This window comes from Polynucleobacter aenigmaticus, from assembly GCF_002206635.1.
GTDB lineage: Bacteria > Pseudomonadota > Gammaproteobacteria > Burkholderiales > Burkholderiaceae > Polynucleobacter > Polynucleobacter aenigmaticus.
Window position 1 is genome coordinate 115344 of the sequence record NZ_NGUO01000011.1, and the last position, 42387, is coordinate 157730.

42 protein-coding genes and 1 tRNA gene (1 of these 43 cut by a window edge) are annotated in these 42387 nt (G+C 46.5%); 36 read left to right on the forward strand and 7 right to left on the reverse strand.

From position 1 onward, the window contains the following. Positions 1-71, reverse strand: the 5' end (the start) of a protein-coding gene (locus CBI30_RS07915; RefSeq protein ID WP_088527757.1) for a glutathione peroxidase. It extends 403 nt beyond the left edge of the window; 71 of the gene's 474 nt are visible here — the first part of the coding sequence; it begins with the start codon at positions 69-71; its stop codon lies beyond the left edge, outside the window. Positions 72-1117: 1046 nt separating this feature from the next. On the opposite strand from CBI30_RS07915, the gene CBI30_RS07920 reads away from it, so the two are divergent. The 6 genes from CBI30_RS07920 to CBI30_RS07945 all read left to right on the forward strand — a co-directional run bounded on the left by CBI30_RS07920 (position 1118) and on the right by CBI30_RS07945 (position 7521). Continuing rightward, positions 1118-2590 (forward strand): arylsulfatase, encoded by a 1473-nt coding sequence (locus CBI30_RS07920; RefSeq protein ID WP_088527758.1) that lies wholly within the window; start codon positions 1118-1120, stop codon positions 2588-2590. 32 nt (positions 2591-2622) lie between these two features. Continuing rightward, positions 2623-4134, forward strand: a complete 1512-nt coding sequence (locus tag CBI30_RS07925; protein ID WP_088527759.1) for an arylsulfatase — start codon at positions 2623-2625, stop codon at positions 4132-4134. A 64-nt stretch (positions 4135-4198) separates the two neighbouring features. After that, positions 4199-5116: a SphA family protein gene (locus CBI30_RS07930; RefSeq protein WP_088527760.1), complete on the forward strand. Its 918-nt coding sequence runs from the start codon at positions 4199-4201 to the stop codon at positions 5114-5116. A 4-nt stretch (positions 5117-5120) separates the two neighbouring features. Further along, positions 5121-6233, forward strand: a complete 1113-nt coding sequence (locus CBI30_RS07935) for a formylglycine-generating enzyme family protein (RefSeq protein ID WP_088527761.1) — start codon at positions 5121-5123, stop codon at positions 6231-6233. Positions 6234-6258: 25 nt separating this feature from the next. Next, positions 6259-7062, forward strand: coding sequence for a hypothetical protein (locus tag CBI30_RS07940; protein WP_088527762.1), 804 nt, complete (start codon positions 6259-6261; stop codon positions 7060-7062). Between the two features lie 90 nt (positions 7063-7152). Then, on the forward strand, positions 7153-7521 hold the full coding sequence (locus CBI30_RS07945) for a phosphoribosyltransferase family protein (RefSeq protein ID WP_240553541.1): 369 nt from the start codon (positions 7153-7155) through the stop codon (positions 7519-7521). 311 nt (positions 7522-7832) lie between these two features. Here CBI30_RS07945 and CBI30_RS07950 read toward each other — a convergent pair whose 3' ends face one another. Further along, positions 7833-8159 carry a MarR family transcriptional regulator gene (locus tag CBI30_RS07950; protein ID WP_088527764.1) on the reverse strand — a complete coding sequence of 109 codons (327 nt, stop codon included), beginning with the start codon at positions 8157-8159 and terminating at the stop codon, positions 7833-7835. A gap of 466 nt (positions 8160-8625) precedes the next feature. On the opposite strand from CBI30_RS07950, the gene CBI30_RS07955 reads away from it, so the two are divergent. From CBI30_RS07955 to CBI30_RS07980, 6 genes are read left to right on the forward strand one after another with little or no spacing between them, the layout of a single operon-like run. Continuing rightward, positions 8626-9789 carry an ABC transporter permease gene (locus CBI30_RS07955; protein ID WP_088527765.1) on the forward strand — a complete coding sequence of 388 codons (1164 nt, stop codon included), beginning with the start codon at positions 8626-8628 and terminating at the stop codon, positions 9787-9789. After that, on the forward strand, positions 9789-10556 hold the full coding sequence (locus CBI30_RS07960; protein WP_088527766.1) for an ABC transporter ATP-binding protein: 768 nt from the start codon (positions 9789-9791) through the stop codon (positions 10554-10556). The genes CBI30_RS07955 and CBI30_RS07960 overlap by 1 nt, the downstream gene beginning before the upstream one ends. Then, the gene (locus CBI30_RS07965; RefSeq protein WP_088527767.1) at positions 10553-11467 is read left to right on the forward strand and encodes an MlaD family protein; all 915 of its coding nucleotides are present in this window, start codon (positions 10553-10555) and stop codon (positions 11465-11467) included. Before CBI30_RS07960 ends, CBI30_RS07965 begins: the two co-directional genes overlap by 4 nt. Then, the gene (locus CBI30_RS07970) at positions 11464-12114 is read left to right on the forward strand and encodes a PqiC family protein (protein WP_088527768.1); all 651 of its coding nucleotides are present in this window, start codon (positions 11464-11466) and stop codon (positions 12112-12114) included. The genes CBI30_RS07965 and CBI30_RS07970 overlap by 4 nt, the downstream gene beginning before the upstream one ends. 43 nt (positions 12115-12157) lie before the next feature. Continuing rightward, positions 12158-12943 carry an SDR family oxidoreductase gene (locus tag CBI30_RS07975; protein ID WP_088527769.1) on the forward strand — a complete coding sequence of 262 codons (786 nt, stop codon included), beginning with the start codon at positions 12158-12160 and terminating at the stop codon, positions 12941-12943. A 5-nt stretch (positions 12944-12948) separates the two neighbouring features. After that, the gene (locus tag CBI30_RS07980; RefSeq protein WP_088527770.1) at positions 12949-15426 is read left to right on the forward strand and encodes an ABC transporter permease; all 2478 of its coding nucleotides are present in this window, start codon (positions 12949-12951) and stop codon (positions 15424-15426) included. 34 nt (positions 15427-15460) lie between these two features. Here the strand turns inward: CBI30_RS07980 and CBI30_RS07985 are convergent, their stop codons facing one another. From CBI30_RS07985 to CBI30_RS08000, 4 genes are read right to left on the reverse strand one after another with little or no spacing between them, the layout of a single operon-like run. Then, the gene (locus tag CBI30_RS07985) at positions 15461-16000 is read right to left on the reverse strand and encodes an RDD family protein (protein WP_240553542.1); all 540 of its coding nucleotides are present in this window, start codon (positions 15998-16000) and stop codon (positions 15461-15463) included. Positions 16001-16013: 13 nt separating this feature from the next. Beyond that, positions 16014-16652, reverse strand: a complete 639-nt coding sequence (locus CBI30_RS07990) for a DUF3106 domain-containing protein (RefSeq protein ID WP_088527771.1) — start codon at positions 16650-16652, stop codon at positions 16014-16016. A 25-nt stretch (positions 16653-16677) separates the two neighbouring features. Further along, positions 16678-17145: a DUF3619 family protein gene (locus CBI30_RS07995; protein ID WP_088527772.1), complete on the reverse strand. Its 468-nt coding sequence runs from the start codon at positions 17143-17145 to the stop codon at positions 16678-16680. Further along, positions 17142-17711, reverse strand: a complete 570-nt coding sequence (locus CBI30_RS08000) for an RNA polymerase sigma factor (RefSeq protein WP_088527773.1) — start codon at positions 17709-17711, stop codon at positions 17142-17144. The genes CBI30_RS07995 and CBI30_RS08000 overlap by 4 nt, the downstream gene beginning before the upstream one ends. Before the next feature lie 193 nt (positions 17712-17904). On the opposite strand from CBI30_RS08000, the gene CBI30_RS08005 reads away from it, so the two are divergent. The 6 genes from CBI30_RS08005 (at position 17905) to CBI30_RS08030 (ending at position 24637) form a co-directional block, all read left to right on the forward strand. Beyond that, a complete protein-coding gene (locus CBI30_RS08005) occupies positions 17905-19692 on the forward strand; it encodes an acetolactate synthase 3 catalytic subunit (protein ID WP_088527774.1) in 1788 nt (595 codons plus the stop codon). Beyond that, positions 19692-20183: an acetolactate synthase small subunit gene (gene ilvN, locus CBI30_RS08010; protein WP_088527775.1), complete on the forward strand. Its 492-nt coding sequence runs from the start codon at positions 19692-19694 to the stop codon at positions 20181-20183. The genes CBI30_RS08005 and ilvN overlap by 1 nt, the downstream gene beginning before the upstream one ends. 51 nt (positions 20184-20234) lie before the next feature. Beyond that, positions 20235-21251 (forward strand): ketol-acid reductoisomerase, encoded by a 1017-nt coding sequence (gene ilvC / locus CBI30_RS08015; protein ID WP_088527776.1) that lies wholly within the window; start codon positions 20235-20237, stop codon positions 21249-21251. 53 nt (positions 21252-21304) lie between these two features. After that, complete coding sequence (locus tag CBI30_RS08020; protein ID WP_088527777.1) at positions 21305-21952, forward strand: phosphatidylserine decarboxylase; 648 nt, start codon at positions 21305-21307, stop codon at positions 21950-21952. 27 nt (positions 21953-21979) lie between these two features. Continuing rightward, the gene (pssA, locus tag CBI30_RS08025; RefSeq protein ID WP_088527778.1) at positions 21980-22843 is read left to right on the forward strand and encodes a CDP-diacylglycerol--serine O-phosphatidyltransferase; all 864 of its coding nucleotides are present in this window, start codon (positions 21980-21982) and stop codon (positions 22841-22843) included. Between the two features lie 246 nt (positions 22844-23089). Further along, a complete protein-coding gene (locus CBI30_RS08030; RefSeq protein ID WP_088527779.1) occupies positions 23090-24637 on the forward strand; it encodes a 2-isopropylmalate synthase in 1548 nt (515 codons plus the stop codon). A gap of 33 nt (positions 24638-24670) precedes the next feature. Here the strand turns inward: CBI30_RS08030 and CBI30_RS08035 are convergent, their stop codons facing one another. Continuing rightward, a complete protein-coding gene (locus CBI30_RS08035; RefSeq protein ID WP_088527780.1) occupies positions 24671-25264 on the reverse strand; it encodes a lipid-binding SYLF domain-containing protein in 594 nt (197 codons plus the stop codon). An 83-nt stretch (positions 25265-25347) separates the two neighbouring features. Between CBI30_RS08035 and CBI30_RS08040 the strand changes: the two genes are divergently transcribed. The 18 genes from CBI30_RS08040 (at position 25348) to CBI30_RS08125 (ending at position 42340) form a co-directional block, all read left to right on the forward strand. Continuing rightward, positions 25348-26418 carry a patatin-like phospholipase family protein gene (locus CBI30_RS08040; protein WP_088527781.1) on the forward strand — a complete coding sequence of 357 codons (1071 nt, stop codon included), beginning with the start codon at positions 25348-25350 and terminating at the stop codon, positions 26416-26418. An 80-nt stretch (positions 26419-26498) separates the two neighbouring features. Continuing rightward, complete coding sequence (locus tag CBI30_RS08045; protein WP_088527782.1) at positions 26499-27602, forward strand: RNA-guided endonuclease InsQ/TnpB family protein; 1104 nt, start codon at positions 26499-26501, stop codon at positions 27600-27602. A gap of 432 nt (positions 27603-28034) precedes the next feature. Then, positions 28035-28304 carry a 30S ribosomal protein S15 gene (gene rpsO, locus CBI30_RS08050; protein WP_088527783.1) on the forward strand — a complete coding sequence of 90 codons (270 nt, stop codon included), beginning with the start codon at positions 28035-28037 and terminating at the stop codon, positions 28302-28304. Between the two features lie 271 nt (positions 28305-28575). Next, positions 28576-30756 carry a polyribonucleotide nucleotidyltransferase gene (pnp, locus tag CBI30_RS08055; RefSeq protein WP_088527784.1) on the forward strand — a complete coding sequence of 727 codons (2181 nt, stop codon included), beginning with the start codon at positions 28576-28578 and terminating at the stop codon, positions 30754-30756. A 26-nt stretch (positions 30757-30782) separates the two neighbouring features. After that, a complete protein-coding gene (locus CBI30_RS08060) occupies positions 30783-31781 on the forward strand; it encodes an NAD(P)H-quinone oxidoreductase (protein WP_088527785.1) in 999 nt (332 codons plus the stop codon). Between the two features lie 17 nt (positions 31782-31798). Beyond that, positions 31799-32557 carry a triose-phosphate isomerase gene (gene tpiA / locus CBI30_RS08065; RefSeq protein WP_088527786.1) on the forward strand — a complete coding sequence of 253 codons (759 nt, stop codon included), beginning with the start codon at positions 31799-31801 and terminating at the stop codon, positions 32555-32557. 22 nt (positions 32558-32579) lie between these two features. Further along, entirely contained in the window at positions 32580-32927 is a 348-nt protein-coding gene (gene secG, locus CBI30_RS08070) for a preprotein translocase subunit SecG (protein WP_088527787.1), read from the forward strand. Between the two features lie 85 nt (positions 32928-33012). Beyond that, positions 33013-33097, forward strand: a tRNA-Leu gene (locus CBI30_RS08075). Between the two features lie 109 nt (positions 33098-33206). After that, on the forward strand, positions 33207-33566 hold the full coding sequence (locus CBI30_RS08080; RefSeq protein ID WP_011902892.1) for an NADH-quinone oxidoreductase subunit A: 360 nt from the start codon (positions 33207-33209) through the stop codon (positions 33564-33566). Between the two features lie 5 nt (positions 33567-33571). Continuing rightward, the gene (locus CBI30_RS08085) at positions 33572-34054 is read left to right on the forward strand and encodes a NuoB/complex I 20 kDa subunit family protein (RefSeq protein WP_011902891.1); all 483 of its coding nucleotides are present in this window, start codon (positions 33572-33574) and stop codon (positions 34052-34054) included. Between the two features lie 3 nt (positions 34055-34057). Next, positions 34058-34657, forward strand: a complete 600-nt coding sequence (locus CBI30_RS08090) for an NADH-quinone oxidoreductase subunit C (protein ID WP_088527788.1) — start codon at positions 34058-34060, stop codon at positions 34655-34657. Between the two features lie 3 nt (positions 34658-34660). Then, a complete protein-coding gene (locus CBI30_RS08095; RefSeq protein WP_088527789.1) occupies positions 34661-35914 on the forward strand; it encodes an NADH-quinone oxidoreductase subunit D in 1254 nt (417 codons plus the stop codon). A 23-nt stretch (positions 35915-35937) separates the two neighbouring features. Then, positions 35938-36444, forward strand: a complete 507-nt coding sequence (gene nuoE, locus CBI30_RS08100) for an NADH-quinone oxidoreductase subunit NuoE (protein WP_088527790.1) — start codon at positions 35938-35940, stop codon at positions 36442-36444. Beyond that, positions 36441-37739: an NADH-quinone oxidoreductase subunit NuoF gene (gene nuoF / locus CBI30_RS08105; protein WP_088527791.1), complete on the forward strand. Its 1299-nt coding sequence runs from the start codon at positions 36441-36443 to the stop codon at positions 37737-37739. Before nuoE ends, nuoF begins: the two co-directional genes overlap by 4 nt. 31 nt (positions 37740-37770) lie before the next feature. Continuing rightward, complete coding sequence (gene nuoG / locus CBI30_RS08110; protein WP_088527792.1) at positions 37771-40086, forward strand: NADH-quinone oxidoreductase subunit NuoG; 2316 nt, start codon at positions 37771-37773, stop codon at positions 40084-40086. An 8-nt stretch (positions 40087-40094) separates the two neighbouring features. Continuing rightward, positions 40095-41168, forward strand: coding sequence for an NADH-quinone oxidoreductase subunit NuoH (nuoH, locus tag CBI30_RS08115; protein WP_088527793.1), 1074 nt, complete (start codon positions 40095-40097; stop codon positions 41166-41168). 11 nt (positions 41169-41179) lie between these two features. Beyond that, positions 41180-41671: an NADH-quinone oxidoreductase subunit NuoI gene (nuoI, locus tag CBI30_RS08120; protein WP_088527794.1), complete on the forward strand. Its 492-nt coding sequence runs from the start codon at positions 41180-41182 to the stop codon at positions 41669-41671. A gap of 21 nt (positions 41672-41692) precedes the next feature. Further along, on the forward strand, positions 41693-42340 hold the full coding sequence (locus tag CBI30_RS08125) for an NADH-quinone oxidoreductase subunit J (RefSeq protein WP_088527795.1): 648 nt from the start codon (positions 41693-41695) through the stop codon (positions 42338-42340). The last annotated feature ends 47 nt before the right edge of the window (positions 42341-42387 follow it).

Below are 42387 nucleotides of genomic sequence, written 5' to 3' on the forward strand. Positions count from 1 at the left end.
AGTTTGCCAGCATAGTCCATAATGTTTTCTTCGCGACCGTCAAGGCGCTTTAAAGGGATGTCGGGAAGCATCGTTTATTTGTTTGCTCAGATATAAATTTTCTTTAATTTATCTGAAAATGACGACCCTTGCAGGGCGGTTAATTAATAGGGCTTTTTTACACTGGTTTAGCTACTCAAAAGTTATGCAAACAGCTGTGTAGTTTCGTAGTGCTGAGGCTAGGAGATTTATTGTGCCTGATGCTAAATCGAGTGTCAGCTATCAATATAAGAAGAGGGAGAAACCAGTTAAGCACCCCACACTTGCTTCGATATACGCGAACATTATGATGGCAAAGAAATCTTTGTAATTGGTAGGGTATTTAGAGATGAGTATGGCCGCTACTTTGCTGGATCCTAGATTAGATGGCCGCATATTAGTCTGCACTGGCCTTTTAATGAGGAAGGTTATAGGATTTTAGTTAAGACGCGCTACGGCGGGGTTTTCTTTGTGTGTCAGCTTTGGGTCGGGCTCTGCCGATTTGACTTAGGTAGGACGAATGGCATGTTTGCATCCAAAAGCCGCCCGACATATTTTTTGAGGGCTTAAAAAATTAAATGCAAGGTTAAAGATTAAGACTATTTTCTTTGCGAGCAAATCAAGCACTGAACAGTAAAAAGAAAGTTTGCATAAAGAGGCTCTAAATTTGTACTACTGAAAAGATATCAAACCAATATAAACAATGGGTTAGGAGGGTCTAACCTGCAATTCAGTAGTACAAATCAAATATCGTAAGTCATTGATTTATATAGGTATTACGGTACTCCGACGTATGGGCTACGAACCAAGGGGTCGTGGGTTCAATTCCTGCCAGCCGCACCATTTTTATAAGGGCTCCCAGTTTGGGAGCCCTTTTCATAGGCAATAGGCAATAGGCAATAGGCAATAGGCAATAGGCAATAGGCAATAAGCAATTTAATTGTTGGCAAGCAAATCGAAAATTCATCCTCCAGCTAAAACAAGAGGTTTTCTTTTCTGCTTACTTTGATAAAATACTGTCAATTTCCTTGAGCTGATTTAGTATTTAGCTAACTCTACGCCTTAGCTCTGGTGATATATCTATCCTTGGGGGCATTAAATGAAGCTGAGTAAATTAAAGCAGTTAACTGTTGGCTTGTCTTTAGCAATTTTTCTGGCTTCCGCAACCACCTCTTTCGCACAAACTGCTTCTACTCAAAAGAAGCCAAATATTGTTTATTTTCTTGTTGATAACACGGGCTGGGGATCATTTGGGGTATATGGTGGAACAGTGCCCACTCCAAATATTGATAAGTTAGCCAGTCAAGGTATTCGCTTTAATAACTACAACGTTGAGGTGCAGTGCACCCCATCTCGCTCCGCCATCATGACCGGTCGTATGCCAGTGCGTTCTGGAACTTATACAGTCCCTTGGCCGGGTCAAGGCAAGGCTGGTATGGCGCCATGGGAGTACACCATCGCCAAACTCTTATCTGATTCTGGTTATGCTACCGCTCTGTATGGTAAGTGGCACTTAGGCAATACGCAAGGTCGTATGCCTAATGATCAGGGTTTTGATGAATGGTGGGGCACCCCCGATACATGGGATGAAGCCGGCTATACACAGTGGCCTTTATTCAAGGAGAGTGGAGTTCCTGTTCCAATGCTCTGGGAAGGCAAGAAGGGTCAGCTATCCAAGCCGGTAATGCCACTAGATTTAAAAGTTCGTCCTATTGTGGATGAAAAATACATTATTCCTAAGACGGTGAATTACATTAAGAAAAATGCTGCTGAGAATAAGCCATTCTTTGTGTATGTGGGCTACTCTGAAGTCCATCCACCGGTTATAGCAAATCCAAACTTCGCCGGCAAATCAACTGCTAGAGGTGGAGTTTATGCGGATGTCATTGCTGAAATGGACTATCGTGTTGGCCAGGTAATGCAGGCAGTTAAGGATGCTGGTGTTGAAGATAACACCATATTCATTTTCAGTAGTGACAATGCTGGTGGCGGTGCGATTCCGCAGGATGGTGGTGCAACCAATGGACCATGGCGCGGTGATTTCTTCAACGTGCCGTTTGAGGGAAGTATGCGTGTTCCTGCAATGGTTCGTTGGCCTGGCCACGTTCCTTCAGGTGTGGTTACCGAAGAGATGTTTGCTGCAGTTGACTGGATGCCAACTATCGCTGGCATGGTTGGCTCATCTAATTTGGTTCCTAAAGATCGACCCATTGATGGTATTGATGCCTCAAATTTCATGTTGGGTAAGAGCAAAACTACGGGTCGTGATCTCTACCCATTCTTTGGTATTGATGGTGAGTTAATGTCGATTAAATGGAAGTTGTACAAGACGATCTTCCGGTATGCGCAATCTCCTGTGTCGATACAGCAACCTTATGTAAAACCGCAGATTCCAATGATTTACGACTTGAGTAGTGATCCGCATGAAGATAACAACCTTATGTATACGGATCTGACCTTGGGTTGGGTTTATGCCCCAAGCTTTAAGTGGATAGAGGGCTATGAGCAAAGCGTGAAGAAATACCCAAATATCAAGGTCGGCGAAGATTTCAAGGGTTACGCAAATAAATAGGCAATTGCATTAATAACACCATGGGAATTGGAATGTTTTTAAAAAGAATGTTGATTGGCGTCTTGTCTATTTCAATAGCTGCGCCAACCGTATTTGCGCAATCAGCGCCCAAACAAAAGAAACCGAACGTTGTTTTTATTCTTGCTGATAATGTAGGTTATGGAGACATGGGGCCCTACGGTGGCGGTGAACTACGAGGCGCTCCTACGCCACGCACTGATGAATTAGCCAAGAGTGGGCTGAAGCTGACCCAGTATTTGGTAGAGCCAGCATGCACACCATCTCGTGCTGCATTAATGACCGGGCAATACTCTATTCGCAATGGTTTGTCGCTTGTTGCAGAGGCTGGCACTCCTAGTACTTTGCCAGGCAAAGCCTACACAATGGGTCAATTGTTTAAAGATGCAGGTTATGCAACCGCAATTTTTGGAAAATGGCATTTGGGTAGCGCACCAAAAAGCTTGCCTGGTGCTCACGGATTTGATCAGTATTACGGTTTACCGCCGGATGTCTCTTGGGACTCTGCCACCTATGTTGCACAAGCTATACAAACACATTCCTATCCAAATGTACCCGATAAGGTTTTATATGAAAAGGGACCTTGGATTACTCAGCAAAAGGGAAATGGACCGATTCAGCGTGTGAAGCCATTTACGATGGAGGTCAGAGCAGAGATTGATAATGAATTGACTGAAAAATCAATTGCATTCATGAAGCAGGAGAATGCAGCTGGTAAACCATTCTTTCTTTATCTGCCGTTCTCAATGGGTCACTCACCGAATCTTTCATCAAAGCAGTTCGCTGGAAAGTCCCGCATTGGTCAGTACGGTGACAAATTGATGGAAGGGGATTATCACGTCGGACAAATTATGGATGCCCTCAAAGAAATGAATATTGAGGACAATACTATTTTGGTTTTTGCCTCTGATAATGGTAGCACTGGCCAATATATGATGACTTATGATCGATTGGGTCTTGGTGCTCCTGACATGGGATCAAATGGGCCATTTCGTGGGGATCTAGGCGAGGCTACGGAAGGAGCTGTCCGGACCTTTTGCTTTATTCGCTGGCCTGGTCATATCGCTCCAAATACCTCTTCATATGCCATGTTTTCGATCATGGACTTTATGCCAACCTTTGCTGCTATCTTAGGCGCTAAGCTACCAACAGATCGAGCCATTGATGGAGTGAATCAATCTGATATTCTTACTGGTAAGAGCAAAATAGGTAATCGCGAACATTTAATTTCATTTATTGGCGCAGATTTAGTGGCAGTTCGCTGGAAGCAGTGGAGAATGTATTTTAGGGATATGAATCGTACGGGCACGGGACAGCAAATGCTTGGCGGCATAGCTGCGAATTCAGTTCCAATGTACTACCCTAAGGTTTATAACATTGAAATGGATCCGCATGAAGATTTACAGTTAGTAAATTACGAATCAATTTCAGTTAACGCTTTCAAAGCAATTCAAGAGTATCTTGCCTCGGTTAATAAGTTCCCTAACCCCCCACCTGCTAACTTAACCAACTTTAATCAGCGTTAAGAGGGAATGTTGAGTGCATAGCCAGCTCTGCAAAGGAAGTTTAGGAATTTTCTCTAAACTTCTTTTGATTTCAATCAGCTTCTTTTCGTCACAATCAGTATTGGCAGATGAGGGCGGCGTTCCATTTTGGATGTCTGGGCAATACGCAAGCATGGCAGCAGTCCCAATGGCAACTGGTTGGTCCTTAGTGGCGATGCCTTATGTCTATAGCGGTAATGCAGACAAGTCAAAAATATTTCAACGCGGTACAAGTCTAAATGCTGGTGTAAGTACTAGAGAATCTTTAGTTTTAATGCAGTTGGGATATGTTGCAGAAGAAAAGATTCTCGGTGGACAGCCCTATATAGGTTTAGGTTGGGGCCCAGGCTCAAATACCACTTCTGCATCCGTAAGCATTACAAATCCCAATACTCAATTTAATCGCTCGAACACAAGCAATGGAAGTACTGATATCTATCCGCTGGCTAGCTTGACGTGGAATCAAGGAAACAATAATTTCAAGACTTATATGACTGGTGATATTCCACTAGGCACCTATAACTCAACGAGTCTTTCGAGTATTGGTATTGGTCATGCAGCCATGGATGCAGGTGGTGGCTATACCTACTTGAATAATACGACTGGCCTTGAATTTTCTGGGGTGCTAGGCGCTACTTATAACTGGATAAATTCTCAAACCAATTACCAGAATGGCATTGATTCCCACCTAGACTGGTCCGTTTCACAATTTGTGTCACAAAGCTGGCAAGTGGGTATTGCGGGGTATGGCTACTACCAGCTCACCGCTGACTCAGGAAGTGGAAATAGGGTAGGCGCTTTTAAATCTCGAATTGCGGCTATTGGCCCACAGATTGGCTACCTATTTAATATTGGTACGAAACAGGCCTATATCAATTTGCGCGCTTATAAAGAGTATTGGGCTCAGAATCGGGTTGAAGGCTATGCAACGATTGCGACCATTAGCATCCCACTAGGAAAGTAGCAATATGAAGAATGTTCAACGCTGGGTGTTATTAATTGCGGTCTTGGCTACTTTGAGCTTATGTGCGTATTTGGTCTGGAGTAATTTATTTTCAAAACCTCAGCAAGCAATTCCGGATATCCATCTCGGTGATGGTATTAACGGTCCCAAAGGAATGGCATGGATTCCTAGTGGTGAGTTTTTGATGGGGAGCGATTCAAAAAAAGCACAGGCTAATGAGAAGCCTACGCATAAAGTAAAGGTATCAGGATTTTGGATGGATACCACTCACATCACCAATGATCAATTTACGCAATTTATAAAAGAAACAAATTACAAAACTACTGCAGAGCAAGTTCCTGATTGGGAAACGATCAAAGTGCAATTACCACCTGGAACACCCAAGCCTCCCGCTTCAGTATTGGTGCCGGGAGCAATGGTTTTTGTTGGTACGAAAGCTAAAGTGAATCTGAATGATTACTCCCAATGGTGGGCATATGTGCCCGGTGCTGACTGGAGACATCCAACCGGCCCCAAAAGCAATATTGATGGAAAAGGAAATCATCCTGTAGTTCAAGTGAGCTACGAAGATGCTTTGGCCTATGCTAAGTGGGCCGGAAAAAGATTGCCTACAGAAGCAGAGTGGGAGTTTGCTGCGCGAGGAGGGTTGAATCAGGCCACTTATGTTTGGGGTGATCAGCTGGAGCAAGAAGGAAGACTACCGGCCAATATTTGGGATGTGAAAAAACAAGCTTTCCCAGTGGTGAGTCCTAAGGCTGGCGGCGCGGTTGGCACTAGTGCGGTTGGAACCTTTCCTCAAAACGGTTATGGCCTATTTGATATGACGGGTAATGCATGGCAGTGGGCCGCTGATTGGTATCGCTCAGATTATTTTGCGATTCAAGCTAAAGAGTATGGCAATAGCGTGATTGATAATCCCCAAGGACCTAGCAGCTCATATGATCCAGATGATTACGGCGTTCCTGCTAACGCCCCTAAAAGAGTCATTCGTGGGGGATCATTCTTATGTAACGAGGATTACTGCCAATCCTATCGTCCAAGTGCGCGGCGTGGCGCGGATCCTTATAGCCCAATGTCGCATTTAGGTTTTCGGCTGGTAAGTGACGCAAGTCGTTAGGAAATGGCTACAAACCTTACTCATCATGAAAATTTTTGTACCTATTTTATTCTGCCTTTTTGTTTCAGTGGCTTACGCAGAAGACTTGCTTGTACCTGTTTCTAAATTCGATAATGATTCGCAACAATTGGTTGATAGTAAAGTCTGGGAGTTGTGGGGGCTCCACAATTACAAAGGGGATGATAAATATCAAAATACGGCGCTCTTGCGCTACTACCATCCGCTACAGACTGATGCATGGCGCGGTCGTATGCGTATAGATGCTTCACTTGTATCAAACTCTGACTCAACATCATCAAATAACAATGCCGCTCAATATACGCTTGGCAATACATTGGTTACTGTTTGGGGTCAAGATAACTACTTTTTAAAACCACTTGGGGCATTGTTTGGAGGACGCCTTAGTTTACCGTCTGATACTAATGGGCAGTGGGCGGTAGGTCCGCAGTTGGGATGGAGTTTCTTACCTGAAGTTAATAACGCACTCAACGTTAGTAGCTTTTCACCCTTATTAAGATACATGTATGGTTTTGATCGAAAGAATAATAGTTTTGGAACTAAGCCTCCCCAACCCACTCTTCAGAGAAATCTTCAAATATATCCAATAATTAGTTTTCAGCTTTCTCCGAGCACGATACTGCGCATGTGGGACCAAAATGAAATTATTTATAACTCTGCAGGTGGTGGTTGGTTCGTACCGATCGATGCCATGATTAGTCATCGCCTAACGGAAAGCCTAGTTTTTTCTATTGGAGCAAGCAAGCAAGTGGTGCAAACTTATAAACAGTACGATTGGTCAACATACGCAAAGGTATCGTTGAATTTTTGATTCGACATGAGACATCTATATCTATTGGAGAGTCTCAAATAATTTTTGTTAGCAAGTGATTGACCCCTTTGGATCAAGTGGCGCCCTGCTGTGCAGCATCATCTGGATTATGCCGTTGCAAAAAAAGTGCGAACGGGAGACCGAGAGGTTGAAGTGACTTTACCTTCGATGAGCGTTCAAGGTCGACCAGTGATTTTGCTCGATGATATTGCCAGTAGTGGCCATACCTTGGCACGTACTACAGAACTTTTGCTACAAGCAGGTGCCCAGACTGTTGATGTTATCGTGACCCACGCCTTGTTTATGGGGTCCGCATTAGAGCTGGTAAAGCGGGCGGGTGTTTCTGAGGTCTGGAGCACGGACTGTATTGATCACCCCAGCAATGCCATTAGTATGTTGCCTGCTATGGCACGGGCCTGGAATCGTGTAATTTGGAACATGGCGGATCCACTTAATTAAATAGAATATCGATATTTTTAGTACATATATTTCATTTCATAGAAAATATAAAATGAAAATTATTTGAATAATTCCCTATCAATCATTTTGTTTGGCTGGGGGTATTAAAGGATTGCCGTTGCATATGGCACGTATGGGGCTGAGGATATTTATCAGTACTGGCGCTGATGGGATTTGAAATCTATCGCTAGCACTCAAAAAGTAGATTTAAATATCGGGGATTATTTTGGCGATAGAAATAAAGTTTCTATGTGAAGCCACTACATCAGTCGTCTAGAGTAAGGGGAGATCTTGCTGTGTTAAGCCGCTACTTACTGTGCAGACTGGGAGCAAGCTATCAATAATTTATCTAGGCGTTTAAATAAGGACACGCTCTTTGGGGCTAAGCTAATGAACTTACTCCGTCCATCGGCCCTGTAAGAGGTGTAGCGCAAATAACCGGCCCTTTGAAGGTTGGTCAGCGCAGCATGAATAGTTGCTTGAGAGCCAAGGTTTGCGCAGAGGATGATATCCATTACGCGCATCGGAGTCTGGATATCTTGCCCCAAAATCTCTACAAGAATTCTTCTCTCTCGCTCAGGCAAGCCTTTCCACAACTTTTCTTTTTCAATAGCAAATCGGTGGTGGGGGCTCAACATATTGGTACATGATACCCAACCTTTCCGCTTGAGTACGGATTTATGACCTTGATAGTCACGCCCCGCAGCCTTGCTTACACGATGCGCCGCTCACTGAGCTCATCACGTAAGATTTTCTAGGTTTTGAGTCCTGAGCTCATCAATTGATACCATTCATCGGCACTTTGATGCCCCTCAGTGAATTCATTAATCTTGGCAATTCCTTGGCTTGACCCTATAAATACATGATTAAACATGGATTAAGTTAGTAAAAAGGGGGTTAAAACAGGCCAAGGATTAAATTTATATAGTGCAAATTATTCTCTTAACCCGTTAATTTATATAGATATTATCTTGCTCTGAGAAGGGGCTGTGAACTCAGCAAGCGCGGGATTAATTCCTGTTGGCCATAGCAAGCTCGCGCTCAACCCTTTATCCTTTTTGGGTGTTTCACGGTCATTTCACATAGATCCCTTATAGTTTGCCTATGAGCATTGCAGCCCCCATTTCTTCAGCAGAACCCCCGGTCGCCGTTTGGACGCAAACTGATGCCGCTCACGCCAAAATTTCCCTAGCAGGCAAGATTAATGTCTACTCTCTAGGCGGTGTTTGGACTCAAATTCGTGATGCTCAAGATGTCTGGCTTAAACAAGGCGCAAGCCAATCCTTGGTATTGGACGCCTCTCAGATTGCTTCTTTAGATGTAGCGGGGATTGCTTTTTTAATTGGTGTCGAAGAGGCCCAGCAAAAATCAGGTGGGCAGTTTGAGATTCAGGGCCTGGATCCAAAATATCAACCGCTCTTGCAAGAGTTTGATCCGATTGGCAATTTATTTCCCGTGCCCACCGTAAAACCAAATAGAGGTTTTATAGTGAGTACCGGCATGGCTGCGCAGAATTTACTGGATGACGCGCGCGGCCTCATTACTTTCGCTGGTCACTTAGCTGCAGATTTAGCGTGGTCCATTCGCAATATTAAACAAGTACGTTGGGGTGATTTTGTCAACGCTGCCGTAGAAGCCGGTATTGCTGCTTTGCCAATCGTTGGCTTAGTTTCCTTTTTGATTGGTGTGATTTTGTCCTTTCAGGCAGCTATTGGTATGGAGCAGTTTGGCGCCGTCTCATTTGTTGGGCCGTTAGCTGCATTGGGTATTGTTCGTGAGATGGGTCCTTTGATTACCGCCATTCTGTTGGCTGGTCGTTCATCTGCCGCCTTTGCTGCTGAGATTGGAACGATGACCGTCAATAGTGAAGTGGATGCATTGGTGACTGGAGGCTTGAGTCCAATTCGCTTCTTGGTTGTACCAAGAGTTTTAGCAGGTATTTTGGTGGCGCCAATACTGACCTTATTTGCTGACATCGTCAGCATCTTCTCATCTATGTTAACGATGCAAATTTACGGCATTCCCTTTATCAATTTCTACAACGGCATGTTAGCCGCCGTGGATGTAGAAGATATTCTTTCCGGCCTATTAAAGGCCACCTTATTCGGAGTAGTGGTTTCTGCGATGGGCTGTTTACGAGGTATGCAAACCGGTACTGGTGCTGCTGCTGTCGGTATTTCTGCGACACGTGCGGTCGTGAGTAGCATTGTCATGATCGTATTGGTGGATGGCATCTTTGCTTACATCTCTTACAGGACAGGCTTCTGATGGACGCTCTTGATAACGTAATCGACGTCCAAAACCTTACCGTAGGTTATGGCTCCAATGTACTCTTACAAAATCTCAATTTCTCTGTAAACAACGGAGAAATCTTTGTCATTTTGGGCGGGTCAGGTTGTGGTAAATCTAGTCTTCTCAAGAATTTATTTGGCCTGTATCAACCGCTCGCCGGGGATGTACTGATCGAAGGTCAAAACATCACTACTGCGCAGGGTGCTGAACGTCAAAAGATCATGACGAGCTTTGGGGTGATGTATCAGCAGGGCGCCTTATTTGGTTCCATGAATTTGCTTGATAACGTGACGCTCTTTATGGAGGAGTACACCCAGCTCACCCGCGATCAAATGAACTTATTGGCTCGCTGCAAGTTGGATTTGGTTGGTCTTCTTCCATACGAAACTTATATGCCCAGTGAAATCAGTGGCGGCATGCAAAAGCGCGCCGCAATTGCACGGGCAATGGCTTTAGATCCGAAGATTCTGTTCTTAGATGAGCCTTCAGCGGGCCTTGATCCTATTACCTCTGCTGATCTAGACAGTACGATTTTGGACCTCTCGAAAAATTTAGGCTTCACGTTTGTGATTGTTTCTCACGAGTTGGCAAGTATTTATTCCATTGCCGATACAGTCATCATGTTGGATAAGGATGCCAAAGGCATTATTGCCGAGGGTGATCCAAAGGTATTAAGAGATACCAGTAAAGATCCTAGAGTGCATCAATTCTTTAATCGCATCATGAGCAAGGACGCAGCATGAGTAATAACTCCAATCCTAATTATTTCCGCTTGGGCATTTTTGTCCTAGCGGCAATTGGTGCACTACTTACCATTGTGTTGATCTTTGGTTCTGGACAGATCTTTAAAAAATCATTCATGATTGAAACCTATATCAAGCAATCGGTGACGGGTTTGGATGCTGGTGCAGCAGTGCGTTTTCGGGGTGTCAAGATTGGTCAGGTTACTTCGATTAGCTTATCTGGTGATGTCTATGAAAGAGAAATACCGATGCCACAGCGTCGGGAGTATGTTGTCGTGCGGATGCAAATCTTTGGCGACAAGATTGAGCTAAGTCATTTACAGATTTACCTGAAAGATAACCTGCGTGCCCGCATTAAGTCTATGGGTATTACGGGGGTTAATTATGTGGAATTTGATTTTTATGCAAGTGCGGCCCAATATGCCCCACTCCCATACTCATGGGAGTCCGAGTATCCGGTCGTTCCGTCCATGCCCAACCAAGCGGATGAAATTATTTCCGGCATTCAAAAACTCATCGGTGCATTAAATGAAATGGATGTGGATGGGACTCAAAAGAAATTTGATGCGCTCTTGGGTAACCTCAATAAGCTCATGGCAGGTGATGGTAAAGATAATTCTGGTCTTATTCACTCAGTCAAGGATCTAAATATATTGCTAGACCGCATTGCTAAAGTGACCGATAAGGATCAGCTCAATATCTTGATGCGTGAATTGGTCGCAGCCATGGTTTCTTTGCGTCAAACTGTGACCAGCGTTCAAGGGGATACGACTGCCACCTTAGAGAACTTACGTCAAGCAAGCGAGCAGTTAAATGAATTTACCCGCGTAGCTAGCCAATCACCATCCACTTTAATCTGGGGTGAGCCTCCTGCACGTATTACGCCCCCGATGAATGGAGCTCAAAAATGAGAATCCAGACCATGAAAAACTTCGCTAAGCTTGCCGCTGTTGGCTTGATCATGACTGCTTTAAGTGCCTGCTCTCTGCCCAAGAGACCCGCACTAGAGGCAGCCAGTTGGATGGTAGCGCCAGAGCGAACCGGCGCACCTTATAAGCCGCGAACAGATCTTTGGCTCAAGATGGGCCCCGTAACTACAACCCCTCCATTTGATGGCAAGTCTTTGATCTACCGTTTAGGTGATCAACGCTACGAAAAAGATTTCTACAACATTTACTCTGCACTACCAAATGAGATGGTGGGTAATGCCACACGTCAGTGGATGAACAGCGCCCAAATCTTTTCAATGACAGTGGGGCAGGGAAATGGCTTCTTCCCGTATTACATCTTGCAGATTTCTGTAGAAGAGTTTTATGGTGACTATCGCGTCCGTCCTGAGGCTGTGGTATCAGTAGAGTTTTTCTTGACCGCTACCGATCCTCAAAAGCGTAATCCTGTGATTGGCAAAAATCGCTATACAAAGAGAATCGCACTTAAAGACAATACCCCTCAAGCATTGGCGTTAGGTCAGCAAGAGGCCTTGGCCCAAATTCTGAAGGAGTATGAGCTTGTGCTTTATAAATATGCGGGTAACCTGCCCCCACCTCTAGGGCAGTAGTCATTCTGGAATTGCAGTACCTATAAAAAAAGATGGAGAAGACATGGATTTAGGGCTCAAAGGCAAGGTTGCTTTGGTGATGGCATCGAGCCGTGGTTTAGGCCAGGCAATGGCAGTATCTCTGGCACGTGAAGGCGTCAAGGTAGCGGTGACTGGACGTAATGCGGAAGGCCTTAAAAAATCAGTGGAGTTAATTGAGGCTGCTGGCGGTAAAGCCCTGGCTTTAAGCTGGGACTTGAGTGATAACTCAGTCATTGACGCCTTGGTGTCTAAAGTAGAGCAAGAATTGGGTCCAATTGATATCTTAATCAACAACACTGGTGGGCCAGCACCAACCCCTGCCGCAGGACAAGATCCAGTCCTCTGGCAAAAGAGTTTTAATGACATGGTTCTATCGCTCATTAGCATTACTGATCGAGTTCTACCGGGAATGCGTCAGCGTAAGTGGGGCCGCATTATTACCAGCACCACCTCTGGCGCTATTGCCCCCATTAAAAATCTAGCGATTTCTAACACTTTACGAGCAGCGCTACTAGCGTGGTCTAAAACCTTGGCGGCAGAGGTTGCTGCTGAAGGCATTACCGTAAACGTCATCATGCCGGGGCGTGTGGCAACAGATCGATTGCGCCAGCTTGATGAGGCACGTGCCCAACGTGAAAACGTGAGTTATGACTCAGTAGTACAGGCCAGCTTGAAACAGATTCCCATGGGACGTTATGGTGATCCACAGGAGTATGGCGATACAGCTGCATTTTTAGCCAGTCAAAACGCTTCCTTTATCACTGGGTCAGTGATCCGTGTTGATGGTGGTCAAATACAAGCAATTTAATCGCAGTGCTAGCTAGCTTCTTTCAGGGTATTCGGCGAGATTTTCGATCCAAGGAGTTGGTAGCGCTGCTGCTTGCGCTTACCCTCTCTGTGGCAGCCTTATCAAGCGTCAGTTTTTTGGCTGACCGGATGCAGCGGGCTTTTCAGTTGGATGCCCGCCAACTACTCGCAGCAGATTTACTGCTAGTAGCCGATCAGCCATTGCCCGAGCGCTTTATTCAGGAAGCAAAAGATAGACAGCTGAACCTTGCCCAAACCATTGTCTTTCCGAGTATGGCAACGGTTGGTGCGCAAAGCAAGCTAGCCTCCTTAAAGGCGGTTAGTAAGGAATATCCACTACGTGGCCAACTGCAGGTTTCCTCTTTATTGCCAGACTTAACCCCACCTATGGGTTCTGTCTGGGTTGACCCTGCCATGCTTGCTAGCTTAAATACCAAGCTTGGTGACCACATGTCTTTGGGGGACAAGCAATTTGTCATCGCTGGCGTTATAGAGCGCGAGCTAGATCGCGGTGCTGGGTTTATGAACTTCGCACCACGCGTCATGATGTCGCTTGAGGACTTGCCCGCCACAGGCCTTATTGGCCTGGGTAGTCGCGTAACTTATCGATTGCTATTGGCAGGAGAGGGCTCCGCAATCTCGGCTTATGAGGCATGGGCTACGAAATGGATTGACTCTGAGGGCTTACGAGGATTACGCATAGAGACCCTAGAAAATGCGCAACCCATCATGCGTAAAACATTGGAGCGGGCAGAGCGATTCTTATCTTTGGTTGCCTTGCTGACAGCGATGGTAGCTGCCGTAGCAATTGCTTTATCAGCCCGTCGTTATGTTCTCAAGCAAGCAGATGTGTGTGCTGTCATGAAATGCTTAGGTGCAAGCCAAAATACAATTCTGATAAACCAAATAAAAATATTGACCAGTCTTAGCTTGTTAGCCGCTATCGCTGGCGCTGTTATCGGGTACGGAGTGCAAGAAGTTTTAATGCGCATTTTGGGTAATTTAGTCATGGCTAATTTGCCCTCGGTATCTATTTGGCCTGTGGCGTGGAGCATACTGTTTTCTTCTTTTTTGCTGGTGGGTTTTGCAGGTCCCCCACTATTAAGTCTAGTGACGATTTCACCTGTACGACTCATTCGAAAAGAACTTGGGACAGTCAACATTAAGGTGCTTTGGGTTGCATTTTTTGAGATCTTCACCTGCTTAGCGTTAATTGCGATGGCAGCTAGGGACTGGAAACTGGCATCTTGGGTAGGGCTGAGTTTTGGCCTGGCAATTTGCCTCTTTGCTCTGGTGTCTTGGCTATCGTTGCGGCTATTAAATGCACTCTTTTCTAAATGGAGTGCTAAAAGTTTCGCCTTGCGTTTTGCATTAACTGCGCAAGCGCGTCGCTCCGGATTTGCAGTGATGCAAATTACCGCTTTAGGTATTGCATTGATGGCCTTGCTGCTCATCCTCATGCTTCGACAGGATTTATTAGCTACTTGGCAGGGGAATATTCCAGTAGATGCGCCAAATCGTTTCATGATTAATATTCAGGATGATCAAAAGCTAAGTATTGCCAAATCCCTAGCTGATGCAGGAATAGCAAAGCCTAGTTTTAGTCCAATGGTGAGGGCACGCCTAATTGAGGTAAATGGAAAATCCATCGGCCCCAATGATTATGTTGATGAGAATGCGCGCCGTTTAGTCGATCGAGAATTTAACCTCTCTTATACCGATCAATTGCCTGAGGGCAATCGGATTACTACGGGTAAATGGATTGCAGGAAGTGCGCCGCAAGTTTCGTTAGAAGTAGGTATTGCCAAGACCTTAAAGCTGAAGCTTGGTGATCAAATGACTTTTGAGCTTGCCGGAGAAAGAGTTGTCGCGCCAATCACCTCTTTGCGCAAGTTGGATTGGGGTTCCATGAAGGTGAACTTCTTTGTCATCATGCCACCCGCCATGCTAGCTGAGATGCCGCAATCCTGGATTACTTCCTACTACCAAAGCGCTGCGATTGAGGGGCTCGACTATGAGCTCGCGCAGACCTATCCCAACTTAACTATTGTGGATGTTGCAACTTCACTACGTCAAATTCAAGATGTGCTAGATCGCTTGTCCTCTGTCTTGGGCCTACTGTTTACCTTTACGATCGCTGCCGCTGTTCTAGTTTTGGTTGCTGCGATTGCCGCCACTCAGGATGAGCGCTTTCGAAGTGCTGCATTACTCAAGGCGGTAGGTGGATCGCGTCATTTGCTTGGAAGGATTGCCCTGACTGAGCTCTTGGTCATTGGTGTTCTGGCGGGTGCTTTGGCGGGTTTAGCGGCTGGAATAGCAGCTTGGGCACTGGGCCGCTTTGTATTGGAGATTGAGTTCCATGCGTTCGCACAGTCTTTAGTGATGGGTATTGTCTTTGGTGTAGCGGCGTGCCTCTTAGCGGGCTATCGCTTTCAGAGAAGAATTCAAAGCGCTACCGCAATGGAGTGTTTGCGCGAGATCTAGAGTTCCTGGGCGTCTGGTAATCCTGATTGGGAAATTAAGTGAGTGTCACCAAGTTCTTGGGCAGCTCTATTAATCTCGTTCTGCCAAAACGATCTGGCAGACTTTGGCGAAGGAGGGGATTCACTCGATCCAAGTAGATACTGAGTGGCCACAGAAATAAAGCCACAGTAAATAGCATTTCAATGATTTGCCATTTCTGCAATTCAAAAAGCCATTGCAAAAGAACGCACGGCACAATCCACAATGACCCAAAGACATAGCGCCAAATGGCTTGTCTACGGGTTAAGTTATACCCGCCTGAACCAATCATCCGCACTCGCCAAGTTTGCATGGCCAATGTTTGTCCTGATTTGGTCCAGTACCAAACAAAGTAAATACCAAGAACTACATAAAGATAGAGGAAGGTGAGCCAACTTGGTAGAGAGATGCCAAATAAAATGCCTAAACCTAAATTGGGGACCAAGAAGGTGAGTGCGATTACACCTAAGAGAACTAGTTGTTCGTAAAGAGCACAAGATACGCGTCGCCAAAATTGCGGGGCAGGTAAGGCGTTTAATTCAGCAGGAGTAATCAAGGCTTGGGGATTCTTAGGGATTGCCTGTGCTGTTATCGGAGCTGGCGCTGGGTGCTGAAACTTCGGGAGCGGGAGCGGGAGGGCTGCTTGCTGGAAGAGTTGGCGCTAGATTGGATTTTTGTGTGATCGGGTGTTGCTGCAATGTGGGCGCGCTGACAGCTGTTGGTTTTTTCTTATTGACCTCAGCTTGAGCTAATTTCTTCTTTTGCTCATCGCTGAGTTTTTGATAGGCACTCCAAGCTTCTGCTTTTTTCTCTGCAGGGAACTTGAGGCTGCTTAAGTAGTTCTCTCGCGCCACGCGACGGTCTTTTTGGGAGAGATTGGACCAGCTAGTCATGCGCGACTGCAGACGTTGTTGATCTGCTTCACTCATTCTTGGGTATAGGTTAGCGACCTGCATCCACTTCTTGCGACTATCTGGGAGCATGTAATCCCAATCGTCTTCTAGTGGGGCCAGGATTTTTTGCTGCTCCAGCTTAAGTCCTTCCCAAGTACCATCCGGCTTTTTCTCGGGAATGCCGGTAGTTTTTCCATGAGCGCCTGAGGAGCTTTGGGCTAATGCGTTGGCAGATAATCCAAGTGCACCCAAGGTCAACATCAGTGATGAACTGATGAAGAGCGCTGCACAACAAGAGCGTAAGTTTTTTAGCATGCGCTAATGAGGCTCAGTGTTGGATTTAGGAAGGTGATTTGGATGAATCCAAGCTATCTTGCTCTGAATCAGCAAGGGGGCCATTTTTTAGGAAACCCAGAAAGCCGCTGTCAGCATAAGCATCGGGCGGGACATCATCGGTCAAGAGAGCAACATCTAATTCAGCGATGTCGTTGATACGTGAATCCTGTTGCCATTGGGCAATGCCAATGAGGCCAAATACGAGAACAACGAGTGGGGCAACCCAACCTACGTTATCCCAAAATGAGCGTGACCCTACAGACCAGTTTCCAGTGGAATTGGCCAGAACATGCTGCTGAATACGCACTTTCTCGGGTTTCTTGAGGGATAACGCCTTCAAGCGAGCCGCATAAAGGCGATCTTTAACACTCGCTGGCAGGGATTGGGATCCTTGACGAAGCAGGGCGGCAGTAGCTAGACCAAACTGGTCGGCTTCTGTGGAGTTTAAGAGGTCTTCATTATTGCGGTTCACAGCGTAATTCCTTTTAATTTCAATGCTTTAGCTAGAGCCTGGGTGGCTCTTGAGCAGTGGGTTTTGACACTTCCCTCGCTACAACTCATGGCAAGGGCTGTTTCAGTAATACTCAGCTCATCCCAATAACGCATCAGGAAGGCTTCTCGTTGACGGGCAGGCAATTTTGATATTTCTGACTCTAAAGCCTGCAACAGCTGGCTTCGTTCCAGCTTATGTGCCCCATCTTGGTGAATTTCACTGTCATCTGGAGCTGAAAGCGACTCTAAGGGGTCAAAATCATCGTTTTCATCGGATTTCTTGCCCATATTGGAGAAGAGGGTCACCCAGGTATTTCTTACCTTCTGACGCCTAAAATGGTCATGAATACGGTTTTGGAGAATTCTGGTGAAAACCAAGGGAAGTTCTGTAGCTGGACGATCACCGTATTTTTCAGCCAACTTAATCATGGCGTCCTGAACAATATCGAGAGCGGCATCGTCATCGCGCACAGCATATACCGCCTGCTTGAAAGCGCGCTGCTCAACACTGCTCAGAAAGTCAGAAAGTTCTTGGGGTGAAGCCATTCAGTTGATTAGACCTGAATCAGATGGAATTGGTTGATTTTAGGGGATTGCTATAGAATGTAGGGCTTACTACCTAGAATCTCATTCAAGAAGTGGTTTTTTCCGGTAGCAGCGCCGTTCGAACTCAGGCCACAAGCAAGAGACAGAGCAGACCAAACAATTTTTTGCCGAAAATTGCAAAGGACGAAAGAAAATGAATACAAGCAGCGCCGAATTTTTAGCTTCTAAAGCTAATCAAGAGACAACAAATCCAAATTCCGTAGAGGCTCCACCAGAGATGATTGGTGCCGAGATGCTCGTGCAAGCTTTGCACAAAGAGGGGGTTGAGTTCGTTTGGGGTTACCCAGGCGGATCCGTTCTCTTTATCTACGATGAAATTTTTAAGCAAGACAAGTTTGAGCACATTCTGGTTCGTCATGAGCAAGCAGCAGTTCATGCGGCCGATGGCTATGCGCGAGCAACCGGTAAGGTTGGTGTTGCCTTAGTTACTTCGGGTCCTGGTGTAACGAACGCGGTTACTGGAATTGCTACTGCCTATACCGACTCGATCCCTATGGTGATCATCAGCGGTAACGTACCTACTTACGCTATTGGTGAAGATGCTTTCCAAGAGGCGGATACCGTTGGTATTACTCGCCCAGTGGTAAAGCATAACTTCTTAGTAAAAGACGTAAGGGATCTTGCTTTAGTTATTAAGAAAGCCTTCCACATTGCACAAACAGGCCGTCCAGGACCGGTGTTGATTGATATCCCTAAGGATGTCTCAGCAGCCAAGGCGCCTTTTGTGTACCCAGAGACTTTGGAAATGCGTTCCTACAACCCCGTAGTAAAGGGTCATAGCGGACAAATTCGTAAAGCGGTTTCTTTGTTGCAAGAAGCAGAGCGCCCATACATCTATACCGGTGGTGGCGTGATCTTGGCTGATGCCGCTCCAGAATTAAAAGAGTTTGCTGATTTGCTCGGCTACCCAGTCACCAATACTCTGATGGGTCTTGGCGGCTTCCCAGGTACCAGTCCTCAGTTCTTGGGCATGTTGGGCATGCATGGTACCTACGAAGCTAATATGGCGATGCAACACAGTGATGTGTTGATTGCGATCGGCGCTCGTTTTGATGACCGCGTGATTGGTAATACCGCACACTTTGCTAGTCACCCACGCAAGATCATCCATATCGATATTGATCCATCTGTGATTTCTAAGCGCGTTAAGGTAGATGTTCCTATTGTTGGCAACCTCAAAGAGGTCCTGCAAGAGATGACTGCCCAACTTAAAGCGGCTGGCCCACGTAAGAATGACGCTAAGTTAGCGGCATGGTGGGAACAGATTAACGAGTGGCGCAAAAAAGATTGCTTGAAGTATGACGAAGCATCACAAATTGTCAAACCACAGTACGTAGTTCAAAAGTTGTGGGAACTCACTGGTGGTGATGCCTTTATTACCTCTGACGTTGGTCAGCATCAAATGTGGGCTGCACAGTTCTATAAATTTGATAAGCCACGTCGTTGGATCAACTCGGGTGGTCTTGGCACCATGGGTGTTGGCTTGCCATACGCCATGGGTATCAAGAAGGCATTTCCTGAGCAGGATGTTTTTGCCATCACTGGTGAAGGCTCGATTCAGATGTGTATTCAAGAGCTGTCCACCTGTAAGCAATACAACACACCTGTGAAGATCGTGTCCCTGAACAACCGTTACCTCGGTATGGTTCGTCAGTGGCAAGAGCTTACCTATAACAAGCGCTATTCCAGCTCCTACATGGACTCATTGCCTGACTTTGTTAAGCTGGCCGAGGCCTATGGTCACGTTGGTATGCGTATTGAGAAGAAGTCTGATGTTGAGGGCGCTCTCAAAGAGGCAATCCGCCTGAAAGATCGCACTGTATTTATGGATTTCCAGACGGACCCAGAAGAAAACGTTTGGCCAATGGTTCAAGCGGGTAAGGGTATTACTGAAATGCTTTTGGGTAGCGAGGATCTCTAATGCGACATATTATTTCTGTACTAATAGAGAACGAACCAGGTGCATTGTCACGCGTTGTGGGATTATTTTCTGCGCGTGGCTACAACATTGAAACCTTGAGTGTTGCGCCTACTGAAGATTCATCACTCTCCCGTATGACAATCGTAACGATCGGCTCAGAGGATGTGATTGAGCAGATTACTAAACACTTAAATCGCTTAGTTGAGGTGGTTAAGGTATTTGATTTGACTGAAGGTCCTCATATTGAGCGTGAGCTCATGATGATTAAAGTGCGCGCGGTAGGTAAAGAGCGTGAAGAGCTAAAAAGAACAACGGATATCTTCCGTGGTCGCATCATTGATGTGACTGACAAGAGTTACACCATTGAATTAACAGGTGATGGCGCCAAATTAGACGCCTTTATTGATTCGATTGATCGTGCATCAATTCTGGAAACTGTCCGCTCGGGTGGTTCTGGTATTGGGCGCGGCGAACGCATCCTGAAGGTTTAATTTTTTTAACTGATTACTGAATTAACTACATTTTCAATACAAGGAAAGAGCATGAAAGTTTTTTACGATAAAGACGCTGATTTGTCCCTCATTAAAGGCAAAAAAGTCACCATCATTGGTTACGGTTCACAGGGCCACGCACACGCATTGAATCTGAAAGATTCAGGCTGTAACGTTACTGTTGGTTTGCGTAAAGATGGTGCTTCTTGGAGCAAAGCTGCAAATGCTGGCTTGACAGTGAAAGAAGTTGGCGAAGCGGTAAAAGACGCAGACGTAGTTATGATGCTCTTGCCTGATGAGCAAATCGCTGATGTGTACAGCAAAGAAGTTCATGGCAACATTAAGCAGGGTGCTGCATTGGCATTCGCTCACGGCTTTAACGTTCATTACGGTCAAGTTCAGCCACGTGCTGACCTGGACGTGATCATGATCGCTCCTAAGGCTCCTGGCCATACAGTTCGTGGCACATACGCTCAAGGTGGAGGTGTTCCTCATTTGATCGCTGTGTACCAAGATAAATCGGGTTCAGCACGTGATGTAGCTTTGTCCTATGCAACTGCTAACGGCGGCGGTCGTGCCGGCATTATCGAAACTAACTTCCGTGAAGAAACTGAAACTGACTTGTTCGGTGAGCAGGCTGTTCTTTGTGGCGGCGCAGTGGAATTGATCAAAGCTGGTTTTGAAACTTTGGTTGAAGCTGGTTACGCTCCTGAGATGGCTTACTTTGAGTGCTTGCATGAGCTCAAGTTGATTGTTGACTTGATCTATGAAGGCGGTATTGCGAACATGAACTACTCTATCTCTAACAATGCTGAGTACGGCGAGTATGTCACTGGCCCACGTGTTGTAACTGAAGATACTAAGAATGCAATGCGTCAGTGCTTGAAAGATATTCAGACCGGTGAGTACGCTAAGAGTTTTATCTTGGAAAACAAAGCAGGCGCGCCTACTTTGATTTCACGTCGTCGCTTGAATTCTGAGCATGAGATCGAGGTGGTTGGTGCTAAGTTGCGCGCCATGATGCCTTGGATTGCTAAAAACAAGTTGGTTGACCAGACCAAGAACTAAGCAAGCGGTAGGCAAGAAATTAACAGTAGTAACTAAAAAGGCTCAGAACAAAGATGATGTATCCACACCCCATTATTGCGAAAGAAGGCTGGCCATATTTGGCATTAGTGGGGGCCGTTACTTTGCTGGTCCACTATCTTGGTGGTATTGCATGGTCATGGCCACTATGGATCATCTTCTTCTTTGTTCTGCAGTTTTTCCGCGACCCACAGCGTATAGCTGCTTTAGGTCGTGACTTGGTTTTATCTCCGGCGGATGGCCGTATCGTCGTAGTGGAAAAAGCCAATGATCCTTATGCAGGTCGCGAAGCTTTAAAGATTAGTGTTTTCATGAACGTGTTTAACGTTCACTCCAACCGTAGCGCAGTCAACGGTTTGGTGAAAGAGATTCAGTATTTCCCTGGCAAGTTTGTGAATGCCGATTTAGATAAAGCTTCAACTGAGAATGAGCGCAATGCCGTTGTGATTGATGCTAATGGCCAAATCGTGACTCTCGTTCAGGTTGCAGGCTTAATTGCTCGCCGCATTCTTTGCTATATCCACGTTGGTGATAGGCTTAAGGCTGGTGAGCGTTATGGTTTTATTCGCTTTGGCTCCCGTGTCGATGTATATTTGCCATTAACAGCTGAGCCTTTGGTTAGTGTTGGCGACAAGGTCTTTGCTACTAATACCGCATTGGCTCGTTTACCTGGCTTAGATTAATTTAGCCGCCTTTACTGGGAACAATCTTTGACTACATTTCGCCGTCGTGGCCGTATCGATCGCAGTCGCTTAGCCCGAGCCCGCACTGATCGCACTCAAGATGAGTGGGCGGAAGACCTCAGTGATGGAGTCGATTTCGAGGTAGAAGAGTTGCATGTAGATAAGCCGCGTAAACGTAGTAAAGGCATTTACCTGTTGCCCAATGCATTTACTACTGCGGCCTTGTTCTGTGGTTTCTTTGCTATCGTCAATGCGATGAACCACCAGTTTGAGATGGCTGCTATTGCTATCTTTGCTTCACTAGTTTTAGATGGCATGGATGGTCGCGTTGCCCGCATGACTAATACCCAAAGTGCCTTCGGTGAGCAGTACGACTCTTTAGCAGATATGGTGTCCTTTGGCGTGGCTCCCGCTTTAGTTGCTTACGAATGGGCCTTAAAAGATTTGGGTAAGTGGGGCTGGCTAGCCGCCTTTACTTACTGTGCAGGCGCTGCTTTGCGTTTGGCGCGTTTTAATGTGAACACTGGCGTTGTCGATAAGAAGTTCTTCCAGGGCTTGCCAAGCCCAGCCGCCGGTTCTTTGATGGCGGGTTTCATCTGGTTAGCAGATGACAATAAGATCCCAGTGCGCGATAGTGCTATTCCTTGGATTACCTTCTTCTTGGCGGTCTACGCTGGCCTAACGATGGTGTCCAATGCTCGCTTCTATAGCGGCAAGGCCTTAGATGTGCGCTACCGCGTGCCCTTTGGTGTGATGGTCTTGATGATTCTCACCTTTGTGCTGATCTCCTCCAATCCTCCCTTGACCTTGTTCGGCCTCTTCGTGGTGTATTCCATCTCTGGGTATGTCATTTGGGCTTGGGAGCATCTCAGCGGGCGCCGTTTTAGCTAATTTGGAATATTTAGGTTATATTTAATCCATGTTCATGAATTTCTCACCTCTTTCTAGCCTTCTTCTGCTAGCACTAAGCCTACAGCTTGGGGCAGGTAAGGCCTGAGTTAATGAGATTAAAGTAATTCATTAGCCGCCACATACCAGCCCCAGCAAATTGCTGGGGTTTTTGTTTCTAGAATTGGTAATTAGTAAACGTAATTCAGCAGTAAATGTCATTAAGCAATATTGAACCGGAGAGTAGTGATGAGCGACAAAGTAATCATTTTTGACACCACCTTACGTGATGGCGAACAATCGCCTGGCGCTTCGATGACCAAAGACGAGAAGGTTCGGATTGCCCGCCAATTAGAGCGCCTTAAGGTGGATGTGATTGAGGCTGGATTTGCAGCAAGCTCAGAAGGTGACTTTCAAGCGATTTCTGCAGTTGCTGCAGCAGTGAAGGACTCGATTGTTTGCTCACTCGCACGCGCTAACGATAAAGACATTACCCGTGCTGCCGATGCTTTGAAGGCTGCTAAAGCAAAACGCATTCATGCGTTCTTAGCAACCAGTCCATTGCATATGGCCGTGAAATTGCGCATGTCTCCTGAAGAGGTGTTGGAGCAGGCTAAACGCTCCATTCGTTTTGCTAGAAACTTGGCTGATGATGTTGAGTTCTCTGCCGAAGACGGCTATCGCTCAGAAATGGATTTCTTGTGCAGAGTAGTTGAGGCGGTGATTAAAGAAGGCGCTACAACGATCAATATTCCTGATACCGTGGGTTATGCGACCCCAGAGTTATATGGCGAGTTTATTAAAACCTTGCGTACCCGTGTACCCAACTCTGATAAAGCGGTGTGGTCAGTGCACTGCCATAACGACTTAGGAATGGCAGTTGCTAACTCCTTGGCAGGCGTCAAGATTGGTGGAGCGCGTCAAATTGAGTGCACTATTAATGGTTTGGGTGAGCGCGCTGGCAACACCGCTTTGGAAGAAATTGTGATGGCTTTGCGTACTCGCCAGGATTACTTCGATATGGTGTGCGGTATCGATGCTACCCAGATAGTTCCGGCCTCTAAGTTGGTTTCTCAGATTACGGGATTTGTAGTTCAGCCTAATAAGGCGGTTGTTGGTGCCAATGCCTTTGCACACACCTCAGGTATTCATCAGGATGGCATCTTAAAGAATCGCGATACCTATGAAATCATGCGCGCAGAAGATGTAGGTTGGGCCGCCAATAAGATTGTCTTGGGTAAGTTATCTGGACGTAATGCTTTCAAGCAACGCTTACAAGAGTTAGGCATTGCGATTGAGGCAGAAGCAGATCTGAATGAAGCCTTTGTGCGCTTCAAAACATTGGCTGATCAAAAATCGGAAATTTTTGATGAGGACATTATTGCAATCATGTCAGACTCTGCAGCAGCTGAAGAAGGTGAGTTTTATAAATTCATATCCTTGAGCCAGCATTCTGAAACTGGCGAACGCCCAAAATCAAAAGTCACCTTCCGAGTTGGCGATAAAGAGGCTAGTTCTGAGGCTGAAGGCAATGGCCCTGTAGATGCAAGCTTAAATGCAATTGAAGAAATCGTGAAGAGTGGGGCAGAGCAGTTGCTCTACTCAGTTAATGCGATTACTTCTGGAACTCAATCGCAAGGCGAGGTTACTGTGCGTCTCGCTAAAGGTGGTCGCATCGTCAATGGCGTTGGCACTGATCCAGACATTATTGCTGCGTCAGCCAAGGCTTACTTGTCGGCGTTGAACAAGTTGCATGATCCTAGCCAAGTTAAGCTTAATGCGCAGATGACGCCTTAAGAAGTTCTAGGTGACATCTGGAAACCGATCTCTTTATTTATTGAGATCGGTGTTTTTATAATACTTGGTGCCTTTGCCTGTGATTTCAGCGGCAATACCTGAGTCTGTGAGTTGATACATCAGAACGCCAGGCGCGACTAGAGCGGCATCTTGGTAGGCATCGCCATTGGCTTCATATTTGGCTGCTGCGGTGACTTGACCGCCAAATGTCCATCCAGAGTTCACAAAATCATTGAGCGCTGCTTGCGTTTGAAAGATAAAAATATTTTGGAATGACTTGATTCCTAAGCCTAGGCCAGCCTGAACTTCAGCCATGTTCATGTAAATGGGTTTAGCCCTATTCTTTTGAATAACAACACCACTACCTGTGCCGCCACCGGCAATCAAAATCTTCATGCCAAAGTTGCTGAAGGTGGCGTAGCCAACAGACTTATCGATAAGCTCTTTAGCTTTGGGTTGCGCTTGATAGAGCGCCTGCAGAGTGTCATCACTCTTCTTTAGAATTTCCTGGCGCTGCTCGGCAACCGTTTTGTCGGTGCCAAAAATATTGGAAAATTGTGCAAAGCTGCTCAGTGGGAATAGGGCTAATAGACTATAGGCTAATAGACGAATGATTTGGGCTTGCATTGATTTTCCCTTGCAGTATTTTGGGCATTAAATAATTCCATCTTTATACTCTATTGAGCTTTCTAGACCAATAACTATCTACTATGTCACCACTGATTCGTCTCATCTTTGTTCTCCTTATGCTTGCATTGGCGGGGTGCAGCAGCCTGCAGCGTAAAGCGGCAGTGCCATCGCAACAGATGGGGCAGGCTCAAATCGCCGGCTTATCTGGCGTGAGATATATGGTCGCCAGTCAATCTAGCATTGATCAAATGGCTGAGGATGTTCAGGCGGGGTTTAAGGTCAGAAGTGAGGCAACATTAAATGGATCCGCAAATTACTTGTCACTATCTGGCGGTGGCGACGATGGGGCGTATGGTGCGGGACTTCTGATCGGTTGGTCCGATCGTGGTGATCGTCCACAATTTAATCTAGTTACCGGCATTAGTACGGGCGCCTTAATTGCGCCATTTGCGTTTATGGGGAAAGAATACGATCCCGCGCTGCGTCATGTTTATACCCAAGTTGGCCCAAAAGATATCTTTATTGAGCGCGGGCTGATCTCCGGAATTCTGGGGGATGGGCTATCGGACACCGCACCGCTATATCAGTTGATATCTCAATTCGTTGATGAGGAATTCTTTAAAAAGGTGGCTTATGAGTACACCACCAAAAATCGTTGGCTATTGATCGGCACCACCAATTTAGATGCTGGCGTACCTGTGGTCTGGAATATGGGAAAGATTGCCAGTCTTGGCACGCCCGAGGCTCTCGATCTTTTTAGAAGGATCATGCTCGCCTCTGCCTCTATTCCTGGGGCGTTTTCTCCGGTGATGTTTGATTTTGAGGTTGCCGGTCAAAGCTTTCAGGAGATGCACGTGGATGGCGGGGCCATAACTCAAGTGTTTCTGTATCCCAGCGCCTTATCTCAGCGGGCAGCAGAGCTCAATTTAAAGCTCCAAAAGCAGCGAAATGCTTACATTATTCGCAATTCTCGCCTAGATCCAGAGTGGCGTGAGACGGAGCGGGGCACCCTCAGCATCATTCAGAGAGCGATCTCTAGCATGATTCAGACTGGGGATCTCTACCGGATTTATCACACCACCCAGCTTGATGGAGTCAGTTTCAACTTGGCTTTTATCCAGGTAAGCAGAAAAGAAAACCCCTTGCTTTAGCTGGAGGATGAATTTTCGATTTGCTTGCCAACAATTAAATTGCCTATTGCCTAATGCTTACTACTGTATATAATTACAGTATGTCAGAAAGTACTCCGATTGCTATTAGAACGCTACGGCTGCGTATTAAAGATAAGCACGCTAAGATGCTCTGCACTCAGGCTCGTGAAGTCAATTTCGTTTGGAACTTCATTAACGAGCTTTCCGAAAAACATACGCGCCATACTGGCAAATTCTTCTCAGCTTATGACCTTAACGCATACACCACTGGTGCCAGCAAAGAGGGTTTGAGCCTGCACAGCCAAACCATACAAGCGATCAATGAGGAGTTTGTTACTCGTCGGATTCAGTTTCGCAAGCTACGCCTCTCGTGGCGCAAAAGTGGCGGCACAAGGCGCTCTCTTGGCTGGATTCCGATTAAAAAATCGGTTATTCGCTATCGCAACGGCCAGCTTTACTACCAAGGCCAAGCAATAAGCCTATGGGATTCATACGGCCTAGCGGATTATGAACTGGGTTCTGGCACTTTCTCGGAAGACTCTCGTGGTCGCTGGTATTTCAACACCACGGTCAAAGTAGAGAAGAAGCCCAATACCGCCACCAAATCCATCGGCATTGATCTTGGGCTCAAAGAATGTGCCGTAGCCTCTGACGGCCAACGTCTTGTTGGTCGTCATTACCGCAAACTGGAAAGTAGGCTCGGCATGGCACAAAGAGCTAATAAGAAGTCCTTAGTCAAAGCGATTCATGCCAAGATCAAGAATCGTCGTAAAGACGAGCTCCACAAGTTCTCGACCATGCTGACGCAGCACTATGGGGCAATATTTGTTGGAAATGTATCCAGTAGCAAACTCATCAAAACCAAGATGGCTAAATCCACGCTCGATGCGGGTTGGTCATCACTCAAAACCATGTTGGAATATAAAAGCGATTGCGCTGGCGTGATGTATGAGGAAGTCAATGAGAGCAATACAACCCAGACTTGTTCGTACTGTGGCTCTATAGCCGTCAGCAGTCCGAAAGGTAGAGCAGGACTTGGAATAAGAGAATGGACTTGTTCAGATTGTGGTTCGGTCAATGACCGTGACCTCAATGCGGCCAGGAATATTCTTGCGCGAGGACATTCGCGTCTAGCTTTAGGAATCCCCTTCCCTTTCGCAGTAATATCGTGCTTTAGCACTTAGATTGCTGGCGAAGACCTTCAGGGTCTTGGGGAGGGGAGGATGTCAACGGGCCAGACTTCAAATTTCCGCACCAGACTGAGTTTGACACCGCTTACATGAAGGCGCTGTTCGAATATGGCTATCAGCAGGGTCTTAGCGGTAAGGAGTGGCAAAAGTACCCACCGGGCTATAAGAGGGGATTTGATGAAGAATTGCCTAAAAAATAGGCATTTCCAGTCATTTTTATCATCATTTTCATATAAATCAAGAGCTTGCCCAGATATTCGGTGCTCAACCCCTATTTGAGTGCCCAGCCCTTGAGCAAGGGATTTAAGGCGGATCTGCTACAATTCGAGGGCTTTGATTCTTAAAGCTTTTTTGTTTTATTTGATTAATAAGTGCACGACACGAATTGGGTGAAAGCTCAGGTGTTCGCAAGTAAGGAGTATGAAAATGGCAGTTGCTGATATTAAAACGGCGGAAATCGTCAAAGATAATGCGCGTAGCGCAAACGATACGGGTAGCCCTGAAGTTCAAGTTTCATTGTTAACGGCCCGCATCAATGAATTAACCCCCCATTTCAAAGTTAACGCTAAAGATCATCACAGCCGTCGTGGTTTGTTGAAGATGGTTTCACGTCGTCGTCGCCTCTTGGATTACCTCAAGGGTAAGGATTTGGGTCGCTATCGTGCATTGATTGAGAAATTAGGTCTCCGTAAGTAATTCTTATCGGTATTGCAATGCCATCTATCTTAGGGTTGTTTCGTAACAGAATCAGTCTTAAGCAGATGGCATGTTTTTTGGGCGCTTCAAGATTATTTGTATAGGGGATCGTGTCATTCCAATGAGTTTCTGGGTTTGCGAACTCAGTGTCTCCCTGGAATGGCATCCCTTGTAGTCTTCAATCGCTCCAGTGTTGTCGTGACACTGCTTTATCCCACGACAAGCGTGAAATCCATGTGGCTTTTACGTGAACAATTTGGAGAAGATCAGAATGTCTATATTTAATAAAGCAGTAAAAACGTTTCAATGGGGCAGCCATCAGGTAACGATGGAAACAGGCGAGATCGCTCGTCAAGCCGGCGGTGCCGTCATCGTGAACATCGAGGACACTGTAGTTATGGCTACAGTAGTGGCTTCTAAGTCCGCTAAGCCAGGCCAGTCTTTTTTCCCATTGACTGTTGATTACCTCGAAAAAACGTACGCCGCAGGAAAAATCCCTGGCGGCTTCTTCCGTCGCGAAGGTCGTCCATCAGAAGGTGAGACATTGATCTCCCGTTTGATCGATCGCCCATTACGTCCATTATTCCCAGAAGGCTTCTTAAACGAAGTTCAGGTGGTAATTCATGTGTTGTCTATCAACCCTGATGTTCCTTCAGATATTCCTGCATTGATCGCTTCTTCAGCAGCATTGGCTATTTCAGGTATTCCATTTGCTGGCCCAGTTGGCGCAGCACGTGTTGGTTACGTTAACGGTGAATACCTCTTGAACCCAACTCGTACAGAGCAGGCTACTAGCGAGATGGATTTGATCGTAGCTGGTACACAAGCTGCTGTGTTGATGGTTGAGTCAGAAGCCAATCAATTATCTGAAGAAATCATGTTGGGTGCAGTTGTATATGGTCATGACCAAATGCAAACTGCTATCAACGCAATTAATGAATTAGTAACCGAAGCTGGCAAGCCAGAGTGGGATTGGACTGCTGCTCCTAAAGATGAGCCGTTCATTGCTAAAGTAACTGCATTGGCTGAAGCGCCTTTGCGTGAGGCTTATCAGATTCGTCAAAAAGGTGCGCGTTCAGACAAGCTTAAAGAGACTACTAAAACAGTATTGGCTAAGCTAGCTGAAGAGGGTGATGTAGATGCGGTTGCTGTTAACGACATCATGTTTGAAATCGAAGCGAAGATTGTTCGTAGCCAGATTTTGAATGGTGAGCCACGTATTGATGGTCGTGATACTCGTACTGTTCGTCCAATTGAAATTCGTAATGGCGTATTGCCGCGTACACACGGTTCAGCTTTGTTTACCCGTGGTGAAACACAGGCTCTCGTAGTTGCTACTTTAGGCACAGCACGTGATGAACAGATCATCGATGCGCTCGAAGGTGAGTACCGTGATCGCTTCATGTTCCACTACAACATGCCTCCGTTCGCAACTGGTGAAACTGGTCGCGTAGGAAGCCCTAAGCGTCGTGAAATTGGTCACGGTCGTTTGGCTAAACGTGCATTGATTCCAGTGTTGCCAAGCGCAGAAGACTTCGCTTACAGCATTCGTGTTGTTTCAGAAATCACTGAGTCCAATGGCTCCTCATCCATGGCTTCCGTTTGTGGTGGCTGTTTGGCAATGATGGACGCTGGCGTTCCAGTTAAAGCGCACGTTGCTGGTGTAGCAATGGGCTTGATTTTGGATGGCAACCGTTTTGCTGTGTTGACCGATATCTTGGGTGATGAAGATCACTTGGGCGATATGGACTTCAAAGTAGCTGGTACAGCTAACGGTATTACTGCTTTGCAAATGGATATCAAGGTTCAAGGTATCACTAAAGAAATTATGCAAGTTGCTTTGGCTCAAGCCAAAGAAGGCCGTTTGCACATTTTGAGCAAGATGCAAGAAGCAATGGGTTCAGTTCGCACTGAATTGTCTGCTCATGCTCCACGCATGGTTTCTTTCAAGATTCATCCAGACAAGATTCGTGAAGTAATCGGTAAGGGCGGCGCAACAATTCAAGCCTTGACTAAGGAAACGGGTTGCAGCATCGACATTAAAGATGACGGCACTGTAACGATTGCTTCTACAAGTGCTGAAGGCATGGCTGAAGCTAAGGCCCGTATCGAAGGTATTACTGCTGAAGCTGAAGTAGGCAAGATCTACGAAGGTCCAGTTGTGAAATTGCTCGAATTCGGTGCTTTGGTAAACATTCTTCCAGGTAAAGACGGTCTCTTGCATATCTCAGAAATTTCAAATGAGCGTGTAAAAGAAGTTAAAGACTATTTGCAAGAAGGCCAGGTAGTTCGCGTGAAATTGTTAGCTGCTGATGAGCGTGGTCGTTTGCGTTTATCTCTCAAGGCTGCAATGGCTGATGAGGGCGGCACGATTGCTCCTTTAGCTGGCGCAACAGAGGCTACAGCTGAAGTGGCTACTGAAGTTGCTCCATCTACTGGCGAAACTGCTTAAGTAAAGTCACGAGCGGGACTGTTCATATGCGCGTAATGGAAATCAAAGAGTTTGGCGCACCAGAAATGTTGGTGCCCGCGACTCGTCCTGATCCAGTAGCTCCGGCTGCTGCAACGGGCGAGATCTTGATTAAGGTAATTGCTGCGGGCATTAATCGCCCAGACGTCTTACAGCGTAAAGGCCATTACCCAGTACCAGCAGGCGCATCTGATATTCCCGGTCTTGAAGTCGCTGGTGAAATTGTCGGTGGTGACTTAGCGCACGCTGACAATCTCTTCGGCCTCAAGGTTGGCGATAAAGTTTGTGCGCTTGTGCAAGGCGGTGGTTACGCAGAATTATGTACCGCCCCCATTGCGCAGTGTCTACCTTATCCAAAAGGTTTTACTGATCAAGAAGCTGCCGCATTGCCAGAAACTTTCTATACCGTGTGGAGCAATGTCTTCATGCGTGGCGAACTTTCTGAGGGCGAAACTTTGTTGGTGCAAGGCGGCTCAAGTGGCATTGGAGTAACGGCTATTTTGATCGCCAAAGCTCTAGGTCATCAAGTATTTGTTACAGCCGGCACAGACGAGAAGTGCGCTGCTTGCGTAGCTCTAGGTGCCGACTTGGCGATTAACTACAAGACACAAGATTTTGTAGAGGAAGTGAAAAAAGCTACAGATGGTAAGGGTGTCAATGTCGTACTCGACATGGTTACCGGTGCTTACGTCCAAAAAGAAATCGATTGCTTAGCTGATGATGGTCGCATCGTGATCATTGCGATTATGGGTGGTTCAAAGGCTGAAGTAAATACAGGTCAAATTCTGCGTCGTCGTTTAACGATTACTGGATCAACCTTGCGTCCACGTCCAGTTTCATTCAAGAAGCAAATTACACAGCAACTACACGCACGCATCTGGCCATTGCTAGATGCTGGCAAGTTAAAGCCAGTGATTTACAAGACATTTACTTTGGACCAAGCGGCAGATGCCCATCGTTTGATGGAGTCTTCTGAGCACGTTGGCAAGATTGTTTTAACTGTTTAAGTGTTGAGCTAGATCTTATGCGTCCACTCACGGTTATCGGCAATTGGAAAATGAACGGCAGTCTTGCAAGTAATGCGAGCTGGGTTAAGACTGTTTGCCGTGGCATGGAGCAGGGCATGCCTGCGGGTCGTAAGTATGCAGTTTGCGTTCCAACCCCGTATTTGGCGCAGTGTGGCGAATTAATTCATGACTGCTCTTTGGCGTTCTTAAGTATGGGCGCTCAAGATGTCTCCGCTTTTGCTTCTGGAGCTTATACCGGTGAAGTGGCTGCATCTATGCTCAAAGAGCTGGCTTGTACCTATGTCATTGTTGGGCATTCAGAGCGTCGCCAGTATTTTCAGGAAACTGATGAGCAAGTTGCTGAGAAGGCCCTTCAGGTTCTCGATAATGGGATGATTCCAGTGATTTGTGTTGGTGAGTCTGCGGATGAGCGTAACTCAGGTCGTGAGGTTGAGGTTGTTAGAGGTCAAATTTCTAAGCAGGTGGCTATATTGCAAGATCGTTTGGCTGACTGTTTGATTGCTTACGAGCCTATTTGGGCTATCGGCACAGGTAAGGTCGCGAGCGCTCAGCTTGCCCAAGAGATGCATCGGGCAATTCGCTTGCAGTTGGCAGAGTTTGATGAAGATGTAGCGTCCCATGTGGGAATTTTGTATGGCGGTAGCGTTAAACCTGACAATGCCGTTGAACTATTTGCAATGCCAGATATTGATGGTGGATTGATTGGGGGCGCTTCATTGAGCCCGCAGGATTTTCTGGCCATTTGTCAGGCCTAGATTTTTTATTTGGAGATAAGCCATGGAATGGTTTAAGACTTTATTGATTGTTTTGCAGGTGATTTCAGCTTTGGCTGTGATCTTGCTCGTTTTGCTTCAGCAGGGTAAAGGTGCCGACATGGGCGCCGCTTTTGGATCTGGTTCCTCTGGTAGCCTTTTTGGCGCCAGTGGTTCTGCCAATTTCCTGTCGCACACAACGGCTATTTTTGCGGGCGTCTTTTTCGTCTGCACTTTAGGGCTCACTTGGATTGGCAATAAGAAGGAAGTTAGTCCTGGTATTTTGTCTGGCACTGTAGCTCCTGTTGTGGCTCCTGCTGCTGCACCAGTTGCCCCTGTTCAGGATCCGACTAAGCCAGCAGTTCCGAAGTAAAAAATTGGGTTTTCAGTAGCTTCTACCCCCATTTTTGGGGTGGTTGGGTAGTGCAATGCAGTAGAATTGACGAGTTTTACAAGATGCCGACGTGGTGGAATTGGTAGACACGCTATCTTGAGGGGGTAGTGGCTTAGGCTGTGCGAGTTCGAGTCTCGCCGTCGGCACCAAATTGTAGAATTTGTAGTTGTTTTTGCTGTAAATATAGGCTTTATGTAGTGGAGTAATTGATAACTTGTAGCTTATTAGAATTTACCGGACGAATGAATCAGGGCCATTTTGAATCTCGCTAATTACTTTCCCGTTCTGCTTTTTATCCTCGTAGGTATTGGGGTTGGTTTAGTGCCCATGTTCCTCGGAAAAATCTTGGCTCCTTCGAAGCCAGACGCTGAAAAACTGTCGCCATACGAGTGCGGTTTCGAGGCCTTCGAAGATGCACGTATGAAATTCGACGTGCGTTACTACCTCATTGCCATCCTGTTTATCTTATTTGACTTAGAAACTGCATTCCTATTTCCTTGGGGTGTAGCTTTGCGTGATATTGGTTGGTTTGGCTACGCCTCTATGGTGATTTTCTTGTTGGAATTCATCGTAGGTTTCGTTTATATCTGGAAAAAGGGCGCTCTCGACTGGGAGTGATAGATATGGCACTAGAAGGCGTTCTTAAAGAGGGATTTGTTACCACGACTGCAGATCAGTTAATTAACTGGACTCGTAATGGTTCTCTGTGGCCAATGACATTTGGTCTTGCTTGCTGTGCAGTTGAAATGATGCATGCCGGCGCTTCCCGTTATGACTTGGATCGTTTTGGAGTGGTTTTCCGCCCATCGCCACGTCAATCAGATCTCATGATTGTTGCCGGCACCTTGTGCAACAAGATGGCACCGGCTTTGCGTAAGGTTTATGACCAGATGCCAGAGCCACGTTGGGTAATCTCCATGGGCTCCTGCGCCAACGGCGGCGGTTATTACCATAACTCGTATTCAGTAGTGCGCGGTTGTGACCGCATTGTGCCGGTGGATATTTATGTCCCTGGCTGCCCCCCAACAGCAGAAGCGTTGATCTACGGAATTATTCAGTTGCAGTCCAAGATCGCTCGCACTAGTACGATTGCGCGGAAGGCTTAAACCATGTCAGATCGTTTAGTTCAACTTGCGGCAAACTTAGAAAAAGTTCTAGGTAAGCGGGCTCATTCTATTGAGATCGCCTTGGGCGAAGTAACTGTGGTCGTGAATGCAGACACTTATTTTGAATCCGCCATGCTCTTGCGCGATGAGCCTTCATTGGCTTTCGAGCAATTGATTGATTTATGTGGTGTTGACTATCAAGATTTCCGCGACGGTGCTTGGGTTGGCCAACGTTTTGCTGCTGTAACGCATCTCTTGTCTTTGGCACATAACTGGCGTTTGCGCGTGCGCGTATTCGCTCCAGAGGATTCTTACCCAGTTGTTGCTTCGCTGACACCGGTTTGGGCTGCAGCCAATTGGTTTGAGCGTGAAGCGTTTGATCTTTACGGCATCCTGTTTGATGGCCATGAAGATTTACGTCGCATTTTGACTGACTACGGTTTTATCGGTCACCCATTTAGAAAAGATTTCCCAATTTCTGGCAACGTAGAAATGCGCTATGACCCAGAATTGAAGCGCGTCGTGTATCAGCCCGTCACGATTGAAGCGCGCGAGATTACGCCACGTATCGTGCGCGAAGAGCAGTACGGAGGCCCGGTTTAAGTCATGGCACAAATTAAGAACTACACCCTCAATTTTGGTCCTCAGCATCCTGCGGCACACGGCGTATTACGTCTAGTGCTGGAGTTGGATGGTGAAGTCATTCAGCGCGCTGATCCGCATATTGGTTTATTGCACCGCGCCACTGAAAAATTAGCAGAGACGCGTACTTGGATTCAGAACGTTCCGTATATGGATCGTTTGGACTATGTATCGATGATGGCAAATGAGCATGCTTACGTGATGGCGATTGAAAAGTTGCTACAGGTAGATGTGCCATTGCGTGCGCAATACATTCGTGTGATGTTTGATGAGTTAACTCGTTTACTCAACCACCTTTTGTGGATTGGTTGTCATGGCTTGGACGTTGGTGCCATGGCTGTGTTTTTGTATGCCTTCCGCGATCGTGAGGATATTTTCGATATGTACGAAGCGGTATCTGGCGCTCGTATGCATGCTGCTTACTACCGTCCAGGTGGCGTCTACCGCGACCTGCCAACACAAATGGCGCAGTACTCCCAATCAAAGATTCGCAGCACTTCTGCGATCAAGCGTTTAAACGAAAACCGTAGCGGAACATTGTTGGATTTCATTGAAGAGTTCTCAGGACGCTTTGATGGAAATGTGGATGAGTATTGCAACCTCTTAACGGATAACCGTATTTGGAAGCAGCGCTTGGTTGGCATTGGTGTTGTAACTCCTGAGCGTGCTTTGCAGCTCGGTTTCACTGGTCCAATGTTGCGTGGCTCAGGCATTGAGTGGGACTTGCGCAAGAAGCAGCCTTATGAAACTTACGACAAACTCGATTTTGATATTCCGGTGGGTGTCAATGGCGACTCTTACGATCGTTATCTGGTTCGCATGGAAGAAATGCGTCAATCCAATCACATCATTAAGCAGTGCATAACTTGGCTTAAAGCAAATGATGGCCCCGTCATGAGTGACAACCATAAAGTGTCTCCACCGAAGCGTGTGGACATGAAGACCAATATGGAAGAGTTGATTCATCACTTCAAACTCTTTACTGAAGGCATGCACGTTCCTGATGGTGAGGCTTACTCCGCTATTGAGCATCCAAAAGGTGAGTTTGGTATTTACTTGATTTCTGATGGCGCTAATAAGCCATACCGCATGAAAATTCGTGCTCCAGGATTTGTGCATCTTTCCGCAATGGATGAGATGTCACGTGGCCATATGTTGGCCGATGCTGTAACTATTATTGGTACCCAAGATATTGTATTCGGGGAGATTGACCGCTAATACAGCGCGCCAAGGATTAATTCATGACAACAACTCTTCAACTATCCGACAAAACGCTCGCAGACATTGCGCGCAATGTCGCGAAATACCCCCCAGAGCATAAGCAATCTGCTGTGATGGCTTGTTTAATTGCTGCCCAAACCGAAGTAGGTTGGGTGTCACCTGAGGTGATTACTACGATTGCGCAAATTTTGGAAATGCCAACGATTGCAGTTGATGAAGTGGCTACTTTCTACAATATGTATGACACCAAGCCGATTGGTAAGTACAAGTTAGTGATCTGCACCAACTTGCCTTGCCAGTTAACTCATGGTGAAACTGCCGCAACGTATTTAAAAGAAACTTTAGGTATTGGCTACAACGAGACAACGCCCTGTGGCACCTTCACCTTGAAAGAGGGTGAGTGCATGGGTGCTTGCGGGGATTCTCCAGTAATGCTGGTGAACAACAAGCGCATGTGTAGCTTTATGAGTAAAGAAAAGATTGACGCTCTGTTAAATGAACTCCGTGCAGAAGGGAAAGCAGCATGACCAGCTTGCACGATAGACACATTAAGCCTTTGATCCTGGCGGGATTGAATGGTGAGAACTGGCGTTTAAAGGATTACGAGAGCCGTGGCGGATATCAACAACTGCGTCGCATCATTAATGACAAAGTTGCACCAGATGCCATCATTGCTGAATTAAAGGCATCATCATTACGGGGTCGCGGAGGCGCAGGCTTCCCAACCGGATTGAAGTGGAGCTTTATGCCCCGCCAATTTCCAGGTCAAAAGTATTTAGTTTGTAATAGTGACGAAGGTGAGCCGGGAACATTTAAAGACCGCGACATCATGCGTTACAACCCGCATGCCTTGATTGAGGGCATGATCATTGGTGCGTACACCATGGGCATTACAACCGGTTACAACTATATCCACGGTGAAATCTGGGAAGTCTATTCTCGCTTTGAAGAAGCTCTTGAAGAAGCTCGCGCTGCTGGTTATCTTGGTGACAAGATCCTAGGAAGTGATTTCAACTTCCAATTACATGCCGCCCCAGGTTGGGGTGCTTACATCTGCGGCGAAGAGACCGCTCTCTTGGAATCGCTTGAAGGTAAGAAGGGTCAACCTCGCTTTAAGCCGCCATTCCCAGCTAGCTTTGGTTTATATGGCAAGCCAACCACGATTAACAACACAGAAACTTTTGCAGCCGTGCCATTCATTATGGCCATTGGTGGTCCAGCTTATTTAGAGCTGGGTAAGCCAAACAACGGCGGTACGAAGATTTTTTCCATCTCTGGCGATGTAACTTATCCGGGTAACTATGAGATTCCATTGGGCACTCCGTTTGCAGAGCTACTAAAGCTTGCTGGCGGTATGCGTGATGGCATTCCATTGAAGGCAGTTATTCCCGGGGGATCCTCTGCTCCGGTGATTCCTGGTGCTCAGATGATGGAGTTGACTATGGATTACGACAGCATTGCAAAAGCAGGTTCGATGTTGGGATCTGGCGCGGTCATTGTGATGAATGAAACTCGCTGCATGGTGCGCGCCTTAGAGCGCCTGTCCTATTTTTATCACGAAGAGTCATGCGGTCAGTGCACCCCATGCCGTGAGGGTACGGGTTGGTTGTGGCGCATCGTCCATCGTATTGAGCATGGTGAAGGTCGTCCAGAAGATTTAGATTTATTGAACGATGTAGCGGCAAATATTCAGGGTCGCACGATTTGCGCATTGGGTGATGCGGCTGCAATGCCAGTTCGTGGCATGTTGAAGCATTACATGGATGAATTTGCGTATCACGTAGAACATAAGCGCTGCTTAGATTCTGCAAAACCTTTATAAGACATTGAGCACGGGACATCTTAAAGTGAGCATGGTTGAAATCGAATTAGATGGTAAGGCAGTAGAAGTTCCGCAAGGTTCGATGGTGATGCACGCCGCGAACAAGCTCGGCACTTATATCCCTCACTTTTGCTATCACAAGAAATTATCTATCGCCGCTAACTGCCGTATGTGTTTGGTGGAAGTGGAGAAGGCACCAAAACCATTGCCAGCCTGTGCAACACCAGTAACGCAAGGCATGAAGGTATTTACGCATTCCGCTAAAGCAGTTGAAGCGCAGCGCTCCGTCATGGAGTTCCTCCTCATCAACCATCCTTTAGATTGCCCAATTTGCGATCAAGGTGGTGAGTGCCAATTACAAGATTTAGCGGTAGGTTACGGTAAATCGAATTCACGCTATGAAGAAGAGAAGCGGGTTGTATTTCATAAGAATGTAGGCCCATTGATCTCCATGCAGGAGATGACCCGTTGTATTCATTGCACACGTTGCGTTCGTTTCGGCCAAGAAGTGGCTGGCGTGATGGAATTGGGTATGGTCAATCGTGGCGAGCATTCTGAAATCACTACTTTCACAGGTCAAACAATTGATTCAGAGTTGTCTGGAAATATGATTGACTTGTGCCCAGTCGGCGCATTGACTAGTAAGCCATTCCGCTACGCTGCGCGTACCTGGGAATTAGGTCGTAAGCGTTCCGTAAGTCCGCATGATAGTTTGGGTGCGAATTCAACCATCCAAACTAAAGCAAACAAAGTAATGCGTGTGGTTGCCTTAGAAAATGACGCCATTAATGAATGCTGGATTAGCGATCGCGATCGTTTTTCCTATGAGGGTTTAAATAGTGCAGACCGCGTAACTACGCCTATGGTGAAGCAGGGTGGCCAGTGGTTAGAAACTGACTGGGAATCCGCTTTGGATTATGTAGCCCGCTCACTCAAAACGATTGTTTCAGAGAGTGGTCCTGAAGCGGTTGCGGCATTAGCGCACCCCATTTCTACTACTGAAGAATTGCATCTGTTGCAAAAATTGATTCGTGGCTTAGGCTCCAATCAAGTTGAAACCCGTTTGCGTCAAACTGACGTAAAAGGTGCAGCATCTACCCCTTGGTTGGGTATGCCAATCGCCCAATTGAGTGAATTAGATCGCGCTTTGGTGATTGGAAGCTTCTTACGCAAGGATCAGCCATTGATTGCTGTTCGATTGCGTGCTGGTGCTAAACGTGGCTTACAAGTCCTTCGCATTGATGCGGGTGGCGATGATTGGCTGATTCCAGCTACCGGTATTGCTACAACTCCGAGTGCATGGCTCAATTCATTAAGCGAAGTCGCATTGGCGGTTGCTAAAGCGAAGTCTGTCTCTGCACCTGCTGGCACATTTAATTTACCGGTTTCTGCTACTGCACAAAAGATTGCTGATAGCTTGCTTTCCGGTACGAAAGCAGCTGTATTGTTTGGTTCAGCTGCGATCGCACATCCTCATGCATCCGATTTGCATGTGTTGGCGCAATTCATTGCGGAACAAACAGGCGCTACCTTTGGTTTCTTGCCGGTTGGCGGTAATGCTGTAGGTGCAAGTTTGGTTAATGCTAATGGCGCTGGCGTTGGCTCTGTGCTTTCTGGCGATCGCCGTGCTGTGCTTCTGATGAATATCGAGCCAGGTGCGGATTTGCCAAATCCAGCGCAAGCACGCGCTGCTTTGGCTAAAGCTCACACTGTGATTGCTTTGAGTGCCTATAAGAGTACAGACATCTTGGAAGTGGCCGATGTCATTCTGCCGATCTCCACCTTTACAGAAACAGTGTCTACTTTTGTCAATGCAGAAGGATGCGCTCAAACCATTCAGCCTGCCGTGAAGCCTTTGGGTGATTCACGTCCAGCATGGAAAGTCTTGCGCGTACTCGGCGGCTTATTGGATTTAGATGGCTTCCTATTCAATATGCCGGAGGAAGTTTTAGGTGAAGCGCTTGGTGAAAATTACTGCACCAAGTTAAGTAACCAATCTACTGCCGCTGGATTGGTTAACGTTAACTTGGCTCCATTGAGTGGTTTAGAGCGCTTATCGGACGTTGGCATTTATGCTGGCGATCAAATTGTGCGCCGTTCATCTGCTTTGCAGTTAACGCGCGATGCGAGGCGAAGTAATCAGGTTGGTTTAGGTCAAGCACTCTTTAATGAGTTGGGCTTAAAAGAGGGTGATGCTGTGCGAGTGACCCAAGACGGTCAGTCAGTAGATTTGCCAGCAACATTGGAAGCGAATCTGGCTCAAAGTGCCGTCAGAATTTCTGCGGGCACAATGGCTAGCGCTCAATTAGGATCGATGTTTGGTCCGGTAACCGTTAGCAAAGCATAAGGGACGAGATGGATAATTTCTTGAACCTCGTTACAACTCAAGGTGAGGCTATCTTTGGATCGCTATGGCCACTCGTGTGGGCTTTGGTGCGCATCGTGATCATCGTATTGCCAATGTTTGGTGCCGTCGCCTACATGACCCTCTGGGAACGTAAGCTCATTGGCTGGATGCATATCCGCCTTGGCCCAAATCGGGTTGGCCCATTAGGTTTATTGCAACCCATTGCAGATGCATTGAAATTGCTGATGAAGGAGATCATTTCTCCAACTCAAGCTAGTAAGGTTTTGTATTTCATTGCACCAGTGATGGTGATCATGCCGGCATTTGCTGCTTGGGCTGTGATCCCATTCCAGGCAAAAATGGTCTTGGCTGATGTCAATGCGGGATTGCTGTACGTAATGGCAATCTCCTCTATTGGTGTCTATGGCGTGATCTTGGCGGGTTGGTCATCTAACTCTAAGTACCCATTTCTCGGCGCTATGCGTGCTTCAGCGCAAATGATTTCTTATGAGATCGCCATGGGCTTCGCATTGGTAACGGTGCTGTTGACATCTGGCTCATTGAACTTGAGCGCAATTGTGGCCTCACAAGATCAGGGCTACTTTGCCAGTATCGGCTTGAACTTTCTTTCATGGAACTGGTTGCCATTGCTCCCAATGTTCGTGATTTACTTTATTTCTGGCGTCGCTGAAACGAACCGTCATCCATTTGACGTGGTTGAGGGTGAGTCAGAGATTGTTGCTGGTCACATGGTTGAGTACTCCGGTATGGCCTTTGCGATGTTCTTCTTGGCTGAGTACGCCAATATGATCTTGATTGCTGCCCTAGCCTCCACCTTGTTCTTGGGCGGTTGGCTGCCAATCGTTGACTTGCCAATCCTTCGCGATATTCCAGGCTTCTTCTGGCTGTTTGCCAAAACCTTCTTCCTCTTATCTTGTGTGATTTGGTTGCGTGCCACATTGCCACGCTACCGCTATGACCAAATCATGCGTTTGGGTTGGAAGATCTTTATTCCCATCTCTGTTTTCTGGGTGGTGGTCGTTGGCGCATGGGTTGTATCTCCATGGAATATTTGGAAATAAGTTGATCAATCATGTTTAAGAAAATTTCCCAATTCCTCGATAGCTTGATGTTGAAAGATATTTTGGTCGGCATGTCTATTACCGGTCGCTATCTCTTTAAACCCAAGATCACTATTCAATACCCTGAAGAGAGAACGCCTCAATCCGTTCGCTTCCGCGGTTTGCACGCTTTGCGCCGTTATGAAAACGGGGAAGAGCGCTGCATTGGTTGTAAATTGTGCGAGGCAGTTTGCCCAGCATACGCAATCACCATTGAAACAGCGGAGCGTGATGACGGTACGCGTCGTACTAGTCGTTATGACATTGACTTAACAAAGTGTATTTTCTGTGGCTTCTGCGAAGAGGCTTGCCCAGTAGACGCGATTGTTGAAACCAATATTTTTGAGTATTTCGGTGATAAGCGTGGCGATCTGTACTTCACTAAAGAAATGCTTTTAGCCGTAGGCGATAAGTATGAAAAAGATATTGCCGCTAACCGCGCAGCTGATGCGCCTTATCGTTAATCGAATCGAGCACAACGACATATGACATTCGATACCTCTACACTCTTTGCAGCATTCTTCTACGCCTTTGCCGGCCTTTTAGTGCTCTCGGCATTGCGCGTGATTACCGCACGTAACCCTGTGCATGCAGCACTGTTCTTAGTTCTAGCTTTTTTCTGCGCCTCTGGTTTATGGATGCTCCTGAAGGCGGAGTTCTTAAGTTTGGCTTTAATCCTCGTTTATGTTGGCGCGGTGATGGTGCTCTTCTTGTTCGTGGTGATGATGCTCGATCTGGATCTTGAGCACTTGCGACGTGATTTTAAGAAATTTCTTCCTGTTGCATTCTTGATGGGCGTAGTGATTGTTTTAGAGTTGTCGATCGTATTGATTCGCAGCTTTATTGGTACTAACGTACCCGTGCAACCGATGCTTGAAGAGGTGGCAAGCAGTAATACTCACGCCCTGGGGATGTTAATTTTCGTGGACTATGTCTACGCCTTCGAGGTTGCTGGTGTCATTCTATTGGTGGCGATTATTGCCGCCGTTGCCTTGACTTTGCGTAACCGCAAAGATTCCAAGTCCCAAAATATTCATGAGCAAGTGAATGTCAATTCAGCAGATCGTATGCGCATCGTAAAGATGGACTCTGATATGGCTGCAAAGCAAGATGCTCGTGGGGAGAAGAAATGACTATTACCTTAGCCCACTATTTAGTGCTTGGCGCAATCTTGTTTGCG

Excerpts from the sequence above, each read along its gene's own strand:
- nuoF (WP_088527791.1), top strand. The coding sequence starts at position 36,441 with ATGACCAGCTTGCACGATAGACACATTAAGCCTTTGATCCTGGCGGGA.
- ilvN (WP_088527775.1), top strand. The coding sequence starts at position 19,692 with ATGCGACATATTATTTCTGTACTAATAGAGAACGAACCAGGTGCATTG.
- CBI30_RS07940 (WP_088527762.1), top strand. The coding sequence starts at position 6,259 with ATGAAAATTTTTGTACCTATTTTATTCTGCCTTTTTGTTTCAGTGGCT.
- tpiA (WP_088527786.1), top strand. The coding sequence starts at position 31,799 with ATGCGTCCACTCACGGTTATCGGCAATTGGAAAATGAACGGCAGTCTT.
- CBI30_RS08095 (WP_088527789.1), top strand. The coding sequence starts at position 34,661 with ATGGCACAAATTAAGAACTACACCCTCAATTTTGGTCCTCAGCATCCT.
- CBI30_RS07935 (WP_088527761.1), top strand. The coding sequence starts at position 5,121 with ATGAAGAATGTTCAACGCTGGGTGTTATTAATTGCGGTCTTGGCTACT.
- CBI30_RS07965 (WP_088527767.1), top strand. The coding sequence starts at position 10,553 with ATGAGTAATAACTCCAATCCTAATTATTTCCGCTTGGGCATTTTTGTC.
- nuoH (WP_088527793.1), top strand. The coding sequence starts at position 40,095 with ATGGATAATTTCTTGAACCTCGTTACAACTCAAGGTGAGGCTATCTTT.
- CBI30_RS08000 (WP_088527773.1), bottom strand. The coding sequence starts at position 17,711 with ATGGCTTCACCCCAAGAACTTTCTGACTTTCTGAGCAGTGTTGAGCAG.
- CBI30_RS08020 (WP_088527777.1), top strand. The coding sequence starts at position 21,305 with ATGATGTATCCACACCCCATTATTGCGAAAGAAGGCTGGCCATATTTG.
- CBI30_RS08090 (WP_088527788.1), top strand. The coding sequence starts at position 34,058 with ATGTCAGATCGTTTAGTTCAACTTGCGGCAAACTTAGAAAAAGTTCTA.
- CBI30_RS08085 (WP_011902891.1), top strand. The coding sequence starts at position 33,572 with ATGGCACTAGAAGGCGTTCTTAAAGAGGGATTTGTTACCACGACTGCA.
- secG (WP_088527787.1), top strand. The coding sequence starts at position 32,580 with ATGGAATGGTTTAAGACTTTATTGATTGTTTTGCAGGTGATTTCAGCT.
- CBI30_RS08040 (WP_088527781.1), top strand. The coding sequence starts at position 25,348 with ATGTCACCACTGATTCGTCTCATCTTTGTTCTCCTTATGCTTGCATTG.
- nuoG (WP_088527792.1), top strand. The coding sequence starts at position 37,771 with ATGGTTGAAATCGAATTAGATGGTAAGGCAGTAGAAGTTCCGCAAGGT.
- CBI30_RS07920 (WP_088527758.1), top strand. The coding sequence starts at position 1,118 with ATGAAGCTGAGTAAATTAAAGCAGTTAACTGTTGGCTTGTCTTTAGCA.
- CBI30_RS07925 (WP_088527759.1), top strand. The coding sequence starts at position 2,623 with ATGTTTTTAAAAAGAATGTTGATTGGCGTCTTGTCTATTTCAATAGCT.
- rpsO (WP_088527783.1), top strand. The coding sequence starts at position 28,035 with ATGGCAGTTGCTGATATTAAAACGGCGGAAATCGTCAAAGATAATGCG.
- CBI30_RS08060 (WP_088527785.1), top strand. The coding sequence starts at position 30,783 with ATGCGCGTAATGGAAATCAAAGAGTTTGGCGCACCAGAAATGTTGGTG.
- CBI30_RS07950 (WP_088527764.1), bottom strand. The coding sequence starts at position 8,159 with ATGTTGAGCCCCCACCACCGATTTGCTATTGAAAAAGAAAAGTTGTGG.
- CBI30_RS07960 (WP_088527766.1), top strand. The coding sequence starts at position 9,789 with ATGGACGCTCTTGATAACGTAATCGACGTCCAAAACCTTACCGTAGGT.
- CBI30_RS08125 (WP_088527795.1), top strand. The coding sequence starts at position 41,693 with ATGACATTCGATACCTCTACACTCTTTGCAGCATTCTTCTACGCCTTT.
- CBI30_RS07975 (WP_088527769.1), top strand. The coding sequence starts at position 12,158 with ATGGATTTAGGGCTCAAAGGCAAGGTTGCTTTGGTGATGGCATCGAGC.
- pnp (WP_088527784.1), top strand. The coding sequence starts at position 28,576 with ATGTCTATATTTAATAAAGCAGTAAAAACGTTTCAATGGGGCAGCCAT.
- CBI30_RS07990 (WP_088527771.1), bottom strand. The coding sequence starts at position 16,652 with ATGCTAAAAAACTTACGCTCTTGTTGTGCAGCGCTCTTCATCAGTTCA.
- CBI30_RS08035 (WP_088527780.1), bottom strand. The coding sequence starts at position 25,264 with ATGCAAGCCCAAATCATTCGTCTATTAGCCTATAGTCTATTAGCCCTA.
- CBI30_RS08005 (WP_088527774.1), top strand. The coding sequence starts at position 17,905 with ATGAATACAAGCAGCGCCGAATTTTTAGCTTCTAAAGCTAATCAAGAG.
- nuoE (WP_088527790.1), top strand. The coding sequence starts at position 35,938 with ATGACAACAACTCTTCAACTATCCGACAAAACGCTCGCAGACATTGCG.
- CBI30_RS08045 (WP_088527782.1), top strand. The coding sequence starts at position 26,499 with ATGTCAGAAAGTACTCCGATTGCTATTAGAACGCTACGGCTGCGTATT.
- ilvC (WP_088527776.1), top strand. The coding sequence starts at position 20,235 with ATGAAAGTTTTTTACGATAAAGACGCTGATTTGTCCCTCATTAAAGGC.
- CBI30_RS07955 (WP_088527765.1), top strand. The coding sequence starts at position 8,626 with ATGAGCATTGCAGCCCCCATTTCTTCAGCAGAACCCCCGGTCGCCGTT.
- CBI30_RS07970 (WP_088527768.1), top strand. The coding sequence starts at position 11,464 with ATGAGAATCCAGACCATGAAAAACTTCGCTAAGCTTGCCGCTGTTGGC.
- CBI30_RS08030 (WP_088527779.1), top strand. The coding sequence starts at position 23,090 with ATGAGCGACAAAGTAATCATTTTTGACACCACCTTACGTGATGGCGAA.
- nuoI (WP_088527794.1), top strand. The coding sequence starts at position 41,180 with ATGTTTAAGAAAATTTCCCAATTCCTCGATAGCTTGATGTTGAAAGAT.